The organism is Kosakonia cowanii JCM 10956 = DSM 18146, assembly GCF_001975225.1.
Lineage (GTDB): Bacteria > Pseudomonadota > Gammaproteobacteria > Enterobacterales > Enterobacteriaceae > Kosakonia > Kosakonia cowanii.
Genome location: NZ_CP019445.1, coordinates 4,538,524 through 4,593,834, shown reverse-complemented (window position 1 = coordinate 4,593,834; position 55,311 = coordinate 4,538,524). Strand labels below are relative to the sequence as shown.

Annotated in this window: 57 protein-coding genes and 2 tRNA genes (2 of these 59 cut by a window edge); 33 read left to right on the top strand and 26 right to left on the bottom strand. The window is 56.6% G+C overall.

Annotated elements, in window-relative coordinates:
* Positions 1–564, top strand: the final stretch of a protein-coding gene (pheP, locus tag BWI95_RS21765) for a phenylalanine transporter (RefSeq protein WP_094421445.1). 834 nt of this gene lie to the left of the window's left edge; the window shows 564 of its 1,398 coding nt (coding positions 835–1,398); its start codon lies off the left edge, out of view; the stop codon is at positions 562–564.
* 54 nt (positions 565–618) lie between these two features.
* Here pheP and BWI95_RS21760 read toward each other — a convergent pair whose 3' ends face one another.
* The gene (locus BWI95_RS21760; protein WP_054804571.1) at positions 619–2,043 is read right to left on the bottom strand and encodes an MFS transporter; all 1,425 of its coding nucleotides are present in this window, start codon (positions 2,041–2,043) and stop codon (positions 619–621) included.
* Between the two features lie 107 nt (positions 2,044–2,150).
* Here BWI95_RS21760 and BWI95_RS21755 point away from each other — a divergent pair, with 107 nt between their 5' ends.
* Positions 2,151–3,023 (top strand): helix-turn-helix transcriptional regulator, encoded by an 873-nt coding sequence (locus BWI95_RS21755; protein WP_076770238.1) that lies wholly within the window; start codon positions 2,151–2,153, stop codon positions 3,021–3,023.
* Here the strand turns inward: BWI95_RS21755 and BWI95_RS21750 are convergent.
* Entirely contained in the window at positions 3,020–3,385 is a 366-nt protein-coding gene (locus tag BWI95_RS21750) for an MmcQ/YjbR family DNA-binding protein (RefSeq protein ID WP_054803859.1), read from the bottom strand. The genes BWI95_RS21755 and BWI95_RS21750 overlap by 4 nt on opposite strands.
* Entirely contained in the window at positions 3,375–3,965 is a 591-nt protein-coding gene (locus BWI95_RS21745; protein ID WP_054803858.1) for a TetR/AcrR family transcriptional regulator, read from the bottom strand. The genes BWI95_RS21750 and BWI95_RS21745 overlap by 11 nt, the downstream gene beginning before the upstream one ends.
* Before the next feature lie 193 nt (positions 3,966–4,158).
* On the opposite strand from BWI95_RS21745, the gene BWI95_RS21740 reads away from it, so the two are divergent.
* Both BWI95_RS21740 and BWI95_RS21735 read left to right on the top strand, forming a co-directional pair.
* Entirely contained in the window at positions 4,159–5,259 is a 1,101-nt protein-coding gene (locus BWI95_RS21740) for an MBL fold metallo-hydrolase (RefSeq protein ID WP_076770237.1), read from the top strand.
* Between the two features lie 37 nt (positions 5,260–5,296).
* Positions 5,297–5,638 carry a RamA family antibiotic efflux transcriptional regulator gene (locus BWI95_RS21735; protein ID WP_054803857.1) on the top strand — a complete coding sequence of 114 codons (342 nt, stop codon included), beginning with the start codon at positions 5,297–5,299 and terminating at the stop codon, positions 5,636–5,638.
* A 28-nt stretch (positions 5,639–5,666) separates the two neighbouring features.
* Here the strand turns inward: BWI95_RS21735 and BWI95_RS21730 are convergent, their stop codons facing one another.
* Positions 5,667–6,059: a YfeC-like transcriptional regulator gene (locus BWI95_RS21730; RefSeq protein ID WP_034812904.1), complete on the bottom strand. Its 393-nt coding sequence runs from the start codon at positions 6,057–6,059 to the stop codon at positions 5,667–5,669.
* Between the two features lies 1 nt (position 6,060).
* Positions 6,061–6,420 (bottom strand): YfeC-like transcriptional regulator, encoded by a 360-nt coding sequence (locus BWI95_RS21725; RefSeq protein WP_054803856.1) that lies wholly within the window; start codon positions 6,418–6,420, stop codon positions 6,061–6,063.
* Between the two features lie 220 nt (positions 6,421–6,640).
* Between BWI95_RS21725 and BWI95_RS21720 the strand changes: the two genes are divergently transcribed.
* The 3 genes from BWI95_RS21720 (at position 6,641) to BWI95_RS21710 (ending at position 9,182) form a co-directional block, all read left to right on the top strand.
* Positions 6,641–6,716: transfer RNA gene (locus tag BWI95_RS21720), tRNA-Ala, on the top strand.
* Between the two features lie 41 nt (positions 6,717–6,757).
* Positions 6,758–6,833 (top strand) — tRNA-Ala (locus BWI95_RS21715).
* Between the two features lie 177 nt (positions 6,834–7,010).
* On the top strand, positions 7,011–9,182 hold the full coding sequence (locus tag BWI95_RS21710) for a bifunctional diguanylate cyclase/phosphodiesterase (protein ID WP_076770236.1): 2,172 nt from the start codon (positions 7,011–7,013) through the stop codon (positions 9,180–9,182).
* Between the two features lie 43 nt (positions 9,183–9,225).
* Here the strand turns inward: BWI95_RS21710 and BWI95_RS21705 are convergent, their stop codons facing one another.
* Positions 9,226–10,413 carry a NupC/NupG family nucleoside CNT transporter gene (locus BWI95_RS21705; RefSeq protein WP_023479798.1) on the bottom strand — a complete coding sequence of 396 codons (1,188 nt, stop codon included), beginning with the start codon at positions 10,411–10,413 and terminating at the stop codon, positions 9,226–9,228.
* A gap of 353 nt (positions 10,414–10,766) precedes the next feature.
* On the opposite strand from BWI95_RS21705, the gene BWI95_RS21700 reads away from it, so the two are divergent.
* Positions 10,767–12,014 carry an Nramp family divalent metal transporter gene (locus BWI95_RS21700; RefSeq protein ID WP_054803855.1) on the top strand — a complete coding sequence of 416 codons (1,248 nt, stop codon included), beginning with the start codon at positions 10,767–10,769 and terminating at the stop codon, positions 12,012–12,014.
* A 587-nt stretch (positions 12,015–12,601) separates the two neighbouring features.
* Here the strand turns inward: BWI95_RS21700 and BWI95_RS21695 are convergent.
* Entirely contained in the window at positions 12,602–12,949 is a 348-nt protein-coding gene (locus BWI95_RS21695; protein WP_023479767.1) for a DUF2502 domain-containing protein, read from the bottom strand.
* Between the two features lie 124 nt (positions 12,950–13,073).
* Complete coding sequence (gene mgrA / locus BWI95_RS21690) at positions 13,074–14,072, bottom strand: L-glyceraldehyde 3-phosphate reductase (RefSeq protein WP_076770235.1); 999 nt, start codon at positions 14,070–14,072, stop codon at positions 13,074–13,076.
* 266 nt (positions 14,073–14,338) lie between these two features.
* On the opposite strand from mgrA, the gene glk reads away from it, so the two are divergent.
* Positions 14,339–15,304 (top strand): glucokinase, encoded by a 966-nt coding sequence (gene glk, locus BWI95_RS21685; RefSeq protein WP_023479899.1) that lies wholly within the window; start codon positions 14,339–14,341, stop codon positions 15,302–15,304.
* Here the strand turns inward: glk and BWI95_RS21680 are convergent.
* On the bottom strand, positions 15,301–16,029 hold the full coding sequence (locus BWI95_RS21680) for a LytR/AlgR family response regulator transcription factor (protein ID WP_023479711.1): 729 nt from the start codon (positions 16,027–16,029) through the stop codon (positions 15,301–15,303). The two genes, glk and BWI95_RS21680, sit on opposite strands and share 4 nt — an antisense overlap.
* Positions 16,026–17,726 (bottom strand): sensor histidine kinase, encoded by a 1,701-nt coding sequence (locus tag BWI95_RS21675; protein ID WP_076770234.1) that lies wholly within the window; start codon positions 17,724–17,726, stop codon positions 16,026–16,028. Before BWI95_RS21675 ends, BWI95_RS21680 begins: the two co-directional genes overlap by 4 nt.
* Positions 17,727–18,112: 386 nt before the next feature.
* Here BWI95_RS21675 and alaC point away from each other — a divergent pair, with 386 nt between their 5' ends.
* Positions 18,113–19,354 carry an alanine transaminase gene (gene alaC, locus BWI95_RS21670; protein ID WP_054803854.1) on the top strand — a complete coding sequence of 414 codons (1,242 nt, stop codon included), beginning with the start codon at positions 18,113–18,115 and terminating at the stop codon, positions 19,352–19,354.
* A 61-nt stretch (positions 19,355–19,415) separates the two neighbouring features.
* On the opposite strand, the gene ypdK is transcribed toward alaC, so the two are convergent.
* Positions 19,416–19,487, bottom strand: coding sequence for a membrane protein YpdK (gene ypdK, locus BWI95_RS23455; RefSeq protein WP_099458783.1), 72 nt, complete (start codon positions 19,485–19,487; stop codon positions 19,416–19,418).
* Positions 19,488–19,949: 462 nt separating this feature from the next.
* Here ypdK and hutI point away from each other — a divergent pair, with 462 nt between their 5' ends.
* From hutI to BWI95_RS21625, 9 genes are all read left to right on the top strand, one after another.
* Positions 19,950–21,176 (top strand): imidazolonepropionase, encoded by a 1,227-nt coding sequence (gene hutI / locus BWI95_RS21665; protein ID WP_076770233.1) that lies wholly within the window; start codon positions 19,950–19,952, stop codon positions 21,174–21,176.
* Positions 21,173–22,129, top strand: coding sequence for a formimidoylglutamase (gene hutG / locus BWI95_RS21660; protein ID WP_054803853.1), 957 nt, complete (start codon positions 21,173–21,175; stop codon positions 22,127–22,129). The genes hutI and hutG overlap by 4 nt, the downstream gene beginning before the upstream one ends.
* A gap of 40 nt (positions 22,130–22,169) precedes the next feature.
* Positions 22,170–22,907 (top strand): histidine utilization repressor, encoded by a 738-nt coding sequence (locus BWI95_RS21655; RefSeq protein ID WP_054803852.1) that lies wholly within the window; start codon positions 22,170–22,172, stop codon positions 22,905–22,907.
* Positions 22,908–23,099: 192 nt separating this feature from the next.
* Positions 23,100–24,731: a urocanate hydratase gene (hutU, locus tag BWI95_RS21650; RefSeq protein WP_156884940.1), complete on the top strand. Its 1,632-nt coding sequence runs from the start codon at positions 23,100–23,102 to the stop codon at positions 24,729–24,731.
* Positions 24,728–26,263, top strand: a complete 1,536-nt coding sequence (gene hutH, locus BWI95_RS21645; RefSeq protein WP_054803850.1) for a histidine ammonia-lyase — start codon at positions 24,728–24,730, stop codon at positions 26,261–26,263. The genes hutU and hutH overlap by 4 nt, the downstream gene beginning before the upstream one ends.
* Positions 26,264–26,439: 176 nt before the next feature.
* Entirely contained in the window at positions 26,440–27,072 is a 633-nt protein-coding gene (locus tag BWI95_RS21640) for an ECs1377 family protein (RefSeq protein WP_054803849.1), read from the top strand.
* Positions 27,073–27,263: 191 nt separating this feature from the next.
* On the top strand, positions 27,264–30,479 hold the full coding sequence (locus BWI95_RS21635; protein WP_076770232.1) for a molybdopterin cofactor-binding domain-containing protein: 3,216 nt from the start codon (positions 27,264–27,266) through the stop codon (positions 30,477–30,479).
* Positions 30,480–30,490: 11 nt separating this feature from the next.
* Positions 30,491–30,955, top strand: coding sequence for a (2Fe-2S)-binding protein (locus tag BWI95_RS21630; protein WP_054803848.1), 465 nt, complete (start codon positions 30,491–30,493; stop codon positions 30,953–30,955).
* A 13-nt stretch (positions 30,956–30,968) separates the two neighbouring features.
* Positions 30,969–31,601: a nucleotidyltransferase family protein gene (locus BWI95_RS21625; RefSeq protein ID WP_076770231.1), complete on the top strand. Its 633-nt coding sequence runs from the start codon at positions 30,969–30,971 to the stop codon at positions 31,599–31,601.
* Positions 31,602–31,607: 6 nt separating this feature from the next.
* On the opposite strand, the gene BWI95_RS21620 is transcribed toward BWI95_RS21625, so the two are convergent.
* On the bottom strand, positions 31,608–32,483 hold the full coding sequence (locus BWI95_RS21620; protein ID WP_054803847.1) for a LysR family transcriptional regulator: 876 nt from the start codon (positions 32,481–32,483) through the stop codon (positions 31,608–31,610).
* 115 nt (positions 32,484–32,598) lie between these two features.
* Between BWI95_RS21620 and BWI95_RS21615 the strand changes: the two genes are divergently transcribed.
* On the top strand, positions 32,599–33,828 hold the full coding sequence (locus BWI95_RS21615) for an alpha/beta fold hydrolase (RefSeq protein ID WP_054803846.1): 1,230 nt from the start codon (positions 32,599–32,601) through the stop codon (positions 33,826–33,828).
* A gap of 54 nt (positions 33,829–33,882) precedes the next feature.
* Here the strand turns inward: BWI95_RS21615 and BWI95_RS21610 are convergent, their stop codons facing one another.
* Together BWI95_RS21610 and BWI95_RS24085 are read right to left on the bottom strand one after the other, a co-directional pair.
* Positions 33,883–34,821, bottom strand: coding sequence for an omptin family outer membrane protease (locus BWI95_RS21610; RefSeq protein WP_076770230.1), 939 nt, complete (start codon positions 34,819–34,821; stop codon positions 33,883–33,885).
* Between the two features lie 270 nt (positions 34,822–35,091).
* On the bottom strand, positions 35,092–36,345 hold the full coding sequence (locus BWI95_RS24085) for a mechanosensitive ion channel family protein (protein ID WP_076770229.1): 1,254 nt from the start codon (positions 36,343–36,345) through the stop codon (positions 35,092–35,094).
* A 214-nt stretch (positions 36,346–36,559) separates the two neighbouring features.
* On the opposite strand from BWI95_RS24085, the gene BWI95_RS21600 reads away from it, so the two are divergent.
* A complete protein-coding gene (locus BWI95_RS21600) occupies positions 36,560–37,573 on the top strand; it encodes a zinc-dependent alcohol dehydrogenase family protein (protein ID WP_076770228.1) in 1,014 nt (337 codons plus the stop codon).
* A 63-nt stretch (positions 37,574–37,636) separates the two neighbouring features.
* Here BWI95_RS21600 and BWI95_RS21595 read toward each other — a convergent pair whose 3' ends face one another.
* The 3 genes from BWI95_RS21595 to BWI95_RS21585 form a co-directional block, all read right to left on the bottom strand.
* Entirely contained in the window at positions 37,637–38,539 is a 903-nt protein-coding gene (locus tag BWI95_RS21595; protein ID WP_054803845.1) for a pyridoxal-phosphate dependent enzyme, read from the bottom strand.
* An 86-nt stretch (positions 38,540–38,625) separates the two neighbouring features.
* Positions 38,626–39,036: a VOC family protein gene (locus BWI95_RS21590; RefSeq protein WP_054803844.1), complete on the bottom strand. Its 411-nt coding sequence runs from the start codon at positions 39,034–39,036 to the stop codon at positions 38,626–38,628.
* Between the two features lie 44 nt (positions 39,037–39,080).
* A complete protein-coding gene (locus BWI95_RS21585; protein WP_054803843.1) occupies positions 39,081–39,569 on the bottom strand; it encodes a DinB family protein in 489 nt (162 codons plus the stop codon).
* 517 nt (positions 39,570–40,086) lie between these two features.
* Between BWI95_RS21585 and BWI95_RS21580 the strand changes: the two genes are divergently transcribed.
* Entirely contained in the window at positions 40,087–40,302 is a 216-nt protein-coding gene (locus tag BWI95_RS21580; RefSeq protein ID WP_054803842.1) for a hypothetical protein, read from the top strand.
* A gap of 39 nt (positions 40,303–40,341) precedes the next feature.
* Here BWI95_RS21580 and BWI95_RS21575 read toward each other — a convergent pair whose 3' ends face one another.
* Complete coding sequence (locus BWI95_RS21575; protein WP_054803841.1) at positions 40,342–41,217, bottom strand: LysR family transcriptional regulator; 876 nt, start codon at positions 41,215–41,217, stop codon at positions 40,342–40,344.
* 108 nt (positions 41,218–41,325) lie between these two features.
* Here BWI95_RS21575 and BWI95_RS21570 point away from each other — a divergent pair, with 108 nt between their 5' ends.
* Positions 41,326–42,192 (top strand): SDR family oxidoreductase, encoded by an 867-nt coding sequence (locus BWI95_RS21570; protein WP_076770227.1) that lies wholly within the window; start codon positions 41,326–41,328, stop codon positions 42,190–42,192.
* A gap of 45 nt (positions 42,193–42,237) precedes the next feature.
* Here the strand turns inward: BWI95_RS21570 and BWI95_RS21565 are convergent, their stop codons facing one another.
* A complete protein-coding gene (locus BWI95_RS21565; RefSeq protein ID WP_054803840.1) occupies positions 42,238–42,549 on the bottom strand; it encodes an EthD family reductase in 312 nt (103 codons plus the stop codon).
* Positions 42,550–42,664: 115 nt separating this feature from the next.
* On the opposite strand from BWI95_RS21565, the gene BWI95_RS21560 reads away from it, so the two are divergent.
* Both BWI95_RS21560 and BWI95_RS21555 read left to right on the top strand, forming a co-directional pair.
* A complete protein-coding gene (locus tag BWI95_RS21560; protein ID WP_054803839.1) occupies positions 42,665–43,108 on the top strand; it encodes an acetyltransferase in 444 nt (147 codons plus the stop codon).
* 153 nt (positions 43,109–43,261) lie between these two features.
* Positions 43,262–44,035: a COG4705 family protein gene (locus BWI95_RS21555; RefSeq protein WP_054803838.1), complete on the top strand. Its 774-nt coding sequence runs from the start codon at positions 43,262–43,264 to the stop codon at positions 44,033–44,035.
* A gap of 52 nt (positions 44,036–44,087) precedes the next feature.
* On the opposite strand, the gene BWI95_RS21550 is transcribed toward BWI95_RS21555, so the two are convergent.
* Entirely contained in the window at positions 44,088–44,831 is a 744-nt protein-coding gene (locus BWI95_RS21550) for an alpha/beta fold hydrolase (protein WP_076770226.1), read from the bottom strand.
* Between the two features lie 366 nt (positions 44,832–45,197).
* Here BWI95_RS21550 and BWI95_RS23450 point away from each other — a divergent pair, with 366 nt between their 5' ends.
* Complete coding sequence (locus BWI95_RS23450; RefSeq protein WP_156884939.1) at positions 45,198–45,434, top strand: hypothetical protein; 237 nt, start codon at positions 45,198–45,200, stop codon at positions 45,432–45,434.
* Positions 45,435–45,450: 16 nt separating this feature from the next.
* Here BWI95_RS23450 and BWI95_RS21540 read toward each other — a convergent pair whose 3' ends face one another.
* Positions 45,451–45,855 carry a helix-turn-helix domain-containing protein gene (locus tag BWI95_RS21540; RefSeq protein ID WP_076770352.1) on the bottom strand — a complete coding sequence of 135 codons (405 nt, stop codon included), beginning with the start codon at positions 45,853–45,855 and terminating at the stop codon, positions 45,451–45,453.
* A gap of 96 nt (positions 45,856–45,951) precedes the next feature.
* Here BWI95_RS21540 and BWI95_RS21535 point away from each other — a divergent pair, with 96 nt between their 5' ends.
* Entirely contained in the window at positions 45,952–46,413 is a 462-nt protein-coding gene (locus BWI95_RS21535; protein WP_054803836.1) for a DUF2938 domain-containing protein, read from the top strand.
* A gap of 18 nt (positions 46,414–46,431) precedes the next feature.
* Here the strand turns inward: BWI95_RS21535 and BWI95_RS21530 are convergent, their stop codons facing one another.
* Together BWI95_RS21530 and hprR are read right to left on the bottom strand one after the other, a co-directional pair.
* Entirely contained in the window at positions 46,432–47,787 is a 1,356-nt protein-coding gene (locus tag BWI95_RS21530) for a heavy metal sensor histidine kinase (protein WP_054803835.1), read from the bottom strand.
* Entirely contained in the window at positions 47,780–48,460 is a 681-nt protein-coding gene (gene hprR / locus BWI95_RS21525) for a response regulator transcription factor HprR (RefSeq protein ID WP_054803834.1), read from the bottom strand. Before hprR ends, BWI95_RS21530 begins: the two co-directional genes overlap by 8 nt.
* A gap of 135 nt (positions 48,461–48,595) precedes the next feature.
* On the opposite strand from hprR, the gene uraH reads away from it, so the two are divergent.
* The gene (uraH, locus tag BWI95_RS21520) at positions 48,596–49,006 is read left to right on the top strand and encodes a hydroxyisourate hydrolase (RefSeq protein WP_054803833.1); all 411 of its coding nucleotides are present in this window, start codon (positions 48,596–48,598) and stop codon (positions 49,004–49,006) included.
* 6 nt (positions 49,007–49,012) lie between these two features.
* Entirely contained in the window at positions 49,013–49,504 is a 492-nt protein-coding gene (locus tag BWI95_RS21515; RefSeq protein WP_054803832.1) for a GlcG/HbpS family heme-binding protein, read from the top strand.
* 136 nt (positions 49,505–49,640) lie between these two features.
* On the opposite strand, the gene BWI95_RS21510 is transcribed toward BWI95_RS21515, so the two are convergent.
* Both BWI95_RS21510 and BWI95_RS21505 read right to left on the bottom strand, forming a co-directional pair.
* The gene (locus BWI95_RS21510; protein ID WP_076770224.1) at positions 49,641–50,849 is read right to left on the bottom strand and encodes a sugar efflux transporter; all 1,209 of its coding nucleotides are present in this window, start codon (positions 50,847–50,849) and stop codon (positions 49,641–49,643) included.
* A 231-nt stretch (positions 50,850–51,080) separates the two neighbouring features.
* The gene (locus BWI95_RS21505) at positions 51,081–51,464 is read right to left on the bottom strand and encodes a winged helix-turn-helix transcriptional regulator (protein WP_054803828.1); all 384 of its coding nucleotides are present in this window, start codon (positions 51,462–51,464) and stop codon (positions 51,081–51,083) included.
* Between the two features lie 99 nt (positions 51,465–51,563).
* Between BWI95_RS21505 and BWI95_RS21500 the strand changes: the two genes are divergently transcribed.
* Both BWI95_RS21500 and BWI95_RS21495 read left to right on the top strand, forming a co-directional pair.
* Positions 51,564–52,292, top strand: coding sequence for an SDR family NAD(P)-dependent oxidoreductase (locus BWI95_RS21500; protein ID WP_054803827.1), 729 nt, complete (start codon positions 51,564–51,566; stop codon positions 52,290–52,292).
* A 255-nt stretch (positions 52,293–52,547) separates the two neighbouring features.
* Positions 52,548–52,787: a biofilm development regulator YmgB/AriR family protein gene (locus tag BWI95_RS21495; protein ID WP_076770223.1), complete on the top strand. Its 240-nt coding sequence runs from the start codon at positions 52,548–52,550 to the stop codon at positions 52,785–52,787.
* A gap of 56 nt (positions 52,788–52,843) precedes the next feature.
* Here BWI95_RS21495 and BWI95_RS21490 read toward each other — a convergent pair whose 3' ends face one another.
* Positions 52,844–53,746, bottom strand: coding sequence for a LysR family transcriptional regulator (locus BWI95_RS21490; protein WP_076770222.1), 903 nt, complete (start codon positions 53,744–53,746; stop codon positions 52,844–52,846).
* Positions 53,747–53,835: 89 nt separating this feature from the next.
* Between BWI95_RS21490 and BWI95_RS21485 the strand changes: the two genes are divergently transcribed.
* Both BWI95_RS21485 and BWI95_RS21480 read left to right on the top strand, forming a co-directional pair.
* The gene (locus BWI95_RS21485; protein ID WP_076770221.1) at positions 53,836–54,852 is read left to right on the top strand and encodes an NADP-dependent oxidoreductase; all 1,017 of its coding nucleotides are present in this window, start codon (positions 53,836–53,838) and stop codon (positions 54,850–54,852) included.
* 114 nt (positions 54,853–54,966) lie between these two features.
* Positions 54,967–55,311, top strand: the 5' portion of a protein-coding gene (locus BWI95_RS21480; RefSeq protein ID WP_054803826.1) for a GNAT family N-acetyltransferase. It continues 117 nt past the right edge of the window; the window shows 345 of its 462 coding nt (coding positions 1–345); the start codon lies at positions 54,967–54,969; its stop codon lies beyond the right edge, outside the window.

Here is a 55,311-nt window from a genome sequence, read left to right as displayed (position 1 = left end):
AACAGCAGCCCGTTTGTGATGATCTTCCATGAACTCGACAGCAATCTGGTCGCGTCGGCACTCAACTTCGTCATTCTGGTAGCTTCACTGTCGGTCTATAACAGCGGCGTTTACTCCAACAGCCGTATGCTGTTTGGCCTGTCGGTGCAGGGCAATGCGCCTGCGTTTTTAACACGCGTCAGCCGTCGCGGCGTACCGGTCAACTCGCTGATCCTCTCCGGCGCGATTACCTCGCTGGTGGTGCTGGTGAACTATCTGCTGCCACAGAAAGCCTTTGCCATGCTGATGGCGCTAGTGGTCGCGACCCTGCTGCTGAACTGGATCATGATTTCGCTGGCGCACCTGAAGTTCCGCGCCGCGATGCGCCGCAAAGGGCGCGATCCGCAGTTCAAAGCGCTGCTCTTCCCGGCGGGCAACTACCTCTGCATCGGTTTTATGCTGTTTATTCTCGGCCTGATGTACTCCATCGACGATATGCGCCTGTCGGCCATTTTGCTGCCGGTGTGGATTGTGTTCCTGTTTGCCGCCTTCAAACTGCTGCGGCGGACACCGAAGCGCGCATAAGCCTCAGTATCAGAAGAGAAAACGCCAGCCTCCATGCTGGCGTTTTTATTTGCCTCAGGCAGTGGTTGTGCAGCGGGGCGCTAACTGCCGACGGGCAAAGAGTGCCGCTGCGACAAGCGCCAGCATCATCACCACTTCTGTTGCCAGAAAACCGCTCAGCGCCGCGCTATAGTCGCCGTGCGAATGGCCGACAAGGTGGAGAAAAATGCCGCCGAGCAGCGCAGGCCCCAGACCGAGCGCCGACTGTTGCAGCGTGCTGAGCAGCGCGCTGCCTGCGCCTGCGTCCTGTGCGGTGATGTCACGCATGCCGATGCGGTAGAAGCTGTTGACGATCAACGCCTGGCCGTAGCCAATCAGCAGGGTGGCCGGGGCGAGTGCCAGCACGCCGACCACGCGGCCTGAGAGGTGCAGAGTAACTATCAGTGTCAGCAAACCGGCAATCTGAATGGTAAGCCCGGTCAACAAAATGGTGCGCATACTGTAGCGGCTAATCAGCTTCGGGGCATACCAGGCGGCGATAAAATAGGCGACGCCGAGGGCGATAAAACTATTTCCGGACTGGTAAGGGGTCATACCCATTCCGGCCTGCAAGGTGAGCGCCATGCAGAACATAAACCCGGCCCAGGCGCTGAAAAAGAGCAGCGCAATCAGCAAACCAAAGCGGATGCTCGGCAGCTTAAGCAGGCGTGGCGGCACCAGCGGCGTGATGCCGCGCTTCTCCTGCCGCACCGCGCTGCTGCGCATCCACAGCGCCAGCGGGAAGAGGGCCAGCAGCGCCGCTTTGCTCTGCCACGGCCAGTGCATCTCCGGGCCTAATGCCAGCGGGAAAAGCAGGCAGCAGAGGATCAGCGCCAGCGCAGTCGTGCCCTGCCAGTCAATACGTGTGCGTTGTTCACTGCGGGTTTCCGGCACGTAGCGGCGGCTCAGCAGTAGCACCAGCAGGCAAATGGGCACATTGATAAAGAAGGCGTTGCGCCAGCCGAGCCCGGCGATATCTGCCGACACCAGCCAGCCGCCGCCCATCTGCCCGATGATAAACGCCACGCCGCCCACCCCGCCGTAGAGGCTGATGGCGCGGGCATGCGCAGTGCCTTTCAGTGTGACATGCAAAGTGGCGAGGATCTGCGGCACAATCAGCGCCGCGCCCATCCCCTGTAGCGTGCGCGCCGCCAGCAGGGCAGAGACCGAGTTCGCCAGCCCGCACAGCAGCGAGGCGATGCCGAACAGCGCAACGCCCCATAAAAAGATGCGGCGGCGGCCGAGGTTATCCCCCAGTTTGCTGCCCATCGCCAGACAGACGGCAAATGCCACGCCGTAGAGCGCGACAATCAGCGCCAGTTGGGTGGCTGAGGTGTGTAACGAGAGGGTGATGGAATCGAGTGCCACATTGGTGATTGAGGTGTCAATCAGCGGCAGCATCTGCCCGGTTAACAGCAAAAACAGGCCCGCCCGGCCCGGAGAAACAGCAGACGTATTCATGGTGACTCCATTGCGTCATTCATCAGATGGACGTAGCATCGCCGAATGATAAAACGGGTACCAGTTCTTGCCTATACGGGTACTGGCACTACCATGCTGGAGGGTTTATGACGTTGATGGTGGATAAACAGCCGCAGCTGGCGCTGCTTGAAGAGAGCCGCAAACAGCTGGGCGCGTTTCTGCGCGCGCGGCGCGAAAGCCTCGACCCGCAGCGCCTCGGCCTGCCGCGCAGCAGCCGGCGGCGCACGCCGGGCCTCAGGCGCGAAGAGGTGGCGCTGCTAGCCGATGTCGGTGTCACCTGGTACACCTGGCTGGAGCAGGGCCGCGAGGTGAACCCCTCTGCTAATGTTTTGCAGGCGATTGCCTCCGCATTGCAGTGCACGCCAACCGAGACGCGGCATCTCTTTCTGCTGGCTGGGCTAGCGCCGACCGAAGCGCTCAACTCCCCGCAGTGCGAAGGCATCAGCGACAGCACGCGCCGCCTGCTGGACAGCCTGCTGCCGAATCCTGCCAGTATTCAGAAACCCAATTTCGATATTGTCGCGTGGAATGCAGGTTTTGAGCGCCTGATGGGCATCAAGTTTGACGAAATCTCGGAAGATGACCGCAACTGCATCTATCTCTACTTAACCCATCCGCAGTGGCGCAGCCGCTTAGGGCTGGATGATCAGGTGCTTTCGACCTTCGTTGCCTATTTCCGGGCGGCCATGGCCGCGCATCGCGGTGATGCGATATGGGAAGCGAAGCTGGCGCGCTTTTGCGCGGCGTCGGCGGAGTTTGAAACGCTGTGGCGCAAGCACTATGAAGTGAGCGGCGTGGAGAATAAGGTCAAGGTCTTTGCGCACCCGCAACTCGGCACGATTACCCTGCAGCAGATGTACTGGTACTCCGCGCCGCGCAACGGATCGCGGTTACTGGTCTATATGCCGGTGGATGAGCAGGGCGAGCAGGCGCTGCAATGGCTGGCGCAGAACGCTTAAGGGCGCAGGCGCTTCTGATCTTTTCGCGGCAGGGTGTCGACCACGCGATCCCAGGAGTGCTGGATCAGTGATTCGAGCAGCGGGAGGTCAATCTCATCGCCTGCGTAGACCGAAATCCAGTGCTTCTTATTCATGTGATAGCCCGGTTCAATGCTGGGGTAGATCTGCTGGTTAAGCAGGGCAGTCTGCGGCTCCGATTTCATCGTTACCATCGGCCTGCCGTGGGCGGTGGTGGTCATCATAAAGATCTTGCCGCACACTTTGAACACGTCATGTTCCGGGCCAAACGGCCAGCAGTGCTCGGTAAAGGGGAGCGACAGCGCGTAGCGATGAGCGCTCTCCTGCAAGGTTTTACTCTCCATCGTTTTCCTCATTCGCCAGCGCGCGCCACATCGCCTCAAAGCCGAGGCGCTTCAGTTCTTTGGTCCGTGAAGGATCGCGTCCCGCAAAGTTAATGGTAGTTTCCGCCATCGCCAGGAAAATGGCATCGCCAAAGGCGGCGTACTCATCCGAGAGGAAAACGGGGCGCACCGAGCGGTGGCACAGCTCATGCAGCTCCGGGAAGATATCGGCCACCTGCTGCTTGGTTTCGGCGGTCAGCTTTTCACTGATGGCGATCTGGCGCACCGCATGATGGCCGTTGGGGTGGAGAATACCCCAGTCGATATAGCTGTCCCAGATGGAGTGGGTGTGCACCTTCGAATCGCTGCTGGAGCGGTCGAGATTCGCCAGCATGGTGCCGCAAAGATCGGTTTTCAGATGCAGATAGAGCGCGTTCAACAGATCGTCTTTGGTGGCGAAGTAGCGAAACAGTGTCCCCTCCGCGACGCCTGCATTACGGGCGATAAGCGCGGTTGAGGCGGCAATCCCCGACTGGGCAATCGCCTTGGTTGCTGCTTTCAGTAATGCCAGTTTCTTATCTTCACTCTTCGGACGAGCCACGCCGCTTTTCTCCGCTTTTTACAAAAACCACGATTGAAACATGCCCTTTGAGAGGCTGCAACGTCGAATATCAAACAACGAAAAATCGTCTTGACGATTTAATGTTCGTTTCTATAATGAGTGCTTACTCACTCATAATCAAGTTCAATGAGTATCGTCTCAACGGATGGGATCGATTTAGCCGGGTCAGGATATGAAACGTCTCACTATCAGCGTGGTTGTCGTTATGCTCGTTGCGTCTGCTGCAAGCTTACCTTTTGTTCTGAATGCCGGTTTTGGCCAGCCACCGCAGGGTGAGGCGCTCAGCGCCGTGGAAAAATCGCCCCATTATCGCGATGGCGCATTTCACAATACATTGCCGACGCCGGGCTTTACCGGTGAGCAAAATAAGCTGGCATTGTGGTGGGATTTTCTCTTCGGTAAACGCGAAAACGCGCGCCCGCAGCAGCCGTTGCCGATGGTGGCAACCGATCTCGCGGCGCTGCCTCTACAGGAGGATACGCTGGTCTGGATGGGGCACTCCTCGTGGTATATGCAGCTGGCGGGCAAACGTATCCTGATCGACCCGGTACTGAGCGACTACGCTGCGCCGTTCTCCTTTCTCAACAAAGCGTTTGCTGGTAACGGCGTCTGGACCGCAGAGAGTATGCCGAAGATCGATCTGCTGATTATCTCCCACGACCACTATGACCACCTCGATCACGCCACCATCAATGCGCTGATGCCGAAGATCAAACGGGTTGTTACGCCACTCGGCGTCGGCTCCCATCTGCGTTACTGGGGGATGGACGCGGCGAAGATTGAGGAGGCGGACTGGCAACAGAGCGTGCAGGTCAGCGATACGCTTAGCGTCAATATTCTGCCCGCCCGTCACTTCTCCGGCCGTGGGCTGAAGCGCAACCAGACGCTGTGGGCCAGCTTTCTGTTTGTCACGCCTGAACGCAAAGTCTACTACAGCGGCGACAGCGGTTATGGCCCGCACTTTAAGGCCATCGGCGACAGGTTTGGCCCCATCGATATTGCCATTATGGAGAATGGGCAGTACGACGAGGCGTGGAAATATATTCATATGATGCCGGAGCAGAGCGCGCAGGCGGCGCAGGATCTGCAGGCACGCGCAGTGCTGCCGGGCCATGCCGGGCGTTTTGTGTTGGCAAAACACAGCTGGGACGATCCGTACAAACGTTTAGCGGCTGCCAGCCGCGATAAAGAGTTTCGCTTACTGACACCGAAGCTGGGCGAAGTGGTGTTTGCGGCCGATACGGCGCAAACATTCAGCGCCTGGTGGGAATAAACCATTTAATTAATTGAAGTGCAGGGGGGATCGCAGCATGACTATTTCCGCTCAGGTTATCGACACTATCGTCGAGTGGATCGACGACAATCTTCATCAACCCTTGCGTATTGATGAGATTGCCGCGCACGCAGGCTACTCCAAGTGGCATCTGCAACGGCTCTTTTTGCAGTACAAAGGGGAGAGCCTCGGGCGCTATATCCGCGAGCGCAAACTCGCGCGTGCCGCGCAGGATTTACGCAACACCGATCAGAAGGTTTACGACATCTGCCTGAAATATGGCTTCGATTCGCAGCAAACTTTCACGCGGATCTTTACCCGCACCTTCAACCTGCCGCCGGGAGCCTACCGGCGTGAAAACCATCAGCACACCCATTAACAGTACAAACCGGCATCTGGCCGGTTTTTTACTCTTGTACCGTCTGCTTAATGCCTAAGCGGCTGCAAAAGGTGCTCAGCCCTTCCCGCGCCAGCAGCACTTCAAGCTGGTGTAGTTCGTCAGCGGTAAGCATCTGCAAGGAGTTGATGATATTTTGCATGGTGCCTGGCGCGGTAAGATAAGGCGTCGGCGGTTCGGCGAGCGAGCTGTTAAAACCGCTGTGGCGCATGGCGGGCAGCTCCATCACCAGGCTCAGCACTTTATCCGTGATCAATACGTAGCGGGCGCGGCCCCCTTTTACGCCGGGGAGACTCTCGGTTTTCCACTTGTGACGTTTTATCCAGCGGTTGATGGTCTGTCGTGTAACGCCGAGGCGGTTGGCTAACTCAGCGGTGGTCATTTTGCTTGGTAATGTGTTCATCTTATTTCTGGTCGCGGATCCCTAAACGTTGCAACAGGCCGGTGATGCCGTCGCGTAAAAGCATTGAAGAGAGCAGAGTGCGCTCGGCGTCGGTCATCTCTTTTGCCAGCCTGAGCAGAAGTGCTTCCAGCGAAGCGTCGCTGCTGGAGTTGTCGGTAGAAGGGGAGAGTTCATTGCGCTGCGCGCTGCGGATAAAGGCGCGAACCTGTTCATTAACGTGAACCAGGCGGGCTTTTCCTCCCTGAACGCCAGGTTTTGGCGAGGTGATCCACCCCTCTTTACGCACCCATTTATTGATGGTTTGCCGGCTGTACCCGGTAAGCGTAGCCAGCTCTTCCGGCGTCATTCGTTCCTTGAGCATATAATTTCCCGGTGAGTAGTAAGGGTAATTAGTGGTTTATGTTATAGCACCATTTTAGAAGAAAATGTGACAGGTTTAACTGCTGGCTGCGAGGCGCTTCGCAAGGGGATTCAATTGCATGCTTTTTCAGCGGTTGATAAAGGGGTGGTGATTTTGCCGTTGACACCTGACAAGGGAATTCATATCATGCCGCCCGTCAACACGACACGCTTTACGCGATGGGGCTATAGCTCAGCTGGGAGAGCGCTTGCATGGCATGCAAGAGGTCAGCGGTTCGATCCCGCTTAGCTCCACCAAATTCCGAACCCAACGGAACTGGTGCGTAAAGTAACATTGTGGGGCTATAGCTCAGCTGGGAGAGCGCTTGCATGGCATGCAAGAGGTCAGCGGTTCGATCCCGCTTAGCTCCACCAAAATTTGAACCCTCGCGTTTACGCGGGGGTTTTTTATTTCGGGTTTTCTCTACGCTGTTGCCTGATAAAGATGCATCTCTGCCATTTTCTCGCCCATTTCCCTTGCTTGCTTCACCCTTTCAATAAACCTATTATTCATGGTAATTATTTTTTAACCACCAGAGCCGACATTATTTTATGAAATCCGGTTACGTGAAGCCGTTTCTGCTGGCGTTAATGATGTGCCTGGTGGCCATTCCCGTAGCCCGTTATATTTCGCCGAAAACGGTCGTTGATGGCGGCAATATTTATCTCGCCTGGTTACCGTTAAGCGTTACGCTGGCGCTGCTGCTGTTATTTGGTCGACACGCCATTGCGCCGCTCATTGTCGGCTTCGCCATCATTAATGAGATTGCCTTTCATCTGCCTTTCGACGAAGCGGCAGTGCTGCTCTTCTGCCAGCTGTTTATTCTCTTTATCGTGTGCGGCATTGTCCGCTGGCAGCTTGGTTCGCGCTGGCGTTACGGTATTCCTAATAAAAATATGGGGGTACGCATTTTATGGCTGGGGTTTATTGCGCCCGTCGGGATAAAAATAGCAATGTATCTTGCCGGGGAGTGGCTTAATTATCCGGTCTATCTCTCCAATTATTTCGGCAGCGGTTCGTTAATATTCTCAATAATCGATATTCAGAGTTTGATGTGTTCGGCGTTGATTTTTACCATGATTGTTTATTATCCGATGCGCATGATCCTCAATCCGCGCTTCGCAAAGGTGTGGTGGCGTCGTAGCGTTGTTCCCTGTTTTAGCAAAAGAAAACGTTTATTTAGCCTGGGCTGGCTGGCGACATTAATCACCGTTGTGGCGCTTCTATGCGCGCCCTATAAATCAGATCTGATTGCCGGTTATCTGGTACCAGTGATCTTTATTATCTTCAATTTTGGCTGTAGCCGCCTGCCGGGCACTTTTCTGACGCTGAGCTGGTCCATATCGGCTTTCCTGTTACTGGCCTATAACAACAACTTTTTTCATGGCGTACGTGCGGATTACTCGCTGGCGTTTGTCATGTCAGTGTTGATCTGTTTCACCGTCTGCCTGCTCTATAACATCCGCGTTTTCAACCGCAGCCTGTGGCTAAAGCGGCGCTGGCAGGCGCAAGCGATGAGCGATCCCCTCACCGGGTTGCCCAATTTGCGTGCGCTGGAAAGAGAAGTGGAGCGCCAGCCGGGCAGCATCGTCTGCTGCCTGCATATGAAAAATCTCGATTTTCTCAGCCGTCACTTCGGCATGATGATGCGCGTGCATGTGAAGCGCAGCGTCACCCGGACGCTGCAACCCTGGCTGCGTGAAGGAGAGCATTTTTTTCAGCTGCCCGGCAGTGAATTACTCCTGCTACTCAATGGGCCAGAAACCCTGGCGCGCCTGCACTCGATGTTGGATCGCCTTAACAGCCAGCGCATCTGCTGGAATAAGAACCCGCTGGAGATTGAATTCGGTGCCTCGTGGGGCGAACTGCAGGGCAACCGGGAGGCGTTGCAGCAGACGCTCGGCCAACTGAGTTGGCTGTCAGAGCAGACGGACAGCGAAAATCGCGTGCTGGCGCTCACTAACAGCCTGGCGGAAGTGAATACCCAGACCACTGAGCGCGTGCTGCAACTGGAGAGGGTGAAACGGGCGCTGGAGGAGGGCGGCATTACGCTCTATGCCCAGCCCATCGTCGATGCCAGTGGCGAGGGCTATCACGAGATCCTCTCAAGGCTGGTCAGCGACGGTCATATCATCACGCCTGACCAGTTTATTCCGGTGATTGCCCAGTTCGATCTCGGTTCGCGCTTCGATATGCAGGTCGTCGAAACGCTGCTGAAATGGATGCAGGCGCATCCGCAGCCCGCTGCAAAGGCGCGTTTCTCCCTCAATCTGATGCCGCTGACCCTGATGCAACAATCCTTCGCTACGCAGTTTCTTGCACTGTTTGCGCGCTACGGTATCGCCGCACAGGCGGTGATTATCGAAATTACCGAGGAGCAGGCCTTCTCTCACTCGGAAGTGAGCATCCGTAATATCACGCGCTTACGCGAGGCGGGGTTTATGATCGCCATTGATGACTTCGGCACCGGCTACGCCAACTTCGAACGTTTAAAGCGCATCAAGGCGGATATCATCAAAATCGACGGCTGTTTTGTGCGCGATATCCTCACTGATCCGCAGGATGCGATGATCGTGAAAGCGATATGCGATCTGGCGAAGGCCAAAGGTCTGACGGTGGTGGCCGAGTACGTGGAGAGCGAGGCGCAGCGCGAGCTGCTGCTGAATGCGGGCGTTGATTACCTGCAGGGCTATCTGCTCGGCAAGCCGCAGCCGCTGGCATAAAAAAACCGGGGCAGGCCCCGGTTTTTGTTAACGCATGTTCGAATCAGATAACCAGCGCCGCGATCGCCGCAGAGAGCACGCTCACCAGCGTCGAACCGTAAACCAGCTTCAGACCAAAGCGGGAAACCACGTTGCCCTGCTCTTCGTTCAGGCCTTTGATCGCGCCTGCGATAATGCCGATAGAGGAGAAGTTAGCAAAGGAGACCAGGAAGACCGAGAGGATACCTTCCGAACGTGGAGAGAGGGTGGAGGCAATTTTCTGCAGATCCATCATCGCCACGAATTCGTTGGAGACCAGTTTGGTCGCCATGATACTCGCCACCTGCAACGCTTCATGAGCCGGGACGCCCAGCACCCAGGCAACCGGGTAGAAGATGTACCCCAGAATGCCCTGGAAGGAGATGCCCAGCACGGCAGCGAAGAGGGCGTTCAGGCCGGAAATCAGCGCGATAAAGCCAATCAGCATCGCCGCAACGATAATCGCCACTTTAAAACCTGCCAGAATGTATTCACCCAGCATCTCAAAGAAGCTCTGACCTTCGTGCAGTTTCGCCATCTGCAAGTTCTCTTCGCTCTCATCCACGCGGTACGGGTTGAGCAGCGAGAGCACGATAAAGGTACTGAACATGTTCAGCACCAGCGCCGCGACGACATATTTCGGTTGCAGCATGGTCATGTAGGCACCCACAATCGACATTGAAACCGTCGACATTGCGGTCGCAGCCATGGTGTACATGCGGTTGCGTGACATTTTGCCGAGGATATCTTTATAAGCAATAAAGTTCTCAGATTGACCCAGAATCAGGGAGCTGACCGCGTTAAACGATTCCAGTTTACCCATGCCGTTCACTTTCGACAGCACCGTACCGATGGCGCGAATCACAATCGGCAGTACGCGAATGTGCTGCAAAATACCAATCAGCGCAGAGATAAAGACGATCGGGCAGAGCACTTTCAGGAAGAAGAAGGCCAGGCCTTCGTCATTCATTTTGCCGAAGACGAAGTTGGTGCCTTCGTTGGCAAAGCCGAGCAGTTTTTCAAACATCTCGGAGAAGCCTTTTACGAAGCCGAGGCCAACATCAGAGTTGAGGAAGAACCAGGCCAGCACAACTTCAATCACCAGCAGTTGAATAACAAAGCGGATGCGGATCTTTTTGCGATCGCTGCTCACGAGCAAGGCAAGCAGCGCCACAACAGCAAGCGCCAGGACAAAGTGCAGAACGCGGGACATATTTGCTCCAAATATGAGACGGGTAGGAATTTCGTGCACATTCTATGTAACAAGACAAAAGAAAACGAGATCAAAGGCACACTATATTAATGTCCTGTGACCAGACTCAAAATTAGTGATCAAACATACAATTCAGGTATGTTAATAAAGGCCGTGAAAAGTTGCGTCACGCTGCTAGACTCATAACATAACGCTGCGGTAAATGTTGTCGCCGCCGTCACCATCCTTGGCATTCAACCCTTCTATTGTTTCAGGCTATCAGAGAAATCAAGTAAACCCATCTTAATGATCTTGATAATCATTCTCATTTTGGTAGCATCAAACATAGCAAAGGCTATATTTAGGGGCAATAAATGAGCAGTAGTCGCGTGGAGAGTACTAACGGAAGAGCAGCGCGCAAACTCAGGTTTGCGTTGATGGGACCTGCATTTATTGCGGCTATTGGTTACATCGATCCGGGTAACTTTGCCACCAATATTCAGGCGGGCGCGACCTTCGGCTACCAGCTTTTATGGGTGGTGGTGTGGGCGAACCTGATGGCGATGCTCATTCAGCTGCTTTCTGCCAAGCTCGGTATTGCGACCGGCAAAAACCTCGCGGAGCAGATCCGCGATCACTATCCGCGCCCGCTGGTCTGGTTTTACTGGGTGCAGGCGGAAATTATCGCCATGGCGACGGATCTCGCGGAGTTTATCGGCGCGGCGATTGGCTTCAAACTGATCCTCGGCGTGTCGCTGATGCAGGGCGCGGTGCTGACCGGGATCGCCACCTTCCTGATCCTGATGCTGCAAAAGCGCGGGCAGAAACCGCTGGAAAAAGTGATTGGCGGCCTGCTGCTGTTTGTCGCGGCGGCCTATATTGTCGAACTCATTTTTTCCCAGCCGAAGCTGGCGGCGCTGGCGAAAGGGATTGTTATTCCTACGCTTTCAGGCACTGATGCGGTGTTCCTTGCCGCCGGGGTGCTGGGTGCGACCATTATGCCGCACGTCATCTATCTGCACTCCTCCTTAACGCAGAACCTGCATGATGGGACGCGCCGTGAGCGTTATTCCGCCACCAAATGGGATGTCGGGCTGGCAATGACCATTGCCGGATTTGTTAACCTGGCGATGATGGCGACAGCTGCGGCGGCGTTTCACTTTAATGGACACACCGGGGTGGCCGATCTCGACCAGGCCTATTTAACGCTGGAGCCACTGTTAAGCCATGCCGCGGCGACTATTTTCGGCCTCAGTCTGGTGGCTGCGGGTCTCTCTTCGACCGTTGTCGGTACGCTGGCCGGACAGGTGGTGATGCAGGGGTTTGTCCGGTTCCATATTCCGCTGTGGGTGCGCCGTACCATCACCATGATGCCGTCGTTTATTGTTATCTGGCTGGGGCTGGATCCGACGCGAATCCTGGTGATGAGCCAGGTGCTGCTGAGCTTTGGGATCGCGCTGGCGCTGGTGCCGCTGCTAGTATTTACCAGTAATGCAAAACTGATGGGCGAACTGGTGAATACCGCGCTGGTAAGACGCACTGGCTGGGTGATTGTCGCGCTGGTGGTGTGCCTGAATGGCTGGCTGCTGGTGGGAACGCTTGCCGAGTTGATGGGTAAATAACGCCCAATGGCGGTGGGCGTATCGGGTCTACGTATCTTTTTTGCGGCTTGAATGCCCGATGGCGCTGCGCTTATCGGGCCTACGGTTTCTGCTGCGGAGTGACGGTTTGATGCTGAATGCCCGATGGCGCTGCGCTTATCGGGCCTACGAATCTTGTGCGATTTGAAGGTTCGGTGCTGAATGCCCGATGGCGCTGCGCTTATCGGGCCTACGAATCTTGTGCGGTTTGAAGGTTCGGTGCCGAATGCCCGATGGCGCTACGCTTATCGGGCCTACGAATCTTGTGCGGTTTGAAGGTTCGAGGCTGAATGCCTGATGGCGCTGCGCTTATCGGGCCTACGAATCTTGTGCGGTTTGAAGGTTCGGTGCTGAATGCCCGATGGCGCTGCGCTTATCGGGCCTATGAATCTTCTGCGGTTTGAAGGTTCGGTGTTGAATGCCCGATGGCGCTGCGCTTATTGGGCCTACAAAAATTTACCGGCGCACAAAAACTTTTCGGGGGCTGGATCGCGTAGGCCGGATAAGGCGTTAGCCGCCATCCGGCACTGTACTTTTCATCGGGTAATCAAACTACCTGCGAAACACAATTAATGGTGGTGTCCATGCCCGTGACCGCGACCCGGTCCACGGCGATCGTCACGATCGTTCCAGCCTTCGCGATAGCCGCGCTCATAGGCGTCACGCTTGTCCCAACCACGTTTATCCCAGCCACGATGCCAGCCGCGGTCATGTTTATGCCAGCGGTGATCGCGCCACTCATAATTATTGTTCCAGTAATTGCGGTCGCGCCAGCGGCCGCCGTCCCAGTAGTTACCATAATTATCGCGATCGCCGATCTGCAATTTAACCGACGGCAACAGGGTGATTTCTCCAGCATTGGCGGCCAGCGGCGCAAAAGCCAGTAATACTGCTGCCAGAATCAGTGACCTGAACATACTCTTCTCCTTCACGATCGGGCCGGGGAGGCCTGTGGCGGCAATATTACGGGGCGCGCAAACCCCGTATTAGTGGCGGAACTCCTAAATCATCGTTAATAGCACGTTTTGCTAAATTGCTTGCTTACTGCGTGCCGGCGAGAATGGCATCAATCTCCTCGCACTCCTGTGCGCTAAACGTCCGGTTCGCCAGCATCCCCACTGCATCGTCTAGCTGGCTGGTCTTACTGGCACCAATCAGCACCGACGTCACTTTCCCGCCGCGCAGCACCCACGCCAGCGCCATCTGCGACAGCTTCTGCCCGCGCCGCTCGGCCACGGCATTCAGCGCCCGCACCGTCGCCAGCTTCTCTTCGGTGAGTTGATCCGGGTTGAGGAAGCGGCTACCGCTCGCCGCGCGCGAATCCGCCGGGATCCCTTGCAGATAGCGGTCAGTCAACTGCCCACCTGCCAGCGGCGAAAATGCGATACTACCAACCCCTTTCTCCTGCAACAGATCCAGCAGCTCGCTTTCGACCCAGCGTTCAAACAGCGAGTATTTCGGCTGATGGATTAGGCACGGCGTGCCGAGATCGTTAAGGATCTCGATCGCTTCCCGCGCCTGCGCCGCCGGGTAGTTCGACAGCCCGACATAGAGCGCCTTGCCCTGGCGCACCAGGTGATCGAGTGCGCGCATCGTCTCTTTCAGTGGCGTCTCAGGATCCGGGCGGTGATGATAGAAAATATCGACATACTCAATGCCCATGCGCCGCAGGCTCTGATCGAGGCTGGCAACCAGATATTTGCGCGATCCCCAGTCGCCATAAGGGCCGTCCCACATGGTGTAACCGGCTTTGCTGGAGATAATCAGCTCATCACGATAGGGGCGGAAATCCTCCTGCATGATGCGCCCAAAGTTGCTCTCGGCCGAGCCGGGCGGTGGCCCGTAATTATTCGCCAGATCGAAATGGGTGATGCCGAGATCAAAGGCGTGGCGCAGCAGCTGTCGGCTGGTCTCAAGCAGTGTCGCATCGCCAAAGTTATGCCACAGCCCGAGCGACACCAAAGGCAATTTAAGCCCGCTCTCGCCGCAACGGTTATAGGCCATTTTTTCATAACGTGCGGGGTCCGCCAGGTAAACCATGCAAATACTCCTGATAAAGGGGAAGCGATAAATTCCAGGCACCAAAGCGCGCCATGTTGCGCACTATTTCAGCGCACAAACGCACGCCAGGTATCTCCTTGTAACGTACTGCGGCAGTAAGGCAGTAATCAGTCTGAAAGCTTAGGGCTAATCTGTGATGTAGATCGATAATAAAGGGGCACTCGTGATATGGTCGTTGTCGTTACAGCGCCTTGAATTTACAGTGTGCCAAAGATTTATTCTGACTTTAGCGGAGCCGTAGAAGAATGAAAAAATATGCTTTAGTGGGAGACGTGGGCGGCACCAACGCGCGCTTAGCGTTGTGTGATGTCGAGACCGGCGACATTTCCCGGGCGAAGACCTATTCAGGTCTTGATTACCCCAGCCTGGAAGCGGTCGTTCGCGTTTACCTCGAAGAGCACGAGGTGAGTGTGGAAGATGGCTGTATCGCCATCGCTTGCCCCATCACCGGCGACTGGGTGGCGATGACCAACCACACCTGGGCCTTCTCCATTGACGAAATGAGGCAAAACCTCGGCTTCGCGCATCTGGAGATCATCAATGATTTCACCGCCGTTTCGATGGCTATCCCGATGCTGAAAGCGGAACACCTGATTCAGTTTGGCGGCAACGCGCCGGTTGAAGGCAAACCGATTGCCGTTTACGGCGCTGGCACCGGTCTTGGCGTCGCGCATCTGGTGCATGTGGATAAGCGTTGGGTGAGCCTGCCGGGCGAAGGCGGCCACGTCGATTTCGCGCCGAACAGCGAAGAGGAGGGGATTATCCTTGAGGAGCTGCGGGCTGAAATTGGCCACGTCTCTGCCGAGCGCGTGCTCTCCGGCCCCGGGCTTATCAACCTCTACCGCGCGATTGTGAAATCAGACGGTCGCCTGCCGGAAAACCTGCAACCAAAAGATATTACCGAGCGTGCATTGTCGGACAGCTGCACTGACTGTCGCCGCGCGCTGTCGCTGTTTTGCGTGATTATGGGCCGTTTTGGCGGCAACCTGGCGCTCAATCTCGGCACGTTTGGCGGCGTTTACATCGCGGGCGGTATCGTGCCGCGCTTCCTTGATTTCTTCACCGCGTCCGGTTTTCGCGGCGGCTTCGAAGATAAAGGGCGCTTCAAAGCCTATGTGCAGGATATTCCGGTCTACCTGATTGTCCACGATAATCCAGGCCTGCTGGGCTCCGGCGCACATCTGCGCCAGACGCTGGGTTATGTCCTCTAAAGATTCATCAGTTGCCTGAATTCTTTTACCTTGCTGCGGCTGACGGGCACCTGAAAATCGAGGTCCCGCAGCCGCAGAATATAGGTGTTGTTAAACCAGGGTTCGATCTCGCGGATCTTGTCCAGATTAACGCAGTATGAGCGGTGGCAGCGGAAGAAGTGCGCCGTCGGCAGCTTGCTGCAAAACTCGGTAATATTCATCGGCATCACGTACGATTCCCGCTTGGTATAGACAAACGTCATCTTCTCGTGCGCTTCTGCGTAATAGATATCGTGAATACTGGTAACAATAATTCGCTCATCTTTCACCAGGTTAATGGTGGCGTTTTCCCGCGATTGCGGGCTGCTCGCGGTACCTGCCTGCTGTTGCCAGGCGCTCTCCAGCTTCTGCAACATATTGACGATGCGTGACTCCTGATAGGGTTTCAGGATGTAGTCGAACGCTTCAAGTTCAAACGCCTCGACCGCATGCTCTTTCCACGCGGTGATAAAGACAATAAAGGGCTTATGGGCGAACTGGCTGATATTCTGCGCCAGCAATACGCCATCCAGCGACGGGATGTTGATATCAAGAAAAATGGCGTCCACGCGGTTGTGCTGTAAGTACTTCAGCACGTCGAGACCATCATCGAACGTGCCGACAATCTCCATCTGGCTGTGCTCGCGAATAAGCCAGCTTAGCTCCTGCTGCGCCAGGAATTCATCTTCTACAATGATGACTTTCATCTTCTCTCCGGTGAGGGCAACAGCGTCGCGCGCGACGTCTGGCGGGGCACATAAAAGGCGATTTCGGTGCCCGGCATCAGGCGGCGAATATGCAGCCCTTCGCCATACAGTAGTTTCACCCGCTGATGAACATTCAGCAGACCAATTTTATTCCCCGGCATTTCGTCTGCTTCGACGCGGGCAATCATTTCCGGCGCAATGCCGTTGCCGGTATCGCGCACCGCAATGCGCACCCGGTTGCCGCACTCTTCCACGCTAATGGTGACCACGCCTTTGCCTTTACAGGGCTGAATACCGTGGACAATCGCATTCTCTACCAGCGGCTGGATCAGCAGGCTCGGGATCACGCAGCTCACCTCTTCATCGATATCATAGATTACCGTCAGCTTATCGCCGAAGCGCGCCTGCTCAATGGCGATATAGTCCTTGATTTGGTAAAGCTCTTTTTTAATGTCGATCTGCTCATCATCTTTTAATTCAATGTTATAGCGCAGGTAGCGCGACAGATTGTAAATCAGCTGGCGTGCGGTATCGGGATTGAGGCGAATGGATGAGGAGATGGCATTCAGGGCGTTAAAGAGAAAGTGGGGGTTAATTTTACTTTGCAGTGCGCGCAGCTCCGCTTTATTGGCCATCTCGCGCAGCTGTTCGGCGCGTGAGACTTCTAACTGCGTTGAGATAATCTGCGATAAGCCGACCGCCATATCCTGCAATGCGGAGGTAATCTGATGCGCGTGGCAGTAGTAGATTTTTAGCGTGCCGGTGACGATGCCCTGCTCGCGCAGCGGGATCACCAGCATCGAGTGGATCTCCGGCGTGCGGTGCGCTTCATCATTGTTTTTAATGATAATTTCACCGGTGGTAATCGCCTGCTGGGTGGTCGGGCTAATAATATCATCGTTGTCGAGGTAGTTATTTTCGCCCACCCCGACATACGCCAGCACGTGATCAACGTTGGTGATCGCCACCGCATCGGCGTCAATATCGCGGCGAATGATGTCGCACACCTGGCGCAGCGACTCGCTGTTCACATTGCGAAATAGCGGCAGCGTTTTATTGGCAATATCCAGCGCCAGCCGCGCCTGCCGCCCGGCAATCGCCTCTTTTTCCCCCTCGACGCTCTGCACCAGCAGCACAATAAAGCCGATACAGACCGTGCCGAAGATCATCGGCGCGCCGATTTTCGCCACGATATCCAGCCCCAGCGCGGTAGAAGGCGCCCAGATCACCACCAGCAGCATGGTCAGGCTTTCGCAAATCATCCCGCCGATAATCCCGGCGCGCCAGTGCTGGGCTTTGGGGAACTTTCGGTTAATCAGCCCCGACATCACGCCAGCGATAATACTGGTGATAAAACAGGGCACGGCAGTCACACCGCCAATATCAATCAGGTAGCGGTGCGTGCCGGCGATAATGCCGGTAATAATGCCGACCCACGGGCCAAACAGGATACCGCCGGACATCACGGCAATAATGCGCACGTTGACCAGCGATCCCTCCACCGGCACGCCGGACCAGGTGCTGAACAGCGCAAACAGAGAGAAGATCGCCGTTACGCCGAGCAACTCCTTCGGTGAGTGAGCGGTTTTATGCAGCAGCTCGCGAAACAGGCGGATGCGGATCAGAAAGAAGAGGCAGATCAGCATCAACGCCGCGCGGTCAAAAACCGCCAGCAACATGTCGAATATTTCGTGCACGGAGGACTCATGTGATAGAGGTCAAAGGGCTATGATAAAAAACCCGGCGGCAGATCACCAGTTAACCATTGATTAGATGAATGGGGAAAAACCCTTTTTTAAAAAGGGGATTAAAAGATATCCGACGCAGGGCTAGAGATACCTTAACCCGGCTGGGTGTAAGGCAATTTTCTTTTTATCATATTGTTAATAAAAAGCTGCTCTCATCCTCTTAAGCGGCAATCCCTTTTCGGTTGCTCAAATTACGTTTCCTCTTTTGCGCTACCGCACTATTTTTTCGTTTCCCTCTCGACAGGTGGAATTTAATCAGGCTATGTTCTGAACAGGCTGCACATGCAGCGACGTCGCTCGGACGGTCCGGGCGCTAACGTAACTTCGAGGAATCTATGGCTGACTCCAGTCCTGAACGCCGTTTCACGCGTATCGATCGTCTTCCCCCCTATGTGTTTAATATCACTGCTGAATTGAAAATGGCTGCGCGACGCCGCGGCGAGGACATTATCGATTTCAGTATGGGCAACCCGGATGGTGCCACCCCGCCGCATATTGTGGAAAAACTCTGCACCGTGGCGCAGCGCCCCGATACGCACGGGTACTCCACCTCGCGCGGTATTCCGCGTCTGCGCCGGGCAATTTCACGCTGGTATCAGGATCGTTACCAGGTGGACATTGACCCGGAAACGGAGGCGATTGTCACCATCGGTTCGAAAGAGGGGCTGGCGCACCTGATGCTGGCAACGCTGGATCACGGCGATACCGTGCTGGTGCCGAACCCGAGCTATCCGATCCATATCTACGGCGCGGTGATCGCCGGTGCGCAGGTGCGATCGGTGCCGCTGGTGGAAGGGGTCGACTTCTTTAACGAGCTGGAGCGGGCGATCCGCGAAAGTTATCCGAAGCCGAAAATGATGATTTTAGGCTTCCCGTCGAACCCGACCGCGCAGTGCGTGGAGCTGGAGTTCTTCGAGAAAGTGGTGGCGCTGGCGAAGCGTTATGATGTGCTGGTGGTGCACGATTTGGCCTACGCCGATATCGTCTTTGATGGCTGGAAAGCACCGTCCATTATGCAGGTGCCCGGCGCGCGCGATGTGGCCGTTGAGTTCTTCACCCTGTCGAAAAGTTACAATATGGCGGGCTGGCGCATTGGCTTTATGGTCGGCAACCCAACGCTGGTCAACGCGCTGGCGCGTATCAAAAGCTACCACGATTACGGCACCTTCACACCGCTACAGGTTGCGGCAATTGCTGCGCTGGAAGGGGATCAGCAGTGCGTGCACGATATCGCCGCGCAGTATAAGCGCCGCCGCGATGTGCTGGTCAAAGGGCTGCATGAAGCGGGCTGGATGGTCGAGATGCCGAAAGCATCAATGTACGTCTGGGCAAAAATCCCGGAGCAGTATGCGGCGATGGGCTCGCTGGAGTTTGCGAAAAAGCTGCTGAAGGAGGCGAAAGTGTGCGTCTCGCCCGGTGTCGGCTTCGGTGATTATGGCGATACCCATGTGCGCTTTGCGCTCATTGAGAACCGCGATCGTATCCGCCAGGCGGTGCGCGGCATCAAAGCGATGTTCCGCGCCGATGGCCTGTTTCCCGTGACGCCAAAAGGGGCGGCGGAAGAGACCCAGCCATAACAGTCAGCCATAAAAAAAGGAGCCGCATGGCTCCTTATTTTTTTCTGCGCTATGGCTCAGGCTAGATCATCAGGGCGAATGTACCGGCCCACACGATAACCATCACCGATATGCCCATAAAGAAATATTTCACGTTCATCGCTCCGCACACAAAGTATGCATTAATGATCTGTCAGGACTGAGTATAGAGAGGTGAAACTACGCCAAAACGAAAATGAGAATTTTCTCCCTTTCGGCCACAGCGCCATCTCAGAATTTCGGGTGAATTCATCACCAAACGGGGGCTAATGTACGCTTAATTTTTTGCCCTTACAAGAGCCTTTTTTCTATTTAATTTTAGCAACTTACACAGTGTCGGGCTTTGGCGACACAATACTTTCACTGCTAAATAAATTGCCCTTGGGCGACGATTTTTTTGCGCTGCTGAAACGGTTCATTTGCGGTTGAAATATAAGGCGAATTTTATGTGGTACGTCACAGTTTGCTGCTTGCAGCCATGTTATTGGCGGCACTGCCCGCAGCAAACGCGCCGCAGAGTTGACAAGCGAATCATTATGCAAATAAATGTCTATACAACACATGACAAGAGAACCATATGATTGAGCTGACCTCTGACGATCGTCTGTGGCGTAACGCAACGCTTACGACCATGGATCCCACGCGAGCAGAACCCTATGGCCTGCTTGAGCGCCATGCCATCGTGGTGCGCAACGGGCAGATCCGCGCAATCGTGCCGGAGAGTGAACTGCCCGCGCATGTGCCGCAGAGCACCGATCTGCAGGGCCGTCTGGTGACGCCCGGTTTAATCGACTGTCATACCCACCTTGTTTTTGCCGGTAACCGCGCCCAGGAGTGGGAGCAGCGGTTAAACGGTGTCTCGTACCAGCAAATCAGCGCCGAAGGCGGCGGGATTAGCTCAACCGTGCGGGCGACGCGGGAGTGTCCCGAAGGCCAGCTGCTGGAACTGGCGCAGTCGCGGCTTGCACGGCTGATGCGCGAAGGCGTCACCACGATTGAGATCAAATCGGGTTACGGGCTGGATGTCGCCAGCGAAGAGAAGATGCTGCGCGTCGCCGGTAAGCTTGCGCAAAACAACGCGGTGGAAGTGAGCCGCACGCTGCTCGCCGCGCACGCCGCGCCGCCGGAGTATAAAACGGACCCGCAGGCCTACATTGATCTGGTCTGCAACACCATTTTGCCTACCCTTGCGGACAAAGGTCTGTTTGACGCGGTAGATGCGTTTTGTGAAAACGTCGGTTTTACTCCGTCGCAAACCGAGCAGGTGTTTCGCGCCGCGCAGGCGCTCGGCATTCCGGTGAAAGGCCATGTTGAGCAGCTCTCCTCGTTGGGCGGCGCGGAGCTGGTCAGCCGCTTTAAGGGCTTATCCGCCGATCATATTGAGTACCTGAGCGAATCGGGCGTGATGGCGATGCGCGCCAGCGGCACCGTTGCTGTTCTGCTGCCCGGTGCCTTCTATTTTCTTAATGAAACGCAAAAACCGCCGGTCGCCCTGCTGCGCCAGCAGGGGGTGCCGATGGCGGTAGCAACGGATTTCAACCCTGGCACCAGCCCCTTTGCCAGCCTGCATCTGGCGATGAATATGGCCTGCGTGAAGTTTGGCCTGACGCCGGAAGAGGCCTGGGCGGGCGTCACGCGTCATGCTGCGCAGGCGCTAGGTCGTAAGCAAACCCATGGTCAGTTGGCCGCCGGGTTTGTCGCCGATTTTGTCGTCTGGGACGCTAATCATCCGGTGGAGATGATCTACGAGCCGGGACGTAATCCGCTTTATCAACGCATTTTCCGTGGCGAGGTCACTGCATGAATCTATGGAAGCCGGTAGCGCCTGCGTGCTGGCAGGGCAGGGATGACAGCGGCGAAGCGGCAAATGCCCTGCGCCTGTTTCAGACCGTCACTCAGGCGGCGACATTTGCGCCCGAGCAGCATCGCGGCAAGACGGCGCTGCTCGGCTTTGCCTGTGATGAGGGGGTGAAGCGCAATCAGGGGCGCGCGGGGGCCGCGAAGGGGCCGTTTGCCCTGCGTACAGCACTGGCTAATATGGCCAGCCACGGCGGGCATCAACATCTTGTTGATTTGGGTAATATTGTCGCCCGGCCGGAGGCGCTGGAGCAGGCGCAGCAGGCGCTGCATGATGCGGTGCTCGCCTGCCAGCAGGCGCAGATGCGCACGCTGGTGTTTGGCGGCGGGCATGAAACGGCCTTTGGCCACGGCTCGGCAATCCTTGATGCTTTCCCCCATGAGCAGGTTGCGATTATCAATCTTGATGCGCACCTTGATTTACGCCACGCGGCGCGCGCCAGCTCCGGCACGCCGTTTCGCCAGCTGGCCCAGCAGTGCGACACTCAGCAGCGCGGCTTTCACTACACCTGTTTCGGTGCCAGCCAGGCGGCCAATACCCAGGCGCTGTGGGATGAAGCGACGCGCCGCAACGTGACGGTAGTTGAGGATCTGGCGCTGTTAAACGCCTTCGAAACTGAAGCGCTACCGGAAATTAAACGCATCATTGAGCAGCACGACAGGATCTATCTGACCATCGATCTCGACGTGCTGCCCGCCTGGGAGATGGCCGCCGTCTCTGCGCCAGCGGCGCTGGGTGTGCCGATGCACCTGCTGCTGCGCATTATCGAACCGCTGTGTCGCAGCGGCAAAGTGCAGGCGGTGGATTTAGTGGAGTTTAATCCGGCGTTTGATCACGCAGGGCAGGGCGCGAAAGCCGCTGCCCGGCTGGCCTGGCAAATCCTGCACTGGTGGCAGTGATATACTCACCTGACAAATAACAATAAGGAATTGCCGCGCTATGTATTCACCCCGCCCCCGGGTGGCTCCGGCCACCGCGCCCGTGCCCTTTTACGAGAAGGTCAAGCAGGCCATCAGCGAGAAGATCGCCGCCGGTATCTGGCGCCCGCACGATCGCATCCCCTCAGAAGCGGAGCTGGTAGCGCAGTTTGGTTTTAGCCGCATGACCATTAACCGCGCGGTGCGCGCGCTGACCGATGAGGGGTTACTGGTACGCTTGCAAGGCGTCGGCACCTTTGTTGCCGAGCCGAAAGGGCAATCGGCGCTGTTCGAGGTGCGCAGCATTGCCGATGAGATTGCCGACCGCCATCATCAGCACCGCTGTGAAGTGCTGCTGCTGGAGGCGCGCGCCGCCGACGCAACCCAGGCCGCGGCGTTAAACGTGGCGGAAGGGACACGCATTTTTCACTCGCGCATGGTGCATTTTGAGAATGGCACCCCGGTGCAGATTGAGGAGCGCTGGGTCAATGCCGACGTGGTGCCGGAGTATCTGCAACAGGATTACACGCAGACTACCGCTCATGCTTATCTGTCGCTGATTGCGCCGCTCACTGAAGGGGAGCACATTGTGGAAGCCGTGCATGCCTCGGCTGAAGAGTGCCGTTTGTTGCAGATCCAGGAGCACGATCCCTGCCTGTTGATCCGCCGCCGTACCTGGTCGACATCGCAGATTGTCTCCCACGCCAGCCTGCTTTACCCCGGCTCCCGCTACCGTTTACAGGGGCATTTCGGCTCCTGAGCGCTGTCAGCAGCAAAAGCGTGATTGTTAGCGCACTATCAGAAAAATGTATCTTAAGTGTTAAATCCTGCCTTGCGCGCAATTGTATAGACAAGTATATGTGTTTACACACTCATCGCGTGATTTCAGGAGAACAACGATGTCGCATATCCCCTCTCGCCCGCAGGCGATCCGCGCCCGCGAGGCTCGGCGCTGACGGCCAAAAGCTGGCTGACCGAAGCGCCGCTGCGCATGTTAATGAACAACCTCGACCCGGAGGTGGCGGAAAACCCGCAGGCGCTGGTGGTGTATGGCGGTATCGGGCGCGCGGCGCGTAACTGGGAGTGCTACGACGCTATCGTTCAGGCGCTGACGAATCTGGAGAACGATGAAACGCTGCTGGTGCAGTCCGGCAAGCCGGTCGGCGTGTTTAAAACCCATGAAAATGCACCGCGCGTACTGATTGCCAACTCTAACCTCGTGCCGCACTGGGCGACGTGGGAGCACTTTAACGAGCTGGATGCGAAAGGGCTGGCGATGTATGGCCAGATGACCGCCGGAAGCTGGATCTATATCGGCAGCCAGGGGATCATCCAGGGCACCTATGAAACCTTTGTTGAAGCCGGGCGTCAGCACTACGGCGGTGATTTAACCGGGCGCTGGGTGTTAACCGCCGGGCTGGGCGGCATGGGCGGCGCACAGCCGCTGGCAGCGACGCTGGCCGGTGCCTGTTCGCTGGTGATTGAGTGCCAGCAGAGCCGCATCGATTTCCGCCTGCGCACCCGCTATATCGACGAGCAGGCCAGCTCCCTCGACGACGCGCTGGCGAGAATCAAACGCTACACCGCTGAGGGCAGGGCGGTTTCCGTGGCGCTCTGCGCCAACGCCGCCGAAGTGTTGCCCCAGCTGGTGCAGCGCGGCGTGCGCCCGGACATGGTCACCGATCAAACCAGCGCCCACGACCCGCTGCATGGCTACCTGCCAAAGGGCTGGACATGGGAAGAGTATCAACGCAAAGCCGAATCCGATCCGCAGCAGACCGTGCAGGCAGCAAAAGAGAGCATGGCGGAACACGTCAACGCGATGCTGGCGTTTCAGCAGATGGGCGTGCCGACTTTTGATTACGGCAACAACATTCGTCAGATGGCGAAAGAGATGGGCGTCACCAACGCCTTTGATTTCCCCGGTTTTGTCCCGGCGTATATTCGCCCACTCTTCTGCCGCGGCATTGGCCCGTTCCGCTGGGTGGCGCTCTCCGGCGATGCAGAAGATATCTACAAAACCGATGCCAAAGTGAAAGCGATGATTGACGATCCGCACCTGCACCGCTGGCTCGATATGGCGCGCGAGCGCATCAGCTTCCAGGGCTTACCGGCGCGCATCTGCTGGGTGGGGCTGGAGTGGCGACAAAAACTGGGGCTGGCGTTTAACGAAATGGTGCGCAGCGGCGAAGTTTCAGCGCCGATTGTGATTGGCCGTGACCACCTCGACTCCGGCTCGGTTGCCAGCCCGAACCGCGAAACGGAAGCGATGCGCGACGGCTCCGATGCCGTCTCCGACTGGCCACTGCTCAACGCGCTGCTTAACACCGCCAGCGGAGCCACCTGGGTTTCGCTGCACCACGGTGGCGGCGTCGGCATGGGCTTTTCACAGCATGCGGGGATGGTGATTGTCTGCGACGGCAGCGATGAAGCGGCGGCGCGGATTGCCCGCGTACTGCATAACGATCCGGCCACCGGCGTAATGCGCCACGCCGATGCCGGGTATGAGAGCGCCATTGAGTGCGCGGTTGAACAGGGGCTTAACTTACCGATGGTGGCCGCCACCCAGGGGAAACGTTCATGAACATCACGCTACACCTTATTCCCGGCCAGTTGACGCTGGCGCAGCTTCGCGACGCCTGGCGTCAGCCGTTACACGTCACTCTGGATGAAAGCGCTTTTGCTGATATTGCGCAAAGCGTCGCCTGCGTTAACGCCATTATGGCTGAGGGGCGCACGGCCTACGGTATCAACACCGGCTTTGGCCTGCTGGCGCAGACGCGTATCGCCACCGAAGACCTGGAAAACCTGCAACGCTCGCTGGTGCTCTCCCATGCCGCGGGCGTTGGCGAGCCGCTGGATGAGGCGATGGTGCGCCTGATAATGCTGCTGAAAATCAACAGCCTCGCGCGCGGCTTCTCTGGCATCCGTTTGCGGGTGATCCAACTGCTTATAGATATGCTCAACGCCGGTGTTTATCCGTGGATCCCGGCGAAAGGCTCCGTGGGTGCCTCCGGCGATCTCGCGCCGCTGGCGCATCTCTCCCTGACGCTGCTTGGCGAAGGTAAAGCGCGCTTTCACGGCGAGTGGCTGCCCTCCAGCGAGGCGCTTAACCGCGCCGGTCTGGTGCCGCTGAAGCTGGCGGCAAAAGAGGGGCTTGCCCTGCTGAACGGCACGCAAACCTCCACCGCTTTTGCGCTGCGCGGGCTGTTTGAAGCTGAAGATCTCTTCGCGTCGGCTGTAGTATGCGGGGCGCTGACCACCGAAGCGGCGCTCGGCTCCCGTCGGCCTTTTGATGCGCGTATTCACGACGTGCGCGGTCAGCGCGGGCAGATTGACGCCGCCGCGCTCTACCGCCATCTGCTTACTGATGACAGCGCGATTGCGCAATCCCATCACAACTGCAACAAGGTGCAGGATCCCTACTCATTACGCTGCCAGCCGCAGGTGATGGGCGCCTGTTTAACGCAACTGCGCTTTGCCGCCGAAGTGCTGTTAACCGAAGCAAATGCCGTTTCCGATAATCCGCTGGTCTTCGCTGCACAGAATGACGTTATCTCCGGCGGCAACTTCCATGCCGAGCCGGTAGCGATGGCGGCCGATAACCTCGCGCTGGCGATTGCCGAAATTGGCGCGCTGGCGGAGCGGCGTATCGCGCTGCTGATGGACAGCCATATGTCGCAGTTGCCCCCCTTCCTGGTGAAAAACGGCGGCGTCAACTCCGGGTTTATGATTGCCCAGGTGACGGCGGCGGCGCTGGCAAGTGAAAACAAAGCGCTGGCGCACCCGCACAGCGTCGACAGCCTGCCGACCTCCGCCAATCAGGAGGATCACGTCTCGATGGCACCCGCCGCCGGTCGCCGCCTGTGGGAGATGGCAGCCAATACCCGCGGCGTGATTGCCGTCGAGTGGCTGGCCGCCTGCCAGGGGCTGGATCTGCGCGAAGGTTTAACCACCAGCCCGCTGCTGGAGCAGGCCCGCAGCCTGCTGCGCGAGCAGGTCACGCACTATGCGCAGGACCGCTTCTTCGCCCCCGATATCGAGGCCGCGATGACGCTGCTCAGCGCAGGACATCTGCGGCAACTGCTGCCAGAAATACTTTCACCTGCAAACTAAACACCCAGCCCGGCACCTACGCCGGGCTTTTTATTGCCTGTTAAACAGCTTATCCAGGCATCATTCACCTTCGCGCCATGACGGCTATCACGGCGCGGCGATAGCGGCTTCCGGTTAGGTCACGGAGTTGGTAAATTGAGCCACGGAGAGTGACTTTATAAAGAAGGGAAGGCCGGGTGAGTGGGAAAATTGATTATCAGATTGAGAAATATAGCTTTGCCGACGTCGCCGGTACGCCGCGTCTGGCGCAGCAGTGGCGTGATGTGCTGGATGAGTGCCGCCAGCTTAATGCCGGAGCCGAAGAGCGGCTGCGCATTGCGCTGCTCAATGTTGATTATGTCACCAGCTTTGAGCTTCCCTTCCGTTTACTCTTGACCCGCGCGCCGCAGCTGATTGCCGCGCTGCGCGACGAATTCAGTCTGGCGCAGAAAAATGTCGTGTTTAATGGCAAGCGTTTTGGCTGCGTCTACAGCCTGAAAACTGATTTAAACGCCATTCCCGATACCTTCCAGTACCGCCTTGCGACGCGTATCCGGCGCATCGATCCGACCGGTACGACGGCCGCGCCCTACCAGCAGATCGCCAAAGAGATAAAAGCCCCGCGCGAGCGGCTGAAACAGGCGCTGGAGTCTGGTTTGCAGGTGACCGCGCTGGATGGGCTGTTCTGGTTTGGGCTACAACGCATAGCCGCAGATGTGCAGCGGCTGCGCAAAAGCGGGATGGCGATCGCCACCGCTGAAACCGAGGTGTTCGACGATCTTACCGGCACCACGCGGCTGATGCCGATTTACCGCCGCGCCGAAAAATAGCTGCCGTCGGCGGTAAATTTATCAAAGTGATACTCCTTTTCCCGGCTTGATAAGGGCCGGGCGCGCATCTGCCTGCTTTTTATCCGTTATTGCCGCTTTTCGCCCTGTTTCGTCTGTTTTTTATCCAAATTGAAAGTGGCATAGCCATTGCTTATAGCAATCATCCTTTTGCTAGTGGAGAGCGCATAACAATGGAGACGGTGCTGGTTGGCAGTGAAGTAGCCCGCGTAGACGGGCTGGCCAAAGTCAGGGGAACAGCGATTTATGGCGACGATATCCGGCTGAAAAACATGCTTTACGGCGTCTGTCGCTATGTCGATATCGCCGCGGGACGCGTTGATTCAGTCGATCTCAGTGAAGCTGAAAAGGTGCCTGGCGTGGTGCGTATCGCCACCTGGAAGGATATCCCCGGCCAGCGCAAGCTGGGGGTGATCATCCCCGATTACCCGCCGATTATCGACAATGAGGTGGCCTATCGCGGCGACGTGATTGCCGTTGTGGCCGCGGAGAGCTATCAGGCCGCCTGCCTGGCGGTAGACAAAATTAAGCTCACCTATTCGCCCTGCGAGCCGATCACCTCCCCGGAGGAGGCCCTGAAACCGGGCGCGCGGCTGATCCACAGTGCGCTTGAGAGCAATGTGATCAACCGCCATCACACGGTAAAAGGGGATATTGAGGCCGGGTTTGCCGCCTCGACGAAGATCATTGAGCGCGATTATGAGGTGGGGTTCCAGGAGCACGCCTATATCGAGCCGGAGTCGATCACCGCGTGGCTGGATGATGACCAGCAGATTATGACTCTGGCGGGATCGATTCAGAATGCGCACCGTATTCGCGGCATCGTCGCCAAATACCTCGATCTGCCGCAGAGCAAGGTGAATGTAAAACGCTCGGTGCTCGGCGGCTCGTTTGGCGGCAAAGATGACATTATTGATAACCTCGCCTGCCGCGCGGCGCTGCTGGTGCAGCTGACGGGACGTCCGGTCAAGATGACCTATAACCGCGAACAGTCGATGCGCGAAAGCTATAAGCGCCACCCCTATAAATTGCATTACCGCATTGGTCTTGATGATGATGCCCGCATTCAGGCGATGCAGATCAATATCATCGCCGACGGCGGCAGCTACGCCGGGCAGACGATGTTCGTCACCTGGCGCAGCTCGGTGCAGGCGGCGGGCCCCTATAACATTCCCAACGTGCGCGTCGATATCACCGGCGTCTACACCAACAATAACTACACCTCGGCTTATCGCGGTTACGGCGCGCCTCAAATCATCTTCGCCAATGAATCCCTGATGGATGAAGTGGCAGAGATAATGGGTATCTCGCCGGTGGAGCTGCGGCTGCGCAATATTCTGCGCCAGGGCGATACCAGCATGGCAGGTCAGCGGATGTGCGATCACACCGTCTCGGCGCAGGAGGTGCTGGAAACCTCGGTGCTTAAAGCCGAGTTCGAGGCGCGGCGGGCGCACTATCAGCAGCTGAATGCCGAGGGCGGCCCGGTACGTTACGGCATCGGCCTGGCGCTGAGCCACCGTGGCTGCTCGCTCGGTGCGGAGGGGCTGGATGCGTCATCTGCGCTGATGCAGGTTAATGCCGACGGTAGTATCAATATCTCCACTTCGGTCTCGGAGAACGGGCAGGGGTTGCAGACCACCATGTCGCTGCTGGCGGCGGAAGCCTTCGGCATACCGCTTGCGCACGTCACCTTTAGCGAACCGGCGACGGCGATGATTGCCGATGGCGGCTCTACCGTCGCCTCGCGCGGCACGTTGATGGGGGGACAGGCGATCCTCAGCGCCGCCAATACCATTAAAAATCGGATGGCCGCCGCCATCCTGGCAACTCTGCACGCCGGTGAGATAGCGGATCTGGTATGGCGCGACGGGCACGTCTTCAACCGCCATCAGCCACAGCGCCGTCTCACGTTTCAGCAGGTGGTCGATATGACCCGCGCCACCGGCGCGAACTTATCCGCCTACGGCTGGCATGTGGCCCCGCCCATTCACTGGGATGAGGAGAAGGGGAGCGGCAGCCCCTATTTCACCTGGGTCTACGGTTGCCAGATTGCCGATGTGGCGGTCGATCTGCGCACCGGCAAAGTGACGGTCAACAGCGTGGTTGCGACCCACGATGTCGGCAAGGTGATCAATCCGGTCGGCTTTAATGGCCAGATTTACGGCGGCGTGCTGCAAGGGATGATTGGCTACGGCATGCTGGAGGATTTCAATACCGAACAGGGGGTGGTGAAGTCGGAGAATTTCGACACCTACCTGCTGCCGACCATCAAAGATATGCCGTCAATTATCATCAACGCCATCGAAAATGCCGATAAAGCGGGGCCGATGGGAGGAAAAGTGATCGGCGAGCCGGTGCTTGAACTTGGTGCTGCGGCGCTCAATAACGCGGTGAGTTTCGCCATCGGCCGCTTTAACCGCACGCTACCGCTGACCCTTGAGCAGGTCAGGCTCGGTTATAACCTGAAAAAACCGGCGCGCCAGAGCGAGCGGCTGTTCGATTGCGGCCCTAAAAAAGAGGTGCACCGGCTTAATACGGTGTCGCTGAAAGTGGCGCACACCTTAAAAGAAGCGTTAACCCTGATGGCAGAAAACGCAGCGCAGCCGATTGCCGGCGGCACGGATGTGCTGGTACAGGCGCGCCTGCGCTGTGACGCGGTGCCGCTGATCAATATTGCCGGGCTGGCTGAACTGAAAGAGATCTTCGATCTCGACGGTGGGCTGTCGATTGGTGCCGGGGTCTGCTTCAGCGATTTGATTAAACATCCGCTGGTACAGCAGCGCTATCCCTTGCTTATCACCGCCTGCAAAACCATCGGCTCGTTACAGCTTCGCAACCGCGCCACGCTCGGTGGCAATGTGGTCAATGCCGCGCCCTGCGCCGACTCCCTGCCGCCGCTGATTATCTATGACGCGCAGGTGGAGCTGCGCAGCCTGCGCGGTACGCGCCGTCTGCCGGTGAGCGAGTTTGTCACCGATGGCTATCGCACCGGTATCGCTGCCGATGAACTTGTCACCCGCTTTGTTCTGCCGGTTCCGATGACCCAGCCGCTGGTGGAGTGCTACCTGCAACTGGGGCGGCGCAATGCGCTCAACATCACAAGGCAAAGCCTGAGTGGACAATTTCATGTCGATAGCCGAGGCACCATCCGTATCTGCCGGCTGGTCGACGGCGCGCTGATGCGAAAACCGCAGCGGCTAAGCCCGGTAGAAGAGGCACTGGTCGGCCAGCCGCTGAACGCCGCCTCGATTGATAAAGCGGCGCAGGTGCTGAAAGGGATGGTTGACGAGGCCATTGGCGGGCGCTGGTCTGCGCCGTACAAAATCCCGGTATTTGTCGATATGTTCCGCCTGATGATGCAGGACGTAATAACCGAGCAGAGCAACTAAGGAGCGCGAAGATGCACCCAATCGAACTGAAAGTGAATGGCATCCGTATTCGCCGCGACGTGGACGATAACCTGCGGCTTATCGATCTGCTGCGCGACGACTTACGCCTGACCGGCACCAAAGAGGGGTGTTCCGTGGGCGAGTGCGGTGCCTGTACCGTAATGCTTGATGGCAAGGCGGTCTGCTCATGCCTGCTGCTCGCCGCCCAGTGTCACGGTGCGGAGGTGACCACCATTGAAGCCCTGCATCACGACCCGGTGGGCAAACGTCTGCAAAATGCGTTTGTGCGCCACGGCGGCGTCCAGTGCGGCTTCTGCACGCCAGGGGTGTTAATGAGCACTAAAGCGCTGCTGGAGGTGAACCCCGCGCCGGATGATGACGCACTGAAAGAGGGGCTGGAGGGGAATTTGTGCCGCTGTACTGGCTATCAGCCGATCATCACCTCCATCAAAGCAGTGCTGAAAGGCGAGGCGTGAAAAGGGGCGAGTGATGAGTGAAAAGGCGTTGATTGAGTGCGTCATGCTGGCGGCCGGGTTATCCAGCCGGATGGGCGACTGGAAAATGATGCTGCCCTGGGGGGCGGGCACGCTGCTCGACAGTGCGCTTCGCAGCGCCTTCTCGCTCTGCGATCGGGTGATCCTGGTTACCGGGCATCGTGGCGATGAGCTGGCGCGCTACTATCGCGGGCAGCCCGCTATTACGCTTGTCCACAACCCTGATTACGCTTCAGGGATGTTCTCATCAGTAAAGTGTGGTGCGGCAGCGGTCACCTCGCGACGTTTTTTTCTGGCGCTGGGCGATATGCCGGAGGTATCGCCCGCGGTTTACAGCGCGTTATGGCAGCATGCGGATCATGACCACTGCCTGGTTCCCGGTTATGACCAGGGCCAGGGCCATCCGGTGCTGCTCCCGGCGCAGGCGCTTGCGCTTATCAGCAACGCGCCCGCCAACAGCAGCTTAAAGACGATTGTTCGCCAGATCGGCACCTGCACGGTTGCCGTCGATGAGCCGGGGATCCATTGCGATATCGACACGCCAGCGCAGTATCGCCAGCGAACCGAGCTTAACCGCTTGCTTGATACGCTGCCGCGGCGGCGCATAAACCCGCATGGCGGCAGGTAATGTTCGTCAGGCCATGTTTGCCCGATTGAGGATCGTCATTAAAAACTCCGCCACCGCTTTGATGCGTGCCGAAGCGATAAGATCGGCATGAGTCACCAGCCAGAGATCTTCGCTCAGCACCCGGTCGGGTGGTATCACTTCGATTAATTCCGGCTGCTGCGCAGCGATAAAGCAGGGCAGCACCGCCAGCCCAAGCCCGGCGTTGACGGCAGAGAGCTGGGTCACCAGGCTGGTGGTGGCAAGCGCAGAGGTTTTATCCTCAACCTGTTCATCAAACCAACGGGCCGCGGGAAGATGGCTGAACGAACTGTCCCAGGTAATAAAGCGCCGCCCGCTCAAGGGGGCATCTTCTGGCGCAGGGTGAGCGCGCAGATAGCGCTCTGCTGCGTAGACCGCGGAGGCCATCACCCCGGCTTTGCGGATCTTCAGCGTGTTTTGCTCAGGCCGCACCAGGCGCAGCGCGATATCGGCATCGTTTCGTACCACCGAGACGGTGTTGACCCCGGTAATCAGCTCGAGGCGGATCGCCGGGTAATCTTCCTGGAACTGCGGCAGGGCCGGGATAATCAGGTGGTTGGCCAGCGTCTCTGCCGTCGCCAGGCGCACGGTTCCCGCCGCTTCGCCATCGCCTCCGGCAAAGGCGTGCTCCAGCGCGCCGATTCGGCTCTCCACCTCTTCGGCATAACTCAGCAGCGCCTGCCCGGCATCGGTAAGAAAGTAGCCGGTCTGATGATGCAGAAACAGGCTGGTCCGCAGGCTGCTTTCCAGCGCGTTAATTCTGCGCGATACCGTCGACTGGCTCACTTTTAACGTGGCTGCCGTTTTTGTCAGGCTGCTGGTGCGCGCAACGGCCAAAAAGAAGCGTAAATCGTTCCAGTCCATCGTCTCTGTTTTCTGTTTATGCAAAATGATTCGCCGATTTTATCCGTAGTTTTCAAAATATGGAAAAAATAGACTTCTGCTACGGCATTACTATTCGAAAAACAGGAGTGAGCAGATGGAAGTCACAGCGAATCAGACCCCCGCCAGCGCGGTCGTGGAAACCTATCTGGCAGCTTTTGCTGCGGGCAGAGTCGATGAGATTGTCAGCCTGCTGGCCGACGATGTGGTGTGGCATATCGACGGCGAACCAGGCGTCTCGACAGTTGGATTGTTGCAGGGGCCTGAGCAGGTTCGGCGCTGGTTGATAGCCTTCCCGCAGAATTTCAGGCCACGGGAATTTGTGATTAATGAGATTATCGCGCAGCACGATAGCGTGCTGGTACTGGGGCGTTTTCGCCATACGGTGGTCAGCACGCAGCACACCGTCGGCAGCGATATGATCATTCACTTTACGGTCACCAACGGTAAGATTCGCCGGTATCAAATCTTTGAAGATTCGGCGCTGCTGGCAAGGGCTTTTGACGCGGGTGATGAGTGGTCGCTGCAGCAGGTGCGCATCAATGGCACGCTCTACCGTTACCGCGATATCGGCGAAGGGCCAGTGCTGCTTTTTGCCCACGGGCTTTTCGCCAGCCATCATATTTTCGCCGCACAGGTTCAGGCCCTGAGCCACGCTTATCGCTGCATCGTTGTTGATATGCCGGGACACGGCCTGAGCGGTTACGATGCCACCGGCTGGACGCTTGATGATCTGAGCCGCGATCTGGCGCTGATGATTGATGAACTGGCGCTCGGCAAGGTCACAATCGTTGGGCAGAGCCAGGGGGCGATGGTGGCGCTGCGGCTGGCGGCGACTTATCCGAAGCTTCTGGCAGGCCTTGTGCTGATTGGCACCAGCGCGCGCGCGGAATTGCCTGAACGGCTGGAGATGTGGCGCAGGCAGCGCGAAACCCTGCTGAAGGGTTCCGATGAGGCGCGGGAGGCGCTTTTTACCACCCTTCAGTCCTATGTAAACAGTGAAGAATGGCTGCAAAACCACCCCCATGAGGCCGCCGAAGAGCGCGCCATGATGCATGCTCACAACCGCGAAGGCTTAGCGCTGGCGCTGGATGCCGCCGTGTTTGACCGGGGCGATATTAGCCACCTGTTGCCGATAATCGCCGCGCCGACGCTGGTTATTGTCGGGGAAGAGGACAGGGCAACCCCGGTTGAGTTAAGTAAGGAGATCGCCGCGCTTCTGCCCGATGCTCAACTGCTTACGCTGGCAAAAACCGGCCACCATCCGCCAACGGAAGCCGCCGATGCGGTGACGGCGGCGATTGCCGGGTTTATTGCAGCTAAATAGCGGAGATAAAAAAGCCCCGTCAGGGGCTTAATACGCGGTGGTCATATCGCGGGTTTAAAAGCGATATTGCAGGCCGGCAGTGATGGTGTAGTTTTGGTTGGCAATACCCGCAGCATCGCCACCGATGAATTCCGATCCGTCGTTGGTAGTATCAATAACCTGCGTCCCGCCTTTGCCCTCTTTATATTTGCTGTAAGTGAACTCAGCAAACACTTTCGCATGTGGCGTGACGTAGTAGCCTGCATCAAGTGACGCGCCGTAATAGCGTGAATTACTGGTTTTATCTCGGAAGGTGAGGTCGCGCATATAGTGCTCATCGTTATCATGGGCGCGCACCCAGTCACTGAATTTAAGCAGCGCATTGAATTCGAAGTTATCAATGCGGTACTGGCCCGCCAGCCCAACATAGGGCATGGTGAAGCGCTGGCTGTAACCAATCCCGCGTTCGCCTGCCGGGAAGTTACCCACTGAGGCTCCATTATTATAATCGTAAGCGCCGCCGAGCGCCGTCCAGCTGAAGCGCGTCTCCTGATAGCCTGCCACCACGCCCGCTTTATAATTCGCGTCCTGGAAAATCCAGCCTTTCAGGTTGAGATCGAACTCATTGGCGTAATTGACATCCGAATCAGGATGGGTGGAGTGATGGGTCCAGCCTGACTGGCTTTCACTCAGCCAGTCGTAATCATCCATATGGCCTGCCCCGGAGGCGAGTGACGTCCAGCCGCGGGCGTTAAGGGTTAAAAAGGAGTAGGGGTTCCAGGAGAGATCGCCTTTCACAATGGCGACATTCTTTATCTTCCAGTTAAGCTGGCTGATTTTTCTCCCTGTTATTTCGTCATAGACTAGCTCATTCGATTTACCGCTCAGCATCCCGGCAGAGGCGGAGGCGGAAAAGCTTTCAGGAGAAAAATCGGGGATTAACTGCTCTGAGTCTGCGTACGCGGTGCCGGAAATAGCGCTTATCATCATCACTACAATACGAGTTTTTTTCATTTTTCTTTGCTCATATCACAACGGTAATAATGATTCTTGCTACGGGTATAAACTTCTGCAATGAAGTGGGGTTTTTCTTTTTTTATTTTTTGATAAAGATCCTAAGTCTGAGATATATCTTTTTTTGTTCTTCTTTTTTTTGGCTTATCAATTACCGGTATGCGTAGTGCTTCGGGAAAATATATTTTCCCGTCGTAACGTGGCGATGTTTATCTGAGGTAAGACGCGGGAGGGGGATCCGACCCGCACTACTGTAAGCCGTTAAGCCTGTTACCCTTCCCCTGGCGGCGCGCTTTTCTCTATCGCGTGCTGCTGCGATAAACGCCAGAAATCATGGCCGGCGGGATATTGATATAAGCGCAGGGAGAATTGTCCTGCTACCGCAGTGATATATTCAAATATCGCCGATTGCGTATTCTCATAATCTGCCCACAGGGTCGACGAGGTGAAGCAGTAAATTTCCAGCGGAATACCGGCCGGTGACGGCTTTAGTGTCCTGACGACAATGTACATCTCTTTGACAATATCCTGCCGCTCGGCGAGATAAGCCATTAAGTAGTGGCGGAAAAGCGTCAAATTCGTCAGGCCATTATCAATAAACCAGCTGTCCGCTACGCCCATCGGATCGCGGCCATCAAGCAGTTTTGACAGCGGTTCACTCACGCCGCGTATTGCCAGCATGGGAGCCAGCATCTCCTGCGAGAGAAAGGTCACCGAGTGCTGATCGATATTGGTGCTGCGCATAATGCGGCGCGCGCCGGAGGAGAACATCGCCTGCCAATTGGTATAGGTTTCGGTAAGAAAGTTTTTCGTCGGAATACGGGAGATGGTGTTATCCCAGTTCCGGATAGTAATGGTGTGCAGCGCGATATCGGTCACTTCACCGCTGAGGTTTTTATCCGGCATCTCAATCCAGTCCCCGAGTTGCAGGACATCATTTGAGGAGACCTGCACGTTGGCGACCAGCGAAAGCAGCGTGTGCTGAAACACTAACATCAGCACTGCCGCCACGGCACCGAGGCTGGAGATAATAATCGCCGGTGATTTGTTCGACATCACCGCGAGGATCATGATCGCGGCAATAACGTGAATTAAGATTTTACCTATCTGGATATAGCCCTTAATCGAGTGATTTTTACGCTTGGTCTTGCGCAAATAAGAGCTATTAACGATATCCAGCATCTCGTTAAAAAAGACCGACAGGAAAATAAAGAACAAAATACCGCACATGGTATTTATTGCCGTTACCAGCGAGGCTGGCATATTTTCCATAAACTGCAGCAGGTAATAGACCGTAAGAACCGGCACGAAATTGGATAATTTTTCAGCGATACGGCGATCTTTTTCCAGCGGCACATCTTTTTTATGGCTGGCAAAGAAGACTTTACGAACGACCTTAATCAGCAGGAATTTGCACATCAGATGCGCAAACATGCCAGAGACGATCAGCAGAATAATATTTAAAACAATGGCCAGCGCCGGCCTGCCTTCGATAAACGTCAATAAAGAATTCAAATACGCCATTACTTATCGCCTGAACGAGTATGCCATCTGTATAAGCCCTGGCTGGCGGGCATATATACAAAAATTTAACCAATTAGCATCATGGCATAACAAGGGGATATAAGTCCACGCCGGGGGCGGTGTGTGCCCGGTCACAAAAACGCTCGCCTTTAACAAAGTGATCCTATGATTTAGGCTGGTTAACGCAAATTTACGCTGTAACAGGAGAAGCATGATGAAAGCAGTCACACTTAACGCGCCGGGCGGCCTGGAAAACATTACCGTCTCAGATATCGCCGATCCGGGCAGACCCGGTAAGGGTGAAATTCGGGTTGCGATTAAAGCCAGCTCGCTGAACTTTCATGATTTGATTGTTGCCAGCGGCCAGTTCCCGACTGAGGATGGCCGTATTCTGCTCTCCGATGGCGCGGGCGTGGTCGAAGAGGTGGGCGAGGGCGTTGAGGAGTTTGCCATCGGCGATAGCGTGGTTTCTACCTTTTTCCCCATCTGGCTGGCAGGTAAGCCAGGCCCCGAGGTGAGCGGCTTTGCTCATACCCCCGGTGACGGCATTGATGGCATGGCGAGCGAGTACGTTGTCCGCTCGCAAAATGCCTTTACCCATGCGCCGCAGGGATGGAGCCACAAAGAGGCCGCGACCATCACTACCTCAGCACTGACCGCCTGGCGGGCGCTGGTGGTGGATGGCAACCTGAAAGCGGGCGAGACGGTGCTGGTTCAGGGCACTGGCGGCGTCTCCATCGCGGCGCTGCAAATTGCGAAAGCGATGGGCGCGAAAGTTATCGCCACCTCCTCTTCCGATAAGAAGCTCGACGTTGTGCGCGAGCTGGGCGCGGATGAGACCATCAACTACAAAACCACGCCCGAATGGGGGGATAAAGTGCTTGAACTGACCCAGGGGTTCGGCGTCGATCACGTGGTGGAAGTGGGCGGCCCGGCTACCCTGAAAGAGTCGCTGAAAGCCGTAAAAGTCGGCGGGCATATCGCGCAGATTGGTATCCTGTCCGGCGACGAGGCCAGCGTATCGGTGCTTTCACTGCTGGCAAAACAGGTGCAGATCAAAGGGGTGATTGTGGCAAGCCGCCAGGATCAGATCGATTTTGTGAAAGCGCTGGAAGTGATGAAGCAAAAGCCGGTTATCGATCGCACCTTCAGCTATGAGGCGCTGAGCGAAGCCTTTGCTCACCTGCAAAGCGGTTCCCACCTGGGGAAAATCTGCGTCGAGTGGTAGCAGGCACGGCGGTAGGGGCGTGCGCCCTTACCGCCACGTTTTCACGCGCTGTGGCGCTTTCCTTCAGCCGAGCAGGCTTTCCAGCGTCACCGATGCTCCGCCGCAGACAATCACCAGCACATTATCGCTGGGGGCAAAGCGAAGTTTGTTGTCATAAAGCAGCGAGAGCGACACGCCGCAGGCAGGCTCGGTCAGCACGCGATGATCGTCCAGCAACAGGCGGCAGGCGCGCACGGCCTCAGCGTCGGAGACAACCTGGCTTCTCACCTCAAAACGGCTGGCAACGTTAAACGCATTTTCACACACCTGGCTTGCGGCAAGGGTCGTTGCGATGCCGCTCACCTTCTCCAGACGCACCAGCTTACCGGCATTAACCGAGGCGTTAAGCGACGCGGTGCCCTCGGTTTCAACGGCATAGATCGGAATATGGCTCAACTGATGTTTTTCCAGCCCCTGAGCGATGCCTGAGAGCAGGCTGCCGCCGCCGACCGAGAGGACCACGGCATCCGGGATCACGCCTGCGGCGATCACCTCATCCACCAGTGTGCTGATGCCCGCCCACAGCAGCGCGTTATCAAAGGGGTGAATATAAATGACCTCATCGGTGGCTAAAGAGAGGGCATAGTCGTTCGCCTCGCTCCAGACATTGCCGTGCACCACAAGGGTGGCCCCTTCCTGCTCGATCAGCTCTCTCGCCCGCAGGGAGGTGGTTTCAGGCACTACGACGGTGACCGGTAGGCCCAGTTTGCGACAGCTGTGCGCCACCGCGATGCCTGCATTGCCGCCCGACGAACTGATAAAGCCTTTTGCGCCCTGTTCTGCATAATAGCGGCAGGCATGTGCCGCGCTGCGAAGTTTGAACGAACCGGTGGGCTGGGCAGACTCCATTTTCAGCCACACATTGCATCCGCTGCGCTCGCTCAGCGGCAGTGAGTGCAGCAGTGGGGTCTGAATACTGATTTCCATGACATCGAATCCTTATGCATAAGCCCATACGATAAAGGCCGTTCTGGACAGGTTTTTAAGCCTGACCAGTAATAACACAAGAACTATCAGGCTGGGTTATCTATTTCTGGGTGCCAGGGGTGGCATACGCAGGCCAGCTTATGCCCCTGCGGATCCCGCAGATAGGCAACATAGAAATCTGGCCCATAGGCTTCTCGGAGACCAGGCGCGCCCTCATCGCTGCCGCCATTTTCCAGCCCTGCGGCATGAAATTGCCTTACCTGCTCTGCGCTGCTTGCCCGGAAGGAGAACATCGTCCCGTTACCCGGCGTGGCCCTCTTTTTATCGAACGGCGGGCAGATGCAAAAACTGAACCCCTGGTCTGGCGGCTCGCCCCACATCGCCCAGGTTTCACTCCACGCAGGAGTGCGCGGCACGCCCAGCACTGCGAAAATCGCATCATAGAAACGCGTCATCGACGGTAAATCGTCGGTGCCTATGGTGGTGTACATCAGCATAGTTTGGCTCCTGGCTTCCTTTCTATAAAAAAGGGATGAAACCGTCAGTGATTATGGTCCCGCAGAAAAACCGTCAGCACATCCTTCGGCGCGACGCCGCCGCACTCTGAAATCATCCAGCCGACCGCGCCGCGGTGATAGGTGCCATGAAACAGCACATGGTTAAGCATATCGATGGCGCGCATCTCGCCGTGACCACCGTCGACAAAACGGAAGGTGATGACTTTTTCAAGATCGCTCGAAATAAGGGCGTCAACATGCTGGATATACCACGCGGCGCAGTCGGCCATCTTCACTTCAAGCTCTTCCAGGGTAGGCGTTTCCGGGGTATTTAGCGCGGTGTAGCCATGCTGCTGACCGGTGAGATTGGCTCTGAAAATCATGTCGACGACATAAATATGGTTCATCAGCCTTATCATCAGGTGGCGCTTTTGCGGGTGCGCCGATTCGTCGATCGCCTTGATGGCTTTCAGGGTTTCGCCATCCATCCAGCGCTTAAATTTCACCAGGCTAACCAGTGTGTCCTTATCCATCTTCTGCTCCACATGTGACTGAAGCGATATCATACCTCGCGTGGACTGTTTAGCTGAGTAGATCCTTAAGCAAAAACCAGGGGGGTGGCATCGGCATATTTCAGCGAGCGGCGCTGGTTAACATGTCGAAAAAGGCCGGGGCGTTAAGGTTTTTCTAAGCTTTCTTCGTCACACTGGGGGTATAAAGCGCACATGGTTTCGGTGCCGTTGTCGGATTATAGTCGGCAGGAGATGATGTCCCCTGCCACTTTTTTAACTTTTTATTCGCCAGAAAGATTATTTCGTCACTCCTTTTTTATTTTCCATTGTCATAAAACCTTCAGCTGTATCAATATCTAACATCTTCTTTAAAACCGAAAAAATATTTAACTCACCTTCAGACGATCCTCATTAAATAGTGATGATTTTGCAGGTAAATTACTTTATAAATATATGGGACAACATCGCAGACCTTGCTCACGTAACTGCTCGGGCAGCGAGTAATTACGGGTGTGGCATCTACGCGGGAGGGAAGTGAATGGATATCATAAGTTCAGAACGTGTAAGTGAAGTCTATATGGTTATCGGGCACGCGGTATCCTCGTTAATTTCAGCGGGAAAACGCGTTGAAAAAGAGGGGATTCTCGAGCAGTTGCAAAAGGGAAAAGCGCAGGCGGTGGATGGGATGAACGACGTGTATGAATCCGCTATTCGCCTCGTTGCCAGCGAGGGCGTTGCCGTCAGCGAGCAGTGATTGGCACCGATGCAACTGTTATTACGCTTCCCGCTCGCCTCAGGTAGAGAACCAGCCAGCGGGATAGTATTCGCAGATAAACTCCACAAAGGCCTTCACTTTCGGGCTCTGTAGCCGACGCGATGTGTGCAGCACCCACAGCTCGGTAAGCGTTTCGGCCTCTCCCCAACTTATCAATTCACCTCTCGCAAGATAAGTGCTGACGATCGATTTCGGCACCATCGCCGCACCGGCTCCGGTCAGAACCGCATCACGAACGGTCAACAGTGAGGAGAGGCGCATCACCGGCTGCGGAGTAAAGCGGCGCTGCCCGTTCTCAACGATCCAGTCACTCCCTTCAATATGCGTTGACATCACTACCGCCGGGATCGTCGGCACGCTTTGCCTATCCGCAACGGGCAGGCTGATAGCAGGCGCGGCGACCAGCACCAGCTTGTCCCTGGCGAAGCATCGGCCAACCAGCGAGCTGTTTGCCTGCGGGTTTATGCGGATCGCCACATCAAACTGCTCCTCCACTAAATCGCTCATGCGGTTTTCCGAGACAACCTCAATATGGATCTGCGGATAGTGCTGGCGAAATTCTGCCATCAGCCGCCCCAGCGCCAGCTGCGAAAAGAGCAGCGGGGCAGCAACGCGCAGCCATCCTGCTGGCGCGGCATTATCTTCCCGCGCCGATTCAGCCGCTTCATCAATTTCACGGATGGCGCCCAGCGTGCGCGCCAATAGGCGTTCGCCCGCCTCGGTGATCTTCAGCTTCTGGCCGCCGCGCTCCACCAGCCGCACGCCCAGCGCCTCTTCGAGATCGGTCAGCCTGCGCGAAAGGGTGGCTTTAGGTTTACCGCTGGTGCGGCTGGCGGCGCCAATCCCGCCCGCTGCCGCGATAAGGTGAAACTCTTTTAAGGCGTTGATATCCATTAGCTGTCTCATTTTTGGAACAGAGTGTGCAAATAATAGCCTCTTCCGGGCAAAAATGGATCGGGATAGTCTCTGGTTACACCCACCAGACAGTACGGAGTAAACATCATGACTATTCTTGTTACCGGAGCGACCGGCCGCGTTGGTCGCCACGTTGTTGACCAGCTGCTTCGCCGCGGCGCTGATGTCCGCATATTGACCCGCGATCCCGTAAAAGCCGGTTTTGCTGACAATGTGGAGGTTGTTAAGGGCGATCTGCTGGATATCGATGCCCTGCGCGCCGCTTTTAGCGGCATCAGAACCCTGTTTTTACTCAATGCGGTTGCCGCCGATGAATTTACCCAGACGCTGATTACGCTCAATATCGCCCGGGAAGCTGGCGTCGATCGCGTGGTTTATCTCTCGGTTTTTGGCGCGGATGCCGCCGTCAATGTGCCGCATTTCGCGGTTAAATACGGTGCCGAGCGCATGCTGACCGCGATGAACTTCAGCGCCACCATTCTGCGCCCCACCTACTTTATCGATAATGAGGCGATGATTAAGGAGGTGGTCGTTAACCACGGCGTTTACCCGATGCCGATTGGCAGCCGCGGGCTGGCGATGGTGGATACGCGTGATATCGCCGAGGTGGCGGCTATTGAGCTGCTTCGGCGCGATCAGGCTAGCGAGAGGCTACCCGTCGAGACCATTAATCTCGTTGGCCCGGATACGCTGACAGGTAATGATGCAGCGGCAATCTGGCGCGATGTGCTCGGGCGCGAGGTAATGTATGGCGGTGACAGCCCGGACGCCTTTGAAGCTGGCATGGCGGAATTTATGCCGAAATGGATGGCCTATGAAATGCGTCTGATGGCCGAGCGCTACGTCAGCCACGGCATGATCCCAAATGGGGGCGACCGGGAGCGGCTGGTGGCGCTGCTTGGCCGCCCGCTACACACCTACCGCGATTTTGTGGCGGCACTTGCCGCACAGTAAAAATGAGACGGCCGGTGGCTGCGCACCGGCCTTATTGTTTAGTGCTTAAAGCGCAACGGCGCGCAACATGCTCGGCGTCAGATCGGTAAAGTGCGGCACATCGCCCGTCACTTCTGGCGCTTCTGGCGAGTTAAACGCCGCTTTCATCGCCTCCTCATCGCGGAAAACGCACTCGGCGATGGCGACGGTTCCCGTCTGCTCAACGGCCGGGAAGAGGGCAGCTGCGCTGAGCAGGCCATAGGGCTGGAACGCTTTGATCACCAGCGGAATATGACTGTTGACGTAGTAGTCCCGGTCAAAACGGCTCTGCGGATCGCCGTAATAGGTGACGTATAGCGTGAAGGTTGAAGTGCTCATTGTGTGACCTCTTTGATAACTGGTTTCCATTCGTTTAAGCCGCTGAAAGTGTAGCTGGCATTCGAGGCTGCTAATATGCATTCCGCGCTGTTAAGCCATTACAGAGAGGAAGATGATGATAACGATTGAAGCGGGCAGACCCGCTCACTACCCGACATTACTGGACATCTGGGAGTCATCGGTGCGTGCCAGCCACGATTTCTTGCCGGAGGGGGATATTGAGGCGCTGCGCCCGCTGTTAGAAAATCGCTATTTCCCTGCCGTCACGCTGTCGATTGCCCGGCTGGTTGAAGATGGCTCCATCGTCGGCTTTGTTGGCGTCAGTGACAACAGGATTGAGATGCTGTTTGTCGATGCCGCCCAGCGCGGAAAAGGCACCGGCAAAGTGCTCCTGCAACACGCCATCGCGCAGGGTGCGGATGAGCTGGACGTCAATGAACAGAATCCGCAAGCGGTGGGCTTTTATCAACAGCAGGGTTTTGAGGTTGTCGGCCGCTCTGAGCATGATGGCCAGGGGCGGCCCTATCCGCTTTTGCATATGAAACTGCAGAAAACCTGATGCTGCCCATTTTAATATTTATGCCAGGTAGCGTGCCCCGGCTGTCGCGCAAAATTTCTGCAATTTATCGGTGTTACTTAATCCTCGCTTAAGAATACTCCGATAATGTAAGCGCTACGCTAGCCCATCCCGGGCTATTCCGGAGCCTCTCCTATGCAAAATAAGTTCGCAGAAGTCTCTACCGCCAGCAAAGTCCCCGCAGTGACGATGGCGTTCTGGTTAACCAAGATTGCTGCGACAACGCTGGGTGAGACCGGTGGTGATGCAGTGACCATGTCGATGAATCTGGGTTACCTCACCGGGACGCTGATTTTCGCCATCATCTTTTTAATCGCCGTGGTGGTGCAGATTGAGCGCCACAGTTTTAATAAGTGGATCTACTGGTTTACGGTGGTTGCCACCACCACCGTTGGCACTACGCTTGCGGACTTTGCCGATCGCTCACTTGGGATAGGTTATCTGGGCGGCACGCTGCTGCTGAGTTCGCTGCTGATGCTTTCACTGCTTATCTGGCGCCTGACCTGCGGCACCATCGCTGTCAGTTCGGTGAACAACGGCGTCACGGAGAGCTTTTACTGGGTCACCATTATGTTTTCACAGACTCTCGGCACCGCGTTGGGTGACTGGACCGCAGACAGCGAAGGGCTGGGCTATGATGGCGGCATCCTGCTGTTTGTCGGCGCACTGGCGATTATCTGGGCCGCCAGCCGCTTTACCTCGCTGTCGCGCACTGCACTCTTCTGGGCGGCGTTTATTCTGACTCGCCCATTGGGTGCGGTAGTCGGTGATTTCCTCGATAAACCTGTCGCCGCTGGCGGGCTTGCGCTGAGCCGCTATAGCGCCTCACTGACGCTGGCGCTGATTATTGTGGCGTTTCTCTGGCTACTGCCGCAGCGCCCGGCAATGAAAGTTGCGGTGACGAACTAAGCGTGTGGTAGCTATAAAGGGGGAGCAGGCCTGCTCCCCCTCGCTACAGAGGTTATGCCCGCCCGGATGCTTGAGGATTGCGGACAAAGTTGAGGATCGCACTGAGCGTGGCACTCTCGGGATGATTCACTTCACTCAGATGATCGCCTTTACCGGCGAAAAGCGGTATGGCATAGCGCGTGGCTAACGCCGCCATTGTGGCGTAATAGGGGTCATCAGCACCCGCCCAAAACCGCAGGGGAACAGGGCAGGGGAAAAAGCCCTCCGCGTCCTGGGCGTGTTTTCTCAGTTCATTGAAAAAATGCTCTGCCCCTTTTTCATCCTCAGAGGTGAGTGAGGCGGTGAGTTCCGGCGCGACTTGCCGGGCATAAGCGATAAACATCTCAAACGTCAGCTTGCCAACAGGCGTTTCAGGCAGGCCAGCTTCACAATCCCATCCTCCCAACACCACAGAGTGCAGGCGATCTGCGTGAGCATTTATCAGCTCCATTGCCAGCCAGGCCCCGGCAGAGTAGCCGATGATATGCGCTTTTTCATACCCCAGCTCATCCATCAGATTGACGATGGCTAACGCCTGGCGCTGTTGGGTGTAGGCAGCCTGATCATCAGGTTTATCGCTCGCCCCGTGGCCGGGCAGATCCGGACACACCACCTGAAAATGGGGGCTTAACGCGGAGTTGAAGCCGTTATCCACCCAGCATCTGCTATCCATCAGCAAACCATGAAGCATGATGACTAACGGACCTTCTCCCTGCGTGCGGTAAAAGAGGCGCGGCGTTGCTGATGTATATGGCATAGCGATTCCTGTAATGTGCGCGTGTATATTCATAAAGACTAACGCCATGTTCTAACATGGATAATCTTTTGAAAGGCAACAACAGGTGCGCAACCCCTAATATTGGCGAGGCCGTTGATCTGCAAACAGGGAGTAATGATGGCAAGGCGACGTGAGCTTAAAGGCATTGCTAACGCGCTCAATTCGAGCTTTGTGAGCCGCAATAATGATTTTCATGGCTACTGGTCTCTGGGGCTGCTAAAGCACTTTGCGATCAGAGATGGGGGGACGTCTGTAGATCTTTCGTTTCCCTTACCTCAGCCTGAGGCTAGCGATAAGCTGATACAGTTTCTGGTGCGCCATTACACGAATATGCTGACAAATTTGTTGAACAGACAGCGTATCCCGCATGAGTGGGTAAGCAACGTTAGCATCACTCTCGACTTCAGGCCGCAGATTAAAGACGCAGCGTTAATTGAAGGCGCCGCCTCCGTTGGGCCTTTTGCCTGCCACTGCCAGATTACTGACGATCGCGGTCGCCACTTCGCGTCAACCCTCTATGGTCGCTGCTGGGTCCATTCGGCGAAGAAGGAGAGTCGCTCGACCCGCTATCGTGATAAGTAATACATTTGCGTTGACGTTATTTGCGCGCGATCAGCCGCAGCCCTCTGCTCACCAGTTTTTTGAACGACGCACACTCCGTATGCTCCGGCGCCGGGCAGCGGGCGGCATGCTTCAGCCCTTCGCTGAATAATTGCAGTTTGCAAATGGTCTCATCAATTGCCTTCGCGCGCTGCTGAAGTTGCTCGCGGTTGATAGCGACCTTGCCCTGCGGGTTTAACATTGCCGCCATCTCATCCAGCGAGAAGCCTGCCGCCTGGCCGAGCGCGATCAGCTGCAATTTACTCAGCACGCTTTGCGAATACTGCCTTCGCAGCCCGTTGCGGCCAATCGGTTTGATTAAGCCCCTCTTTTCGTAAAACCGCAGCGCGGAGGGCTTTATGCCGGAAAGCGCCGCCACTTCCCCAATATCCAGCTCTTTCACCGTTGACTTAAACCTCACTTCACGTTGCACACTCACCGACACCTTAGCATCTCTTTATCAGGGGAAGGAAAATTGGATAACGCTCTTGTGCTTCACATGATCGTCACCGGCATTGGCGCAACGCTGCTGATGGATGGCTGGTCAATGTGTCAGAAAAAGCTGCTCCGCGTGCCGCCGCTTAACTATGGGCTGGTGGGGCGCTGGTTGTTGTGGCTCGCGCGGGGAAAGAGGTGGCATAACACCATCCTTTCCACGCCTTCCATTAAAGGGGAAAGTTTTACCGGCTGGGCATTCCATTACCTCACCGGCATGCTGTTTGCGGCGATCCCATTTTTGCTCCAGGGTTCGTCATGGCTGCGCGAGCCGCTTCTGCTGACGGGTGTGCTGACAGGCGTGTTTACGCTGCCTGCGCCCTGGCTGATTATGCAGCCGGCGCTGGGTTTTGGCATTGCGGCCTCGCGCACGCCCAGGCCGTGGCGGGCGCGGGTATTCAGCCTGCTGACGCATCTGGCCTATGGCCTCGGGCTGTATGGCGCGGCGCTGCTTTACACCTTTTAATGCTATTTGCGCGACGTGTCAGGTGGGCAAACGCAGGCCGAAAATGTTCTTGCCCTGCGCGTGGCGATAATAGGCGCTGCCGCCGTGTAGCGCGGCGATGGCGCTCACCAGCGATAACCCCAGCCCGCTGCCGGCGGTGTGACGAACATTATCTCCCCGCCAGAAGCGCTCGAAGGCTTTCTCCGGCTCGGCAAGCGGCTCCCCGTCGTTCGCCACTTCAATTTCAACCGAGTTACCGCCCTGAATTGTGCTGACGGCAATGGTGCCGTTTCCCGCCGCATAGCGAATGGCGTTGGTCAGCAGGTTGGTTATCGCCCGCTGAAACAACATCTTATCGGCGGTGAGGCTGCCCTGCGCATTCAGCTCGATCGCCATTTCACGCTCTTCCGCCAGCGGTTCGAGAAAATCGACCACCATCTCCAGTGCCTCACTGAGCGAGAAGGTTTCCTGATTGAGCCTGATATTGTGATGCGTGGCGCGCGCAAGGAAGAGAATGTTTTCCGTCAGCCGCGACAGCGCCTCCAGCTCCTCAATATTCCCTTCGAGCAGCGCCTGGTACTCGGCAATGGAACGCTGATGACCCAGCGCCACCTGATTCTGGCCTAACATAACGTTGATCGGGGTGCGGATCTCATGGGCCAGATCGTCGGCAAACTGGGTGAGGCGGATAAAGTCTGTCGACAGGCTCTGACGCATGGCGTTAAGCGCCTTGCCAAGGGGGAGCAGCTCCTGCGGGATCGCCTGCAACGGCACCGGCTGGTTTAACCGGTCACTGGCGGTCTCGGCCACAATCTGGCTTAAGCGGCCAATGGCCCGCAACCCGCGGCGAATCAGCAATGGGCTAAGGGCGGCGCAGAGCAGAATGGCCGCCAGTGACACCAGAATGCTTTGCTGGCGGTAGCGCTCAAGCATCATTGCCCGCTCACGCGCTACACGGGCAAGCGTGACGGTGACCGGCCCGTGCGGTGAGTTGGCCTGCAGGCTGAGCGCCGAGGCATCCATATCATCCGTGCTGCGCCAGCGGTGCAACTGCTGCGCGCTGGGCGGGGTGTTAACCGGGGTTGGTGCGATATCCGGCAACGCGACGCCGGTATGGTTAATGGTGACGTTTTGCGCATGCTGCGGGCGGATGCTGAGAATATCCTGGCGAATATCGACCATACGGTTGAAGTAGAGCGGCAGCGACTCCGGCTGAGCGCCATCTTCCAGCAGCTGGCGCAGTTGCGCAGCGCGGTTGATCAGCGTCTGATCGTCGCGCCACACCAGCTCACTGCGCAGGGCGTTATAGAGGATCAGGCTGATGCCGCCGCAGGCCAGCGCCATGATCAGCGTAAAAATCGCCGTCAGCCTGAGTGTCAGAGAGGGGCTATACATCGCCTGGCTCCTGCACGGAGAGGCAGTAACCCATACCCCGGACGGTGGTGATCAGCTTTTGCGCAAACGGGTCATCGACTTTGCGGCGCAGGCGGCGAATGGCGACATCAACAATGTTGGTTTCGTTGTCGAAATTGACACCCCAAATCTCACTTGCCAGCAGCGTGCGCGGCAGGATCTCGCCGTGCCGGCTGGCGAGCAGCCACAGCAGCATAAACTCTTTGCGTGTCAGCGCGATGGAAGTGCCATCTCGTGTCACCTGAAAACGCGCCGAATCCATCACCAGATCAGCGACGCGCAGCGTAGTGCTGTGCGGCTGGTGTTGACGAAGCTGATTCTTGACGCGCGCCAGCAGTTCCGCAAAGGAGAAGGGTTTGACCAGGTAATCGTTCGCACCCAGCTCCAGCCCTTTAACCCGATCCTCCACCGAATCTCGGGCGGTAAGGCAGATCACCGGCATCTGGCTTGCGGTACGCAGGGTTTTCAGCACCTGCCAGCCATCCATGCCCGGCAGCATAATATCGAGGATCATCAGGCTATACGGGTGCGCCAGCGCCAGATGCAGGCCATCGCGCCCGTCCGCTGCGTAATCGACGATATAGCCCGCCTCTTCAAGCCCTTTGCGCACCCAGGCGCTGGCTTTCAGGTTGTCTTCAATCAGTAACAGTTTCATCGGCGCAGTGTGCCACGAAATTTTGAGCCGCCCCAGCCTTTCAGGGCCAGATGACAATATGGTCATCTTTCTGACAGGCAATTGCGGCAAGCGTGGAGGTATAAAAGCCGGGTCATCAACACAGGAGAATCCAACATGAAAAAGTCTATCGCTGCGTTAACCCTGGCTGCACTGCTTGCCGCGCCCGCTCTCACCTTCGCGGCCGATAAAAACCCGCTGAGCGTCCATGTGCTGAATCAGCAAACCGGGCTGCCGGCCGCCAATGTTGCGGTGACGCTTGAGCAGAAGCAGGGGGATAACTGGACGGTGCTCAACACCGCCAGCACCAATCAGGACGGGCGCATCAGTGCTCTGTGGCCGGAAAAGCCGTTTGCCGCTGGCGACTATCGGGTGATCTTCAAAACCGGTAAATATTTTGCTGACCAGAAACAGCAAAGCTTCTTCCCGGAAATTCCGGTGGAGTTCCATATCGATAATACAACGTCCACCTATCACGTTCCGCTGCTGCTGAGCCAGTATGGCTACTCCACCTACCGCGGGAGCTAAGGGCAGATGAAACGTCTTATGCTCGCGCTGCTACTAGCAGCAGGACCCGCGACGACGCTGGCTGCGACGCCCGCCACTGTTTATGAGATGACGCAGGCGCTCGCTACGCAGCTGGCAACCGAAGCGTTATCGGTTTGTCATGACATGCATCGTCAGGGCGTGGTGGCGGTGGTCGATCGCGGCGGCAACCTGGTGACGCTGATGCGCGATGACAACGTCGGGCCGCACAATACGCAGGCCGCCTGGCGCAAAGCGTTTACGGCGCTGTCGACCAAAACGCCGACCCGGCAGTTTGCGAAGCAAGCGCAGGCTTCGCCTGAGACCGCCAACCTCAATACGGTGCATGAGTTATTGCTGCTCGGCGGTGGCGTACCGGTGAAGTATCACGGTCAGTGGATCGGTGCTATCGGCATGGCGGGCACCGGCGGCGCGGAGTCCGACGAGCGTTGTGGGATGGAAGCGATCAATAAGGTTGTTGGTCAAAACGAACAGAAGTAAGCACGATCGCAACGGGGAAGAGTTTTTTCCCCGTTTTTAGTCCCTATCGCCTTGTATGGTTGGTGTTTGTCCTTATGGCAGGGACGGCGGATAAATCCGGGGGCAGGACAACTGCTGCCTATTTTTATGAGAACTGTCAGCCTATTGGCGAACTCTTTTTTGTAGAGTGATTTCTGTTTATACAAAGCATTAGCAAAGCAGCACAACACACTGATAACAGTGGAACAAGTAGAGTCATTTTAAACCCTGCCAGTTCCGCCATCAGACCGGCAATCCCATTGCCAGCCATCATGCCTGTGCGCATGGCATTGGAGTGAAATGCTGATGCGAAACCGCTACGTTCTGGCAACGCTTCCTGAATAACAGAAATGCCCAGGCCGACAAAAATACCAAAGAATAATCCGTTAAAAAGTTGCAACACAACCAGTTCGGTCATGTTAGTGGCCAGCTGAAGCAGGCTGTAATAGACGGCTGCAAAGAGAAATCCGACCATAATCAGTGGCTCTTTCCCGGTTTTCTCTGCCAGATGAGCAGCGGCAAGCATAACGGGAATTTCCATTATCGCGGTTGCGCCAAGCAGAAAACCCGGAAACGAAGCGGGTAAATTAAGCTCGTGTACCAGGTACAGCGGCATAATGGTCAGGTACATGTTATTGGATAAATTTGCCAGCATCATTACTGCGCCGAGTGCCCAAATCATACCCGTGACAGGGGCTTTACTGGCTTGAGTTTTTTCTGCTCTGCCTGTAGCGACACTGTTTTTATCCTTCGAAAGCAGCACCTGGCTGGCAAGTAAGGTGCTGGCCGCAAGCAGGGCTGAGGCCAAAAAATTAAAGGTGAAGCCAAATCGGTCGGCGAAGATAAATGCCAGAGCCGGTCCGGCAATCCACACAATTGACACGCCCGAACGCATTTGCGTATTGAGCCGCGTAGCGTTAAGCCCTGCCGTCAGTGAATGCTTTCGGATCATCGACAGGAGTAACGGGATAGACGCATTGCCTGGCCCCATCAAGAAAATACCGATGACCAGAGCCTCGATGGGTTGACGACAGAAACTGAAAGCTAAACCCGCCAGAAAAAGCGACGCAACAGAAATCATGAAAAGTTGCCGGACGGGATGTCCCTTATCTGCAAGCGATCCCATCAACTGGCTGAAAAATAATCCTGAGAGGGCAAACCCCAGGCTGTAGAAGGTGATAAAAATCGGGCTGGCATGTAATCCGTTTATCAAAAAAAGACTCATGACAGGCAAAATGAAGGCATATGAAATGGCGGTCATTACGTTTATAAGGAACAGCCGCCCAGTAATTCCGGAAAAAAAAGCCATAAAGAACAACATCTCCATGTAGGTTAATCTTATTTTTTAACATGGAAATGTCTTAAGAGAGCGCACTATTTCACTTCATATGAGATGTACTGGTTTTTGGGTTGTTAGAGCTTCGTCAGAAGATTTGTGTCCCGCTCCTTAGATATTCTGACTGAAGATCCGCTCTGCGCTCAAAGCGGATCTTCTTTGATTTGTCATCTGCTTTACTTCCCTTCCTTAAATCCTGCACCCGTTGTTTGTGCGGGAAATTTACACCTCTTCTTCCGTGGCACGCCGCGCGTCGTAAAGCTCTTGCGCCTGCTCAATCGCCACACCGTATTGCCTCGCCCAGCTCACCAGTGCCACAAACGGGTCCTGTAGGGAGCGGCCCAGCGGCGTGATGGAGTATTCGACCGCCACCGGTGATGAGGCGATGACGCGGCGGTTAACCAGCCCGTTACGCTCAAGGCGGCGCAGCGCCTCTGTCAGGGCTTTATGGGTGATGGGATCGAGCCGGCGTTTAATGGCGTTAAAGCGCGAGGGTTCGCTGCACAAAACGGTCAGGATCAACACCGACCATTTATTGGCGACCTGTTCAAGGATCGGGCGTGTGCTGTTGATTTCAGCCAGCAGGGCAGGGATATCGGTCGACATAAGGTTACCTTCTCTATATCTGGTGTATATCAGGTGCGTAATTGACGGTAAATATACGAAATGTATCATCAGGCGTCCATCCCACGTTCTGGAGTAGCCATGTTGAAACTTGAAGGTAAGACCGCCCTGGTGACCGGCGGTAACAGCGGTATCGGCCTTGCGATTGCTCAGCGATTTGCGCAAGAGGGCGCCCATGTTTTCATCACCGGTCGACGCGAAGCGCAGCTGGCAGAAGCGGTAACGCTTATTGGCGGTAACGTTGAGGCGATTGCGGGTGATATCACCAATACGCACGATCGTTCTCGCCTGTTTGACACCATTCATGCCAGGGCAGGAAAGCTCGACATCCTCGTTTACTCGTCAGGGGTTTCCGAACCGGCGAGTCTTGAGGAGAGCACGGAAGAGCATATCGACCGCGCTTTTGGCCTCAACGTGCGCGCGATGGTGCTCACGGTGCAGCAGGCCGTCACGCAGATGGGTGAGGGCGGCACTGTCGTGCTGCTCGGCTCGATTGCCGGCAGCATGGCGGTTTCCGGTTACGGCACTTATGCAGCCAGTAAAGCCGCGGTGCGCTCCTATGCGCGAACCTGGACCAGCGAGCTGGCTCCGCGCGGCATCCGGGTCAACACCCTCAGCCCAGGGCCCACGGATACGCCGATGTTCAGCCAGGCGAGCGATGACGTCAGGCAGACGCTGAGCGCGCAGATTCCGGCGAAGCGGCTGGGACATCCCGATGAAGTGGCGGCTGCGGCACTGTTCCTCGCCTCGGACGAAAGCAGTTATGTCAGCGGCGCCGAACTGGTGATTGATGGCGGCATGTCTGCATAAGCGGCGTTTTTAATATCACCCGGCGCTGGCAGTAGCGGCGGCCGGGTGCGTGCTTTACGCGCATAACGAAAGAAAGGCGCCTCATAACAACTCATTGCGTGGTGAATTATTTCAGATGTGACATTGCAGTTCTGAATGAGTGGCACTATAGTAGCAACTTGTACAAGTTTGCATGGGTAAGTTGTACAACTTACCTCGCTACCAGGCTGCCGGCCCAACCATGCGTAATCCGGGCCCATTTAATGAGTGATAAAAATGAATAATCCGACCGCAACACTCCCGCAGACCCTTCAGTCAGTTTTTTCGGTCTTTGAGGCGGAAAAAGAGATCATTGATGAAGTGACACGCGAGCTTCAGGCCGTGAAAGCGACGGTGGCGAATAAAGACATCATGCTGGCGCTGATCGCCCGCGTTGAGACTGAAACGGATGTGATCCGCAAAGATGTCCTGCGTAACGCCCTTGAACTGGTGGTGCTTCGCACGCTGGACGTTTAATGTTTTATCCGCGCCTCTGCTCTGCCAGAGGCGCGGATGCTTCTCAAAAACCTGCGTTATAACTGCGCAAATAGCAGATCCAGAAAAGCACGCACGGCGGGATTCGCGCGGCGGCTCTCGGGCCACAGCACCGTGAGGTTGTGCTTTTCAACGGCAAAATCTGCCAGCACAGGGACAAGCGCACCGCGCTCAACCCATGACGCCGCCATAAAGCTTGCTGCCATTCCAATCCCTGCGCCTGCCGCTACGGTGGTCAGCACACCTTCGCTAGCATCAACGACGATTGCGGCGGGGAGCACTAACTCGATCTCCCGATCCCCTACGTTGAACGGCCAGCGAAACAGCTGCCCGCTGCTTTTATAGCGCAGATTTACCGTCTCATGATCCACCAGTTCATCGGGATGCTGCGGCATGCCGTACTTGTCCAGGTAGTCAGGCGAGGCGTAACAACAGAGACGATAGGGCGAGAGGCGGCGCGACAACAACCGCGAATCGGGCAGATCGCCAATGCGCAGTGCGACATCAATTCCCTCATCTATTACATTTACCCGTTCGTCGCCAAGGCGCAGATCGATGCGTACCTCGGGCTGACGCTGGCGAAACTGCGCCAGCAGGGGCGCGAGCATATAGAGCCCGACCGGCAGCGAGGCGGCAACCCGCACGGTGCCGCTGGGTTCAGCGCGGGCTCTCTTCGCCGCCTGCTCAATCTCTTGTGCATCCTGTAACAGCCGCAGTACCCGCTCATGCAGATCGCGCCCTTCCGGCGTCAGTGCCAGCGAGCGCGTGGTGCGCGTGAAAAGCACCACCCCGAGCTGCTGCTCCAGCCGCTGAATACTTTTACTGACTGCCGAAGGCGAAACTGACAGTGCCCGCGCGGCTGCGGTGTAACTGCCAAGAGATCCGGCGCGAGCGAAAGCAATCAGCCCCGTCAGGCTTTCAAAACCGATTTGTTCTTTCATGGCATAAGTAAAGCGAAAGGCAGGCCCATTATCAACCTGAAGTCGCTGTCATATTCTGCTGCTACTGAATACCAGGCAGAGGAAATAAGATGAGTGCAATGATGAAAGCCGTGCGACTGCACGCATTTGGCGGGCCGGAAGTGTTGCGTTATGAAGAGGCGCACCGTCCAGTGCCGTGTGCTGGCGAGGTGCTGGTGCGGGTGCAGGCGGCGAGCATTAACCCGCCCGATCTCTATCTGCGCGATGGCTACCGCACGTTACCGCCGCAATGGCAGCCTGACTCCGTTTTCCCGCTTATTCCCGGAACCGATATCGCCGGTGTGGTGGAGGCTATTGGTGAGGGTGCGCACGGTTTTCGCGCGGGTGATGAGGTCTATTCCATGGTGAGATTTCCGCAGGATGTGATGAAAGGCAGCGGAGCCTATGCCGAGTACATCGCGGTGCCTGCCGATGAACTGGCGTTAATGCCGCAGGGCATTGATTATTTGCAGGCTGCCGCCGCACCGATGTCACTGCTGACGGCCTGGCAGTTCCTGATCGATCCCGGTCATCATGAGCCTAATCCTTTCCAGCCTTTTCCACATATTCCTGTTTCGCTTAAGGGCAAAACGGTGCTGGTGAATGGCGCTGGCGGCGGCGTGGGGCACCTCGCGGTACAACTTGCCCGCTGGCGGGGCGCGCGGGTGATTGCCGTCGCTTCCGGTAAACATGAGGCGCTGCTGCGAGAACTGGGGGCGAGCGAGTTTATTGATTACACCCGGCATGCCGCAGAAACGGTCGCGCAGCCGGTCGATCTGGTGGCGGATGCCGTGGGTGGCGTAAATATGGAGCGCTTTCTGCCGCTTATCAAACCCGGTGGAACACTCTACCTGGTCAATCCGCTTGGCTTTGCCGGGCAACAAGAGGCTGCTCGACGTGGGATTACGGTCTCCTCGGCCCAGGTTCGCTCCAGCGGTCAGCAGCTTCAGCAAGCAGGCCAACTGCTGGCAAGCGGTGAAGTGCGCGTCGTGACGGACAGCATTTATCCTCTTCGTGACGCTGCCGCCGCGCATCACCGCGCTTCGCAGGGCGGTATTCAGGGCAAGATCATGCTTCGCGTCAACTAAGGGGATTCATATTGCCAGGCGCTTTTATGCTGACAGCGTTCGCCGGGCGCTTTATTGTGAACGCCGATAACTCAGGGCGGCGATGCGGATCCCGCTTTAATAAAAGGAATACCGATGATTACATTGCGCCCCATGCGTGAGGATGAATACCCGGCTTATCTGGACTATTTCATTGCGGACTATGCGCAAGAGATTGCCGCAAACTATCGCCTTTCTGAGGCAGAGGCGCAGGCCAGAGCCACCCGGGAGATCGCTGACGATCTCCCGGAAGGTGTTAATACGCCGGGCCATGTTTTACTCTGCCTGCTGGCGGAGGGCGAGAAGCATGTCGGCTACCTCTGGTATAAACCCGATGCTTCGATGCAAACCGTTTTTATTTATGATTTTCATATCTTCGACGCCTGCCAGGGGCAGGGCCTTGGCAAAGGTGCACTGCGGGCTTTTGAGGATGAGATGCGG

What these genes read in the sequence shown, in the direction of transcription:
- BWI95_RS21725 (WP_054803856.1), bottom strand. Translation starts at nt 6,420, where the DNA reads ATGCTCAAGGAACGAATGACGCCGGAAGAGCTGGCTACGCTTACCGGG.
- BWI95_RS21535 (WP_054803836.1), top strand. Translation starts at nt 45,952, where the DNA reads ATGATCGTCACCGGCATTGGCGCAACGCTGCTGATGGATGGCTGGTCA.
- BWI95_RS21565 (WP_054803840.1), bottom strand. Translation starts at nt 42,549, where the DNA reads ATGAGCACTTCAACCTTCACGCTATACGTCACCTATTACGGCGATCCG.
- BWI95_RS21610 (WP_076770230.1), bottom strand. Translation starts at nt 34,821, where the DNA reads ATGAAAAAAACTCGTATTGTAGTGATGATGATAAGCGCTATTTCCGGC.
- alaC (WP_054803854.1), top strand. Translation starts at nt 18,113, where the DNA reads ATGGCTGACTCCAGTCCTGAACGCCGTTTCACGCGTATCGATCGTCTT.
- BWI95_RS21530 (WP_054803835.1), bottom strand. Translation starts at nt 47,787, where the DNA reads ATGTATAGCCCCTCTCTGACACTCAGGCTGACGGCGATTTTTACGCTG.
- BWI95_RS21620 (WP_054803847.1), bottom strand. Translation starts at nt 32,483, where the DNA reads ATGGACTGGAACGATTTACGCTTCTTTTTGGCCGTTGCGCGCACCAGC.
- BWI95_RS21490 (WP_076770222.1), bottom strand. Translation starts at nt 53,746, where the DNA reads ATGAAAGAACAAATCGGTTTTGAAAGCCTGACGGGGCTGATTGCTTTC.
- BWI95_RS21730 (WP_034812904.1), bottom strand. Translation starts at nt 6,059, where the DNA reads ATGAACACATTACCAAGCAAAATGACCACCGCTGAGTTAGCCAACCGC.
- BWI95_RS21705 (WP_023479798.1), bottom strand. Translation starts at nt 10,413, where the DNA reads ATGTCCCGCGTTCTGCACTTTGTCCTGGCGCTTGCTGTTGTGGCGCTG.
- BWI95_RS21630 (WP_054803848.1), top strand. Translation starts at nt 30,491, where the DNA reads ATGCACCCAATCGAACTGAAAGTGAATGGCATCCGTATTCGCCGCGAC.
- BWI95_RS21735 (WP_054803857.1), top strand. Translation starts at nt 5,297, where the DNA reads ATGACTATTTCCGCTCAGGTTATCGACACTATCGTCGAGTGGATCGAC.
- hprR (WP_054803834.1), bottom strand. Translation starts at nt 48,460, where the DNA reads ATGAAACTGTTACTGATTGAAGACAACCTGAAAGCCAGCGCCTGGGTG.
- uraH (WP_054803833.1), top strand. Translation starts at nt 48,596, where the DNA reads ATGAAAAAGTCTATCGCTGCGTTAACCCTGGCTGCACTGCTTGCCGCG.
- BWI95_RS21505 (WP_054803828.1), bottom strand. Translation starts at nt 51,464, where the DNA reads ATGTCGACCGATATCCCTGCCCTGCTGGCTGAAATCAACAGCACACGC.
- BWI95_RS21655 (WP_054803852.1), top strand. Translation starts at nt 22,170, where the DNA reads ATGTATTCACCCCGCCCCCGGGTGGCTCCGGCCACCGCGCCCGTGCCC.
- BWI95_RS21580 (WP_054803842.1), top strand. Translation starts at nt 40,087, where the DNA reads ATGGATATCATAAGTTCAGAACGTGTAAGTGAAGTCTATATGGTTATC.
- glk (WP_023479899.1), top strand. Translation starts at nt 14,339, where the DNA reads ATGAAAAAATATGCTTTAGTGGGAGACGTGGGCGGCACCAACGCGCGC.
- BWI95_RS21585 (WP_054803843.1), bottom strand. Translation starts at nt 39,569, where the DNA reads ATGGATAAGGACACACTGGTTAGCCTGGTGAAATTTAAGCGCTGGATG.
- BWI95_RS21635 (WP_076770232.1), top strand. Translation starts at nt 27,264, where the DNA reads ATGGAGACGGTGCTGGTTGGCAGTGAAGTAGCCCGCGTAGACGGGCTG.
- hutI (WP_076770233.1), top strand. Translation starts at nt 19,950, where the DNA reads ATGATTGAGCTGACCTCTGACGATCGTCTGTGGCGTAACGCAACGCTT.
- BWI95_RS21750 (WP_054803859.1), bottom strand. Translation starts at nt 3,385, where the DNA reads ATGGAGAGTAAAACCTTGCAGGAGAGCGCTCATCGCTACGCGCTGTCG.
- BWI95_RS21760 (WP_054804571.1), bottom strand. Translation starts at nt 2,043, where the DNA reads ATGAATACGTCTGCTGTTTCTCCGGGCCGGGCGGGCCTGTTTTTGCTG.
- BWI95_RS21710 (WP_076770236.1), top strand. Translation starts at nt 7,011, where the DNA reads ATGAAATCCGGTTACGTGAAGCCGTTTCTGCTGGCGTTAATGATGTGC.
- BWI95_RS21755 (WP_076770238.1), top strand. Translation starts at nt 2,151, where the DNA reads ATGACGTTGATGGTGGATAAACAGCCGCAGCTGGCGCTGCTTGAAGAG.
- BWI95_RS21600 (WP_076770228.1), top strand. Translation starts at nt 36,560, where the DNA reads ATGAAAGCAGTCACACTTAACGCGCCGGGCGGCCTGGAAAACATTACC.
- BWI95_RS21590 (WP_054803844.1), bottom strand. Translation starts at nt 39,036, where the DNA reads ATGCTGATGTACACCACCATAGGCACCGACGATTTACCGTCGATGACG.
- BWI95_RS21500 (WP_054803827.1), top strand. Translation starts at nt 51,564, where the DNA reads ATGTTGAAACTTGAAGGTAAGACCGCCCTGGTGACCGGCGGTAACAGC.
- BWI95_RS21485 (WP_076770221.1), top strand. Translation starts at nt 53,836, where the DNA reads ATGAGTGCAATGATGAAAGCCGTGCGACTGCACGCATTTGGCGGGCCG.
- BWI95_RS21555 (WP_054803838.1), top strand. Translation starts at nt 43,262, where the DNA reads ATGCAAAATAAGTTCGCAGAAGTCTCTACCGCCAGCAAAGTCCCCGCA.
- BWI95_RS21550 (WP_076770226.1), bottom strand. Translation starts at nt 44,831, where the DNA reads ATGCCATATACATCAGCAACGCCGCGCCTCTTTTACCGCACGCAGGGA.
- BWI95_RS21575 (WP_054803841.1), bottom strand. Translation starts at nt 41,217, where the DNA reads ATGGATATCAACGCCTTAAAAGAGTTTCACCTTATCGCGGCAGCGGGC.
- BWI95_RS21510 (WP_076770224.1), bottom strand. Translation starts at nt 50,849, where the DNA reads ATGGAGATGTTGTTCTTTATGGCTTTTTTTTCCGGAATTACTGGGCGG.
- BWI95_RS21560 (WP_054803839.1), top strand. Translation starts at nt 42,665, where the DNA reads ATGATAACGATTGAAGCGGGCAGACCCGCTCACTACCCGACATTACTG.
- BWI95_RS21700 (WP_054803855.1), top strand. Translation starts at nt 10,767, where the DNA reads ATGAGCAGTAGTCGCGTGGAGAGTACTAACGGAAGAGCAGCGCGCAAA.
- BWI95_RS21515 (WP_054803832.1), top strand. Translation starts at nt 49,013, where the DNA reads ATGAAACGTCTTATGCTCGCGCTGCTACTAGCAGCAGGACCCGCGACG.
- BWI95_RS24085 (WP_076770229.1), bottom strand. Translation starts at nt 36,345, where the DNA reads ATGGCGTATTTGAATTCTTTATTGACGTTTATCGAAGGCAGGCCGGCG.
- BWI95_RS21570 (WP_076770227.1), top strand. Translation starts at nt 41,326, where the DNA reads ATGACTATTCTTGTTACCGGAGCGACCGGCCGCGTTGGTCGCCACGTT.
- BWI95_RS21680 (WP_023479711.1), bottom strand. Translation starts at nt 16,029, where the DNA reads ATGAAAGTCATCATTGTAGAAGATGAATTCCTGGCGCAGCAGGAGCTA.
- BWI95_RS21695 (WP_023479767.1), bottom strand. Translation starts at nt 12,949, where the DNA reads ATGTTCAGGTCACTGATTCTGGCAGCAGTATTACTGGCTTTTGCGCCG.
- BWI95_RS21595 (WP_054803845.1), bottom strand. Translation starts at nt 38,539, where the DNA reads ATGGAAATCAGTATTCAGACCCCACTGCTGCACTCACTGCCGCTGAGC.
- mgrA (WP_076770235.1), bottom strand. Translation starts at nt 14,072, where the DNA reads ATGGTTTACCTGGCGGACCCCGCACGTTATGAAAAAATGGCCTATAAC.
- BWI95_RS21740 (WP_076770237.1), top strand. Translation starts at nt 4,159, where the DNA reads ATGAAACGTCTCACTATCAGCGTGGTTGTCGTTATGCTCGTTGCGTCT.
- BWI95_RS21615 (WP_054803846.1), top strand. Translation starts at nt 32,599, where the DNA reads ATGGAAGTCACAGCGAATCAGACCCCCGCCAGCGCGGTCGTGGAAACC.
- hutG (WP_054803853.1), top strand. Translation starts at nt 21,173, where the DNA reads ATGAATCTATGGAAGCCGGTAGCGCCTGCGTGCTGGCAGGGCAGGGAT.
- hutH (WP_054803850.1), top strand. Translation starts at nt 24,728, where the DNA reads ATGAACATCACGCTACACCTTATTCCCGGCCAGTTGACGCTGGCGCAG.
- BWI95_RS21625 (WP_076770231.1), top strand. Translation starts at nt 30,969, where the DNA reads ATGAGTGAAAAGGCGTTGATTGAGTGCGTCATGCTGGCGGCCGGGTTA.
- BWI95_RS21495 (WP_076770223.1), top strand. Translation starts at nt 52,548, where the DNA reads ATGAATAATCCGACCGCAACACTCCCGCAGACCCTTCAGTCAGTTTTT.